At 59.6% G+C, this 56611-nt stretch carries 56 protein-coding genes (1 of these 56 cut by a window edge); 32 read left to right on the forward strand and 24 right to left on the reverse strand.

Translation table 11 applies throughout. The features are described from left to right. Window positions 1–105 precede the first annotated feature (105 nt). Window positions 106–876: a ferredoxin reductase gene (locus tag ABIA96_RS11335; RefSeq protein ID WP_354137141.1), complete on the reverse strand. Its 771-nt coding sequence runs from the start codon at window positions 874–876 to the stop codon at window positions 106–108. Beyond that, window positions 863–1480: a sulfite oxidase-like oxidoreductase gene (locus tag ABIA96_RS11340; protein WP_354137142.1), complete on the reverse strand. Its 618-nt coding sequence runs from the start codon at window positions 1478–1480 to the stop codon at window positions 863–865. Before ABIA96_RS11340 ends, ABIA96_RS11335 begins: the two co-directional genes overlap by 14 nt. Before the next feature lie 224 nt (window positions 1481–1704). Here ABIA96_RS11340 and ABIA96_RS11345 point away from each other — a divergent pair, with 224 nt between their 5' ends. From ABIA96_RS11345 to ABIA96_RS11405, 13 genes are all read left to right on the forward strand, one after another. After that, the gene (locus ABIA96_RS11345; RefSeq protein ID WP_354137143.1) at window positions 1705–3258 is read left to right on the forward strand and encodes an amidase; all 1554 of its coding nucleotides are present in this window, start codon (window positions 1705–1707) and stop codon (window positions 3256–3258) included. Between the two features lie 188 nt (window positions 3259–3446). Further along, on the forward strand, window positions 3447–4850 hold the full coding sequence (locus ABIA96_RS11350; RefSeq protein WP_354137144.1) for an amidase: 1404 nt from the start codon (window positions 3447–3449) through the stop codon (window positions 4848–4850). Between the two features lie 177 nt (window positions 4851–5027). Next, complete coding sequence (locus ABIA96_RS11355; RefSeq protein WP_301269936.1) at window positions 5028–5636, forward strand: cytochrome P460 family protein; 609 nt, start codon at window positions 5028–5030, stop codon at window positions 5634–5636. Next, a complete protein-coding gene (locus ABIA96_RS11360; protein WP_354137145.1) occupies window positions 5636–6223 on the forward strand; it encodes a cytochrome P460 family protein in 588 nt (195 codons plus the stop codon). The genes ABIA96_RS11355 and ABIA96_RS11360 overlap by 1 nt, the downstream gene beginning before the upstream one ends. Before the next feature lie 63 nt (window positions 6224–6286). Then, entirely contained in the window at window positions 6287–7558 is a 1272-nt protein-coding gene (locus tag ABIA96_RS11365) for a lactonase family protein (protein ID WP_354137146.1), read from the forward strand. 104 nt (window positions 7559–7662) lie between these two features. Further along, window positions 7663–8574: an urease accessory protein UreD gene (locus ABIA96_RS11370; protein WP_354137147.1), complete on the forward strand. Its 912-nt coding sequence runs from the start codon at window positions 7663–7665 to the stop codon at window positions 8572–8574. Window positions 8575–8599: 25 nt separating this feature from the next. Next, the gene (locus tag ABIA96_RS11375; protein WP_354137148.1) at window positions 8600–8902 is read left to right on the forward strand and encodes an urease subunit gamma; all 303 of its coding nucleotides are present in this window, start codon (window positions 8600–8602) and stop codon (window positions 8900–8902) included. Between the two features lie 16 nt (window positions 8903–8918). Next, window positions 8919–9257, forward strand: coding sequence for an urease subunit beta (locus tag ABIA96_RS11380; RefSeq protein WP_354137149.1), 339 nt, complete (start codon window positions 8919–8921; stop codon window positions 9255–9257). A 14-nt stretch (window positions 9258–9271) separates the two neighbouring features. After that, window positions 9272–10975: an urease subunit alpha gene (gene ureC, locus ABIA96_RS11385; protein ID WP_354137150.1), complete on the forward strand. Its 1704-nt coding sequence runs from the start codon at window positions 9272–9274 to the stop codon at window positions 10973–10975. 26 nt (window positions 10976–11001) lie between these two features. Then, complete coding sequence (locus ABIA96_RS11390; protein ID WP_354137151.1) at window positions 11002–11700, forward strand: urease accessory protein UreF; 699 nt, start codon at window positions 11002–11004, stop codon at window positions 11698–11700. Beyond that, entirely contained in the window at window positions 11697–12383 is a 687-nt protein-coding gene (gene ureG / locus ABIA96_RS11395; RefSeq protein ID WP_354137152.1) for an urease accessory protein UreG, read from the forward strand. Before ABIA96_RS11390 ends, ureG begins: the two co-directional genes overlap by 4 nt. A gap of 131 nt (window positions 12384–12514) precedes the next feature. Continuing rightward, on the forward strand, window positions 12515–12826 hold the full coding sequence (locus ABIA96_RS11400; protein ID WP_354137153.1) for a chorismate mutase: 312 nt from the start codon (window positions 12515–12517) through the stop codon (window positions 12824–12826). A gap of 68 nt (window positions 12827–12894) precedes the next feature. Then, a complete protein-coding gene (locus ABIA96_RS11405; RefSeq protein ID WP_354137154.1) occupies window positions 12895–13332 on the forward strand; it encodes a VirK family protein in 438 nt (145 codons plus the stop codon). Window positions 13333–13523: 191 nt separating this feature from the next. Here ABIA96_RS11405 and ABIA96_RS11410 read toward each other — a convergent pair whose 3' ends face one another. The 3 genes from ABIA96_RS11410 to ABIA96_RS11420 form a co-directional block, all read right to left on the reverse strand. Continuing rightward, a complete protein-coding gene (locus ABIA96_RS11410) occupies window positions 13524–13877 on the reverse strand; it encodes a hypothetical protein (protein WP_354137155.1) in 354 nt (117 codons plus the stop codon). A 1931-nt stretch (window positions 13878–15808) separates the two neighbouring features. Further along, window positions 15809–16006: a hypothetical protein gene (locus ABIA96_RS11415; RefSeq protein WP_354137156.1), complete on the reverse strand. Its 198-nt coding sequence runs from the start codon at window positions 16004–16006 to the stop codon at window positions 15809–15811. 390 nt (window positions 16007–16396) lie between these two features. After that, the gene (locus ABIA96_RS11420; RefSeq protein ID WP_354137157.1) at window positions 16397–16600 is read right to left on the reverse strand and encodes a transposase; all 204 of its coding nucleotides are present in this window, start codon (window positions 16598–16600) and stop codon (window positions 16397–16399) included. Between the two features lie 413 nt (window positions 16601–17013). On the opposite strand from ABIA96_RS11420, the gene ABIA96_RS11425 reads away from it, so the two are divergent. Further along, window positions 17014–17859, forward strand: a complete 846-nt coding sequence (locus ABIA96_RS11425; protein ID WP_354137158.1) for a LysR family transcriptional regulator — start codon at window positions 17014–17016, stop codon at window positions 17857–17859. 62 nt (window positions 17860–17921) lie between these two features. On the opposite strand, the gene ABIA96_RS11430 is transcribed toward ABIA96_RS11425, so the two are convergent. Continuing rightward, on the reverse strand, window positions 17922–18428 hold the full coding sequence (locus tag ABIA96_RS11430; protein ID WP_354137159.1) for a GreA/GreB family elongation factor: 507 nt from the start codon (window positions 18426–18428) through the stop codon (window positions 17922–17924). A gap of 1140 nt (window positions 18429–19568) precedes the next feature. Between ABIA96_RS11430 and ABIA96_RS11435 the strand changes: the two genes are divergently transcribed. From ABIA96_RS11435 to ABIA96_RS11450, 4 genes are all read left to right on the forward strand, one after another. Further along, on the forward strand, window positions 19569–19895 hold the full coding sequence (locus tag ABIA96_RS11435; RefSeq protein ID WP_354137160.1) for a hypothetical protein: 327 nt from the start codon (window positions 19569–19571) through the stop codon (window positions 19893–19895). A gap of 22 nt (window positions 19896–19917) precedes the next feature. Continuing rightward, window positions 19918–20418, forward strand: a complete 501-nt coding sequence (locus ABIA96_RS11440; RefSeq protein WP_354137161.1) for a GreA/GreB family elongation factor — start codon at window positions 19918–19920, stop codon at window positions 20416–20418. Window positions 20419–20497: 79 nt separating this feature from the next. Continuing rightward, the gene (rnk, locus tag ABIA96_RS11445) at window positions 20498–20881 is read left to right on the forward strand and encodes a nucleoside diphosphate kinase regulator (protein WP_354137162.1); all 384 of its coding nucleotides are present in this window, start codon (window positions 20498–20500) and stop codon (window positions 20879–20881) included. A 538-nt stretch (window positions 20882–21419) separates the two neighbouring features. Then, complete coding sequence (locus ABIA96_RS11450) at window positions 21420–21863, forward strand: universal stress protein (RefSeq protein WP_354137163.1); 444 nt, start codon at window positions 21420–21422, stop codon at window positions 21861–21863. A gap of 1183 nt (window positions 21864–23046) precedes the next feature. Here ABIA96_RS11450 and ABIA96_RS11455 read toward each other — a convergent pair. Beyond that, window positions 23047–23433: a DUF488 domain-containing protein gene (locus ABIA96_RS11455; protein WP_354137164.1), complete on the reverse strand. Its 387-nt coding sequence runs from the start codon at window positions 23431–23433 to the stop codon at window positions 23047–23049. A 103-nt stretch (window positions 23434–23536) separates the two neighbouring features. Here ABIA96_RS11455 and ABIA96_RS11460 point away from each other — a divergent pair, with 103 nt between their 5' ends. Next, window positions 23537–23806: a hypothetical protein gene (locus tag ABIA96_RS11460; RefSeq protein WP_354137165.1), complete on the forward strand. Its 270-nt coding sequence runs from the start codon at window positions 23537–23539 to the stop codon at window positions 23804–23806. A 526-nt stretch (window positions 23807–24332) separates the two neighbouring features. Here ABIA96_RS11460 and ABIA96_RS11465 read toward each other — a convergent pair. Further along, a complete protein-coding gene (locus ABIA96_RS11465; protein ID WP_354137166.1) occupies window positions 24333–24845 on the reverse strand; it encodes a hypothetical protein in 513 nt (170 codons plus the stop codon). Between the two features lie 247 nt (window positions 24846–25092). After that, window positions 25093–25473, reverse strand: coding sequence for a PAS domain-containing protein (locus ABIA96_RS11470; RefSeq protein ID WP_354137661.1), 381 nt, complete (start codon window positions 25471–25473; stop codon window positions 25093–25095). A gap of 278 nt (window positions 25474–25751) precedes the next feature. Between ABIA96_RS11470 and ABIA96_RS11475 the strand changes: the two genes are divergently transcribed. After that, entirely contained in the window at window positions 25752–26222 is a 471-nt protein-coding gene (locus tag ABIA96_RS11475; RefSeq protein ID WP_354137167.1) for a GreA/GreB family elongation factor, read from the forward strand. Window positions 26223–26425: 203 nt separating this feature from the next. Here the strand turns inward: ABIA96_RS11475 and ABIA96_RS11480 are convergent, their stop codons facing one another. Both ABIA96_RS11480 and ABIA96_RS11485 read right to left on the reverse strand, forming a co-directional pair. Beyond that, window positions 26426–26602 (reverse strand): hypothetical protein, encoded by a 177-nt coding sequence (locus tag ABIA96_RS11480; RefSeq protein ID WP_354137168.1) that lies wholly within the window; start codon window positions 26600–26602, stop codon window positions 26426–26428. Window positions 26603–26668: 66 nt separating this feature from the next. Continuing rightward, window positions 26669–27109, reverse strand: a complete 441-nt coding sequence (locus ABIA96_RS11485; RefSeq protein WP_354137169.1) for a hypothetical protein — start codon at window positions 27107–27109, stop codon at window positions 26669–26671. Window positions 27110–27401: 292 nt separating this feature from the next. Here ABIA96_RS11485 and ABIA96_RS11490 point away from each other — a divergent pair, with 292 nt between their 5' ends. From ABIA96_RS11490 to ABIA96_RS11530, 9 genes are all read left to right on the forward strand, one after another. Continuing rightward, window positions 27402–28184 (forward strand): universal stress protein, encoded by a 783-nt coding sequence (locus ABIA96_RS11490; protein WP_354137170.1) that lies wholly within the window; start codon window positions 27402–27404, stop codon window positions 28182–28184. A 59-nt stretch (window positions 28185–28243) separates the two neighbouring features. Continuing rightward, entirely contained in the window at window positions 28244–29398 is a 1155-nt protein-coding gene (locus tag ABIA96_RS11495) for an amino acid ABC transporter substrate-binding protein (RefSeq protein ID WP_502918815.1), read from the forward strand. Window positions 29399–29437: 39 nt separating this feature from the next. Continuing rightward, a complete protein-coding gene (locus ABIA96_RS11500; RefSeq protein WP_354137172.1) occupies window positions 29438–30301 on the forward strand; it encodes a branched-chain amino acid ABC transporter permease in 864 nt (287 codons plus the stop codon). 11 nt (window positions 30302–30312) lie between these two features. After that, a complete protein-coding gene (locus tag ABIA96_RS11505; protein ID WP_354137662.1) occupies window positions 30313–31245 on the forward strand; it encodes a branched-chain amino acid ABC transporter permease in 933 nt (310 codons plus the stop codon). Continuing rightward, window positions 31242–31976: an ABC transporter ATP-binding protein gene (locus tag ABIA96_RS11510; protein WP_354137173.1), complete on the forward strand. Its 735-nt coding sequence runs from the start codon at window positions 31242–31244 to the stop codon at window positions 31974–31976. The genes ABIA96_RS11505 and ABIA96_RS11510 overlap by 4 nt, the downstream gene beginning before the upstream one ends. After that, complete coding sequence (locus ABIA96_RS11515) at window positions 31973–32707, forward strand: ABC transporter ATP-binding protein (protein WP_354137174.1); 735 nt, start codon at window positions 31973–31975, stop codon at window positions 32705–32707. Before ABIA96_RS11510 ends, ABIA96_RS11515 begins: the two co-directional genes overlap by 4 nt. 105 nt (window positions 32708–32812) lie before the next feature. Beyond that, complete coding sequence (locus ABIA96_RS11520) at window positions 32813–33052, forward strand: hypothetical protein (protein WP_354137175.1); 240 nt, start codon at window positions 32813–32815, stop codon at window positions 33050–33052. Between the two features lie 272 nt (window positions 33053–33324). Further along, on the forward strand, window positions 33325–34944 hold the full coding sequence (gene ctaD / locus ABIA96_RS11525) for a cytochrome c oxidase subunit I (protein ID WP_354137176.1): 1620 nt from the start codon (window positions 33325–33327) through the stop codon (window positions 34942–34944). Between the two features lie 62 nt (window positions 34945–35006). Further along, the gene (locus tag ABIA96_RS11530; protein WP_354137177.1) at window positions 35007–35510 is read left to right on the forward strand and encodes a LabA-like NYN domain-containing protein; all 504 of its coding nucleotides are present in this window, start codon (window positions 35007–35009) and stop codon (window positions 35508–35510) included. 435 nt (window positions 35511–35945) lie between these two features. Here the strand turns inward: ABIA96_RS11530 and ABIA96_RS11535 are convergent, their stop codons facing one another. The 13 genes from ABIA96_RS11535 to ABIA96_RS11595 all read right to left on the reverse strand — a co-directional run bounded on the left by ABIA96_RS11535 (window position 35946) and on the right by ABIA96_RS11595 (window position 53507). Next, on the reverse strand, window positions 35946–37670 hold the full coding sequence (locus tag ABIA96_RS11535; RefSeq protein ID WP_354137178.1) for a site-specific integrase: 1725 nt from the start codon (window positions 37668–37670) through the stop codon (window positions 35946–35948). A gap of 318 nt (window positions 37671–37988) precedes the next feature. Next, window positions 37989–38189 (reverse strand): hypothetical protein, encoded by a 201-nt coding sequence (locus ABIA96_RS11540; RefSeq protein WP_354137179.1) that lies wholly within the window; start codon window positions 38187–38189, stop codon window positions 37989–37991. A gap of 210 nt (window positions 38190–38399) precedes the next feature. Continuing rightward, window positions 38400–39461 (reverse strand): hypothetical protein, encoded by a 1062-nt coding sequence (locus ABIA96_RS11545; RefSeq protein WP_354137180.1) that lies wholly within the window; start codon window positions 39459–39461, stop codon window positions 38400–38402. A 266-nt stretch (window positions 39462–39727) separates the two neighbouring features. Beyond that, entirely contained in the window at window positions 39728–40912 is a 1185-nt protein-coding gene (locus ABIA96_RS11550) for a hypothetical protein (protein ID WP_354137181.1), read from the reverse strand. Between the two features lie 508 nt (window positions 40913–41420). Further along, complete coding sequence (locus tag ABIA96_RS11555; RefSeq protein ID WP_354137663.1) at window positions 41421–43007, reverse strand: class I SAM-dependent methyltransferase; 1587 nt, start codon at window positions 43005–43007, stop codon at window positions 41421–41423. A 5-nt stretch (window positions 43008–43012) separates the two neighbouring features. Next, window positions 43013–45652 carry a type VI secretion system ATPase TssH gene (gene tssH / locus ABIA96_RS11560; protein ID WP_354137182.1) on the reverse strand — a complete coding sequence of 880 codons (2640 nt, stop codon included), beginning with the start codon at window positions 45650–45652 and terminating at the stop codon, window positions 43013–43015. 98 nt (window positions 45653–45750) lie between these two features. Further along, a complete protein-coding gene (gene tssG / locus ABIA96_RS11565) occupies window positions 45751–46815 on the reverse strand; it encodes a type VI secretion system baseplate subunit TssG (protein WP_354137183.1) in 1065 nt (354 codons plus the stop codon). Next, the gene (gene tssF, locus ABIA96_RS11570; protein ID WP_354137184.1) at window positions 46779–48746 is read right to left on the reverse strand and encodes a type VI secretion system baseplate subunit TssF; all 1968 of its coding nucleotides are present in this window, start codon (window positions 48744–48746) and stop codon (window positions 46779–46781) included. Before tssF ends, tssG begins: the two co-directional genes overlap by 37 nt. A gap of 1 nt (window position 48747) precedes the next feature. Continuing rightward, complete coding sequence (gene tssE, locus ABIA96_RS11575; protein ID WP_354137185.1) at window positions 48748–49296, reverse strand: type VI secretion system baseplate subunit TssE; 549 nt, start codon at window positions 49294–49296, stop codon at window positions 48748–48750. A 181-nt stretch (window positions 49297–49477) separates the two neighbouring features. Continuing rightward, on the reverse strand, window positions 49478–49963 hold the full coding sequence (locus ABIA96_RS11580) for an Hcp family type VI secretion system effector (RefSeq protein WP_148776571.1): 486 nt from the start codon (window positions 49961–49963) through the stop codon (window positions 49478–49480). Between the two features lie 49 nt (window positions 49964–50012). Then, complete coding sequence (gene tssC / locus ABIA96_RS11585; RefSeq protein ID WP_187437324.1) at window positions 50013–51515, reverse strand: type VI secretion system contractile sheath large subunit; 1503 nt, start codon at window positions 51513–51515, stop codon at window positions 50013–50015. Between the two features lie 24 nt (window positions 51516–51539). Then, a complete protein-coding gene (tssB, locus tag ABIA96_RS11590) occupies window positions 51540–52067 on the reverse strand; it encodes a type VI secretion system contractile sheath small subunit (protein WP_354137186.1) in 528 nt (175 codons plus the stop codon). A 123-nt stretch (window positions 52068–52190) separates the two neighbouring features. Further along, complete coding sequence (locus ABIA96_RS11595) at window positions 52191–53507, reverse strand: type VI secretion system protein TssA (RefSeq protein WP_354137187.1); 1317 nt, start codon at window positions 53505–53507, stop codon at window positions 52191–52193. A 332-nt stretch (window positions 53508–53839) separates the two neighbouring features. Between ABIA96_RS11595 and ABIA96_RS11600 the strand changes: the two genes are divergently transcribed. The 3 genes in view from ABIA96_RS11600 to tagH are tightly spaced (at most 56 nt apart) and all read left to right on the forward strand, a layout consistent with a single transcriptional unit that may run on beyond the window. Then, window positions 53840–55708, forward strand: a complete 1869-nt coding sequence (locus ABIA96_RS11600; RefSeq protein WP_354137664.1) for a type VI secretion system Vgr family protein — start codon at window positions 53840–53842, stop codon at window positions 55706–55708. Between the two features lie 56 nt (window positions 55709–55764). Next, window positions 55765–56277 (forward strand): DUF6931 family protein, encoded by a 513-nt coding sequence (locus tag ABIA96_RS11605; RefSeq protein ID WP_354137188.1) that lies wholly within the window; start codon window positions 55765–55767, stop codon window positions 56275–56277. A gap of 12 nt (window positions 56278–56289) precedes the next feature. Then, window positions 56290–56611 carry the 5' portion of a type VI secretion system-associated FHA domain protein TagH gene (gene tagH / locus ABIA96_RS11610; protein WP_354137189.1) on the forward strand. It continues 1043 nt past the right edge of the window, so only the first 322 of its 1365 coding nucleotides appear in the window; it begins with the start codon at window positions 56290–56292; the stop codon falls past the right edge of the window.

Consider the following 56611-nt stretch of genomic DNA (forward strand, 5'->3'; position numbering starts at 1 on the left):
AGCCTTGACGGCAGTACACCGGATCAAGCCTACTTCACCCCGCTGCCGCTCCGCACGGCAGCCTAACCCCGGCAGAGCCTCCACTTATCGATGCGGAGATGCTGTTCAGACAACCGGGACCAGCTCAGGTCCAAAACGTTCAGTTTTGATGGCGAGCGGATCGAAGCCGAGCTTCACAAGCTTGCTTGAGATGCTCTCAACAAACCCTGTGGGACCGCAGACAAAGAACAAGGGGTTTTCTTCGCGCGCAAAGCTGCTCTCCGCGAGCAGGAGTTGGTCAATCCGCCCTCTGTGGCCGCTCCAGTTGCGAGGACACGCGCGAGTAAGAGCATAAACCAGGCGCAGATCAGCATCGCCGTCGGTCATCGCATCGAGTTCATCTCGGTAAATGATGTCGTCCAGGCTGCGAACTGAATAGATCAACGATGCAGGTATGGGGTCGCGCAATGCTCTGCGGTGACGCAACATGGCCATAAGCGGCGTAACCCCACTGCCGCCCGCAACGAGACATAACGGGCGATTGGCCGCTTGATTCCAGATAAAGTGGCCGCCGATCGGTCCGCGAAACTCGAGAGCGTCACCAATCTGCAGTTCATCGAGCAGATAGGAGGAAACCTCGCCGTCCTCGATCCGCTCCACGGTGAGGGTAATGAGGTGCTCCGCCGGAGGCGACGCGATCGAGTAGCTTCGTTCCGCCCGATAGCCGCCGTCGGCCGTGAGGCGAATGTCGACGTGTTGTCCAGGCCGGTGCCCGGGCCAACGGGTGGGCTGCAGGACGATGCTCTTCACCCGACTCGTTTCGGCCACGATAGCCTGCACGCGTCCGATCTGCCATTCGATCCTGGACCGCAACTGAGGCGCGTCAATCGCCGTCATATCGCTGCTCCCTCCAGGGATCGCCGTAGTTGTGATAGCCGCGCGACTCCCAGAACCCCGGCTCGTCCTTGGGCATGAAGCGCAGTCTCCGGAGCCATTTCGCGCTCTTCCAAAAATAGAGATGAGGAACAAGAAGCCGTGCAGGGCCTCCATGAGCCGGAGCGAGCGGCAAACCCTCGTAGCGGGTCGCAATCATCGCTCTTCCGCCGATTAGGTCGACAAGGGGAAGGTTCGTCGTGTACCCGCCGTCACAATGCGCCATGACAAAGGCATTGGGTGGCGCGTCCAGCCCGACAACCTTCAGAAGGTCGTCGAAGGTGATGCCCTGCCAAACCGTTTTGAGCTTCGTCCATTTCGTGACGCAGTGAATGTCAGTTTTGATCGTGGTCTGCGGCAATGCTTCGAATTCGTCCCAGGTCCATCTGCCAAGCAACGTTCCGCCAAGTTGAAGCGAAATGTTCCAGTCGGCGACCCGGATGTCCGGCGTCGGTCCGGCGGAGAGCACGGGGAAGTCGGTCGTCAGATACTGCCCGGGCGGCAACTCGGCCGCCCCGGAAGTCCGGCGTTTTGATCTGAAGCCGCGGGAAACAACAGGCTGGTCCATTGATGCGTGCCCTTGTGTGTGCTGACGCGCAGGAGTCCGGACGTGATATCGGCGTGCCGTGGATCCCGCTCCAACGCAGATGCACCTCGCTCGATGGCTTGTCGATGGCCGCTGCGGAGAATGCATCAAGATCGAGAAAGACAGAGCAATCGCGGATGCGCAGCCACGGCGCATTTCAATATTTAGAGCCTTGCGATCTCGAGTGTTGCGAGCAGGAGGTGACGATGTCGGACGTGAGGCGGACGCTGCATTCGGACGGGCTTGCTTACCTTAGCGCTCAGGAACTGGCAGCTCGCATCCGTCGACGTGAGTTGTCGCCGGTTGAAGTGATCGACGACTTTATTCGGCGCATCGAAGTGCGCAATCCGAGCCTCAACGCGCTCGTCTATCTCGATTTCGACGGAGCCCGCGCAAGAGCGAAAGAGGCCGAACGCGCATTATGTGCCGGCGAGCCGATGGGGCCGCTGCATGGCATCCCGTCAGCGCTCAAGGATCTGTTCGACTTCAAGCCGGGCTGGCCAGCAAGCCTTGGCGGCATTCGTGCGCTGAAGCACCACGTCGTGAACGGCTACTGCGCATTTTGCGAGCGCATGGAGCAGCGCGGTGGAGTAGTATTCCTCGGCAAAACCAACAGTTCTCTCATGGGCTTCCGGGGCACATGCGACAATTACCTATTCGGTCCCACCCGCAACCCTTTCAATCTTTCCAAGAATGCCGGCGGCTCCTCCGGCGGCAGTGCCGCAGCGGTAGCCGATGGACTACTGCCCATTGCAGAAGGCACGGATGCCGGGGGATCGATACGCATTCCGTCCGCCTGGTGTGGCGTCTACGGTTACAAGGCATCCTTTGGCCGCGTGCCGTTCCTGGTGCGACCGAACGCTTTCGGCGCCGCTGATTCCCCCTTCCTCTTCGAAGGGCCGATCACCAGAACGGTCGAGGATGCGGCCGTCGCTTTGAACGTCCTTGCCGGCCATGATCGGCGGGATCCTTTCAGTCTGACAGGACCGGCGGTCGACTTCACAGCAGCGACCCGACGTTCCATTCGCGGTCTCAGGATTGCCTATAGTCCGAACCTGGATGTCTTTCCGGTCGACGGAAAGGTGGCCGAGACGGTTGGCCCCGCGTTGATGGCTTTCGAAGAAGCCGGAGCTCACGTTGAGGAGGTCAAGCTCGGTATCTCCCGTTCGCAGCGGGAATTGAGCGACGTCTGGTCTCGCCTCTACATGCTTCTGAACCTGCAGGCGATCGATAACATCAAGCGCGATGGCATCGATCTGTTCGGGCAGCATCGCGCCGACTTTCCGCCCGAATATCTGGATTGGGTCGACAAGACCAACCGGATGTCCGGTCTGGACTTCTTTCGAGACCAGGCCGTTCGGTCGGAGGTGTACGATGCTTTTCAGCGAGTTCTTCAGAAGTTCGATCTGCTCGTCACGCCAACTCTCGCGTGTCCGCCGGTCGATAATTCAAGCGACGGGAACACGATCGGCCCGACGTCCATCAACGGCGTGGACATCGATCCCCTCATCGGTTGGTGCCTGACCTATTTTGTCAACTTTACGGGACATCCGGCGGCGTCGATCCCGGCAGGTCTGTCCGGGGGACTTCCGGTCGGGATGCAAATCATAGGCCGGAGAAATGCCGACTCGGATGTGCTGGCGGCAAGCGCTGCGTTCGAGCGGCTTCGGCCATGGCAGGACAATTACCGAATTTGCCGTGAGCGCCCCCTTCATGACCGACAAGTTCTTGTGAGCGGCGGAGACTTCAGTGAGAGATGATCGAATCAACCCGGCAATCGTGAACGAACTGGCAGCGACCGTGAGCCTCTCCATCGATGAGCCGGACCGAGCCGGGATCGCTGCGTTGATGGCGTCGGTCAGAGCGGCAGTCATTCGGCGAGCGGACACGCTACCAATCGAGTCGCCCCCGGCACTCGTATTTGATCCGCGATAACGGAGCTTTAAGAATGGACATCGCCGGCCTGGACGTTACGGGGGCAGCTAAAGCGATATTGTCCCGGTCACTTTCGCCTATCGACCTCACCGAGCACATGCTGGGGCGGATCTCGAGGATTGATCCTCACCTGAAGGCATTTGTCGAAGTGCTGTCTGAGCAGGCGCGGGCTTCTGCGAAGCAGGCCGATGCCGAAATCCGCAAGGGCCATTATCGTGGTCCGCTGCATGGCATCCCGGTCGCGGTCAAGGAACTGTATGACATTGCAGGCGTCGAGACCCGTTCCGGCTCACGTGTACGGGAACATTATGCCGCTCGGGCCGATGGCGCCGTCATCCGCAAACTTAGGGACGCTGGTGCTGTCTTGCTCGGGACCACGACGACCTATGAATTTGCCTTCGGCTTTGACGCTCCGCCGACGCGCAACGCATGGAATCTGGACCACATTCCCTCGGGTTCGACTGGCGGTGCGGCGGCGGCCCTTGCGGCACGGCTGTGCCTGGCCGCCGTAGGCAGCGATAGCGGTGGTTCGATCCGCACGCCGGCCGCAGCGAATGGCGTCGCCGGCATCAAGCCGACCGTTGGTCGCGTGAGCAAGGCGGGCATTACCGTCGTCAGCTGGTCGCTTGATCATCCCGCCCCCATGGGAAAGACCGTGAGAGACCTCGCGGTTCTGCTTGGAGTCATGAGCGGGGTCGATCCGAATGATCCGAGCAGCAGGAACCTCCCGGTGCCGGACTACACGAAGGCTCTGGACGGCGACGTCAGGGGCATTCGCATCGGCGTGCCGAGCAATTACTTCTTCGATGACGTCCAGCCCGCGGTGGCGCATGCCGTCGGCGAAGCCGTGACTGTGCTCGAGAAGCTAGGAGCGGCGATCGTCCCGCTGACTGTCCCGAGCATGGAAGGGATCATCGACTCGTGGCTCGCCATCGCCCTGGCGGAAGCCGCAACTTATCATCAGCAGAGCCTCCGGTCGAAAGCCGACTTGTACGCGAGCGATGTGCGATTCTTGCTTGAGGCTGGCGAGCTGACGCTTGCCACAACCTATATCAATGCGCAGCGCGTCCGACATGCCTGGAGGTCGTCACTGCGCGCCGCCATGGAAGCCGTAGACATCATGATCACACCGACCTTGCCGAATACCGCAATGAAGGTCGGCCAGACTCTGAGCAAGATTGGCACGAAGGAGGAGACGGTCTTCGAGGTCTCTGCGAGATTTTGCGCTCCTTTCAATCTAGCGGGCTTTCCAGCAGCTTCTATTCCGTGCGGCTTCGCGCCCGATCGGCTTCCGATCGGTCTTCAAATTATCGGCAAGCCATTTGAGGAGGAAGCCGTTCTCCGGGTCGGGCAAGCATTTGAGAGCCGTACGGATCATCACTTGAGAGTACCCTCGATTTCGGGTCTGTCAGCCTGATTACCACGCGCGGTCCGGCGAACCTCATCGCGGCGACGCGCGAACAGATTACATCAAGATAGAAAAAGAGAAGGCAATCGCCGACGAGCAGATTTTGTTGCGATTGGCTATCCCGGATCCCGACAGATCATTCGTGCCGAGGCCATGTGCGCTCGGTCGCAATCGCGGGAGAAAGCTATGCGGGTTGGAGCTCAGGCAGCAGCGGTAGTCATCGCGGGCAGCGCGGTTGCGACGATGCTGTTCTTCGGATCGCTGAAGGACAGCAACGCTCAGAGCACTGCGCGTTACTTGCCGCAATACACTGCGGACGGACAACTGCTCCTGCCAAAGAATTTCCACGAGTGGGTCTACGTCGGTTCGCCCTTGACGCCAAATGCCCTCAACGGGGGACAGGCAAACTTTCCGGAGTTCCACAACGTCTACATCGAGCCGGGTTCGTACGCGATCTACAAGAAGACCGGCGAATTCCCCGAGGGGACGATCCTGTTCAAGGAATTGCAGCTCACGTTGCCGCAGGAGAACGCTGACGGTTCGCGGACGGAAGCGTCGGGGCGCGGTTACTTTCCAGGCAAGTGGAACGGAGCCGATGTGACCGTCAAGGACTCCAAGCGCTTTGCCGAGACAAATGGATGGGGGTACTTCAACTTCAATCATCATGAACCAAAGGCGTCGATGGCCAAGGTGAAGTCGAAGGACGAGTGCGCCTACTGCCACATCGCCAACGCCAAGAAGGATGAGGTCTGGACGCAATTCTACCCGCTGCTGGACAACAAGGACGCGCGATAATGCGCATTAAGCTCCCTAAAATCGCCTGTATCGCTCTGGCCGTGGCGATCGGGATCGGGTCGGCGCTCAGGCAATCGCTGTTTCGGGCGAGGGCTGCCGATGGCATCGCGACCGGCGCTGGAGCGGCCGACCGAGAGGGTCACCTGCATGTGCCCGATGACTATCGCACCACCGATCAGCTCCTCGGAAGCTGGGCGATTGCCGCGGACGAGGGCAAGGGCTCGAAGGAAGTTCACGTCGTCTATGCCTCGCCCGGGGTGATCGGTGCCTATCGAAAGACCAGGCGCTTCCCGGATGGCGCGGTGCTGATCAAGGAGGTCTTCAAGTCCGCCACCGCCGAGATGACGACCGGCACCGTCAGCCGTGCCGATGTCCTGAAGGGCTGGTTCGTGATGATGAAGGACACCGCGAACAGGCATCCGGTTAGCGCGCTGTGGGGCGATGGCTGGGGTTGGTCCTGGTTCGACGCGGGCGATCGGTCAAAGACAACCACCACGAACTACAGCGAGCAATGTCAGGGGTGCCACGTGCCGGCGCAGGCGTCCGACTGGGTTTACGTCGATGGATACCCGCCGCTGAGGCCATAGCGCCGGCCCGGGCCATCGAAAGTCATTCGATTCAACAAAAGCCAATCATCAGAGGAGCGAGAGATGGCTAAAGAGGCGATCAACGAGATGGGAATGTCCAAAGGACAGGCCGGTCATCTCTATACCCAGACCAACGAGATTGAAAATGCCGTAATCCACTACGCGCGACAGGTCGACGGCAAGCTGATCGAGGTTGCTCGCATCAAGACTGGCGGCGCCGGGTCCGGCGAATTCAAGCCGATCAGCGGCCAGGACAGCGCCCCCAACTCGTTCGAGGGCGCGGGGAGCGTCATCATCACATCCGACCGGCGCTTTCTGTTCGCGACCAACGGTGGAGACAATTCCGTATCGAGCTTTCGTCTGGAGAGCGACGGGCAGCTTACACTGCTCGATGTGAAGTCGACCGGCAATCCAGTCGATGGAAGGAGTGGCACGGCGAAATCACTCGCTTTTGCGCCTTCGACCCGGACGCTCTTCGTTCTGCACTCGTTCGGACCGGATCATCTGCGGTTGATGTCGGTGGATGCAGAAGGCATGCTCAAGCCGCGGCCCGAGCGCTACACGGTCAACACCTACAGCAAGCGGAATCGCGTCTCCACCATGGTCGCGGTCTCGCCCAACGAGGATATGGTGCTGGTGGGCACCACATTCGACGAGCCGATCGCGCACACCGGGTTGTATCCCGACGGCTCGCCCATTCTTTGGGTCCAGCGGGCGGGCGGCGCGTTGCATTCCATTGCCTCGAATGCGCCGGATCCGGACGGCCTTGCCGTTTTCGCGCTGCAGAAGGATGGCTCGCTTGGCACGGCCAGATTCTATGACGCAAAGGGCGGTTCTCCGTTCTTCATCGCCTTCCTGAACAAGCGGCCGGATACCTTCGTGATCGGCTATGCCGTCGGCGACGGATGTTCGATCTGTACCGTCGAAAAGAACGGCGCGATCAAGATTGGTCCGCTGGTCAAGATCGATACGAGTGCAGGCCTGCCGTCGGAGCTGTGCTGGCTTGCGATCGCTCCCGATGATCGCACGATCTACGCGACGAATTTCGGCTACAGCAACATCAGCAGCTATCGCATCAACGGCGGCGGTCTTGAGATTGCCAGCGATCCGGCCTGCCCCAAGGTGCCCGGCGACGGCACCGCAAGGGGATTGAACGGGACCGTGACGAGCGGACCCAGCGATAGCTGGCTCACGCCGGACGGCGCCTTCCTCTATCAAATCTACGGTAATGCCTCGAAGTTGGTCGGCTACAGCACTCAGTCGGACGGCTCGTTGAAGGAAATCGGCAGCGTCAAGATTCCGTACAACAGCCCACAGGGGCTCGCCGGCTTCTGATCCGGTTCGATGACACAAGGACCGGGCGTGGTTCGCATCGCTGGCCCATGCCCGGCATCTCCCTTGCTCAAAGCGGGAAGCGGACGACATGAGCTGTGAGACGGATGCTTGAAGCAGATCACGACCGCACTCGCGACAGATCAGTGGTTCACCGCAGGCATATTGGCGCGGAAGAGGGTCTCGGGCAGACATTCGAGTTGCAGCGCGCTGCAGGCGTGGCGCGGGTGGTATTTTCTGGTGCTCGAGATAGCACCGAGGTTCGCGACGTCTATCGCAAGTTTCCGATGGCCGTCTTGTTTCCGAGTGTCGACAATTGTCGACACAAGGAGACCGTTCTCATCAATACATCGGGCGGTGTTGCGGGCGGCGACGAGATCAACATCGAAATTGTTGCCCGGGACAAGGCCTCGGTCGCGATGACCACGCAGGCCGCGGAGAAGGTCTATCGCGCTCTCGACCGTCCTGCCCGGATCCTGACGCGGTTAAAAGCCGAGGGGGGTGCTCGACTTGCATGGCTTCCGCAAGAGACGATCGTCTTCAACAAGGCGCGCATCGTGCGGCAGACGGAAGTCGAAGTGCGATCGGGGGCTGAGCTGGTGGCCCTGGAGTGGCTGGTTCTCGGCCGCGCCGAGAGCGGTGAAGAAGTCATCGCCGGGTATATTCTGGATACCTGGCGGATCAGGGTCGACGGCCGCCTCGTTTGGGCGGACGGCTTCCTTTCGTGCGACCAGACATTCCCTCAATTGCGGAGAATGGCTTTGCTTTCAAACTGGAGAGCGATCGCGACAATGATTTATTTCGGGCCGGGCCTTGAGGAACGGCTCGCGAGATTTCGCGAGATCGGAGCCTCTCTGGGATGCGCGTGCGGAGTTACGCTCGTGGGCGCGATCATCGTAATCCGCGTCGCTGCAGCTGCCAGTGCGGATCTCAAGCGAGGTCTGCGCCGCTTCCTCGATCAGCTCAATCGTGAACTGGGAAAAGGGCCCTTCGGCGTGCCGAAGATGTGGTCCTGCTAACTGCGCGGCGAATGGGAAAGCCATCTTGAATCTGACGCCACGAGAACGAGACAAGCTGATGATCGCTCTTGCTGCGATCGTTGCGCGTGGCCGGCTCGGCAGGGGCGTCAAGCTGAATTATCCCGAAAGCATCGCATTGATTTCCGATGCCATCATGGAAGGCGCTCGCGACGGGAGATCGGTTGCGGACCTCATGGCGGAAGGCGGCAGGCTTCTGCGCCGCGATCAGGTCATGAAGGGGGTTCCGGAGATGATCCGCGAGATCCAGGTCGAAGCGACGTTTCCGGACGGTACCAAGCTTGTCCCCATTCACAATCCGATTCGATAGGAGCTGGAGGCGCGACATGATTCCCGGGGAAATCATTCCGGCTGATGGCGACATCGTCCTGAACCGCGACAGGACGGGACGATCGATTGACGTAGCCAACGCAGGCGACCGGCCGGTCCAGGTCGGTAGCCACTATCACTTCGCCGAAGTGAACGCTGCACTCGTGTTCGATCGGACCGTTGCCCGTGGCTGCCGCCTCGATATCCCGGCCGGGACTGCCGTGAGGGTCGAGCCGGGGCAGTCGCGCGAGGTCTCGCTGATTCCGTTTACCGGGGCGCGGCGCATCTACGGCTTCAGCGGCGGCGTGATGGGCCCTCTTGAATCGCGTGCCGGCGCCTCTGGCGTCAATGACTGAGAGAGAGAAAAGCGATGTCCGTCACGATGAGCCGCAGAGCCTATGCGCAGATGTTCGGTCCCACGGTCGGCGACAAGGTGCGTCTGGCGGACACCGACCTGTTCATTGAGCCCGAGAAGGACTTCACGATCTATGGCGAGGAGGTGAAGTTCGGAGGCGGCAAGGTCATTCGGGACGGGATGGGACAGTCGCAGGTCACGCGCGCACGGGGAGCAGTCGATACGGTCATTACCAATGCGCTGATCCTGGATCATTGGGGGATCGTCAAGGCCGACATTGCGATCAAGGACGGGCTAATCGCTGGCATCGGCAAGGCGGGTAACCCCGACACACAGCCGGGGGTGTCTATCGTTATAGGGCCGGGGACGGAAATCATCGCGGGCGAGGGCAAGATCATCACCGCCGGAGGGATGGATACTCACATTCATTTCATATGCCCCCAGCAGATAGAGGAAGCGCTTTTCTCGGGCATGACGACTATGATGGGCGGAGGCACCGGACCCGCCGCGGGAACAACGGCAACGACCTGTACCCCAGGGCCGTGGCACATCCATCGCATGCTTGAGGCGCTGGACGCCTTCCCCATGAATTTCGGCATTTTCGGCAAGGGCAATGCCAGCGCACCCGAGGCCCTGGTCGAGCAGGTCGAAGCCGGAGCTTGCGGCCTGAAGCTGCACGAGGACTGGGGTGCAACGCCGGCAGCCATCGATTGCTGTCTGTCCGTTGCGGACGACATGGATGTGCAGGTCATGATCCACACCGACTCCCTGAACGAGGGTGGGTTTGTCGAGAGCACGATCGCTGCGTTCAAGGGGAGGACGATCCACGCTGCTCACACCGAAGGGGCAGGCGGCGGCCACGCGCCTGATATCATCAAGGTCTGCGGCGAGAACAACATTATCCCTGCCTCGACCAACCCGACGCGCCCTTATACGGCAAACACGCTCGACGAAGCGCTGGACATGCTGATGGTGACTCATCATCTCGACCGCCGTATCCCGGAAGACGTTGCCTTTGCGGAAAGCCGTATAAGGAAGGAGACGATTGCCGCCGAGGACATCCTGCACGATCTCGGCGCCTTCTCGATCGTATCGTCCGATAGTCAGGCGATGGGACGCGTCGGCGAGGTGATCACGCGCACTTGGCAAACCGCCGACAAGATGAAGAAGCAGTTCGGCCGGATGTCGGAGGAGGCCGGACAGAACGACAATTTCCGGGCACGACGCTACGTCGCCAAATACACCATCAACCCGGCGATCGCGCAGGGAATGTCGCGCTACATAGGCTCGCTCGAGATCGGGAAGCTTGCAGATATCGTTGTCTGGGACCCGGCATTCTTCGGGGTCAAGCCTGATATGGTCTTGAAATCGGGCATGATCGTCGCCGCCATCATGGGTGACCCCAACGCGTCCATACCCACGCCTCAACCGGAGTATTACCGGCCCATGTTCGGCGCCTTCGGCCGTTCGCCCGCCAGGAATTCAGTCACGTTCGTGAGCAAGGCCTCGCTCGAGACGACGATCTCGGTGAACCTGCAAAAGCGTCTCCTGCCGGTCTCTGGGACGCGCACGATCGGCAAGCATTCCATGATTCTCAACGACGCGCTGCCTCGGATGGAAGTTGATCCCGAGACCTATGAGGTACGGGCAGACGGACGAATCCTCACGTGCCCGCCGGTGGATGTCGTTCCAATGGCGCAGCGCTACTTCATGTATTAACGAGTTGGTTGTTGCATGGTGGTGCTATGACAGACGACAATCGGGAACTTTCTGCGCCGGCATTGCTGCGACTGCTGGCCTGGCTTTCACCGTCATTCCCGAATGGAGCGTACAGCTATTCGCACGGCCTGGAGTGGGCCGTCGAGGCCGGTCACGTTACCAGCCGCCGCAGCCTCATTGACTGGCTCGAGGCCGACCTTTGCTATGGCTCCGGTCGGAACGAGGCCATCTTCTTCATTGAGGCGTATCGTCATGTGATCGGGGCAGCGGAAGACAGGCTGCCGCATCTGGCAGAACTCGCCGCAGCGTCGCGCGGGACCTCTGAATTTGCGCTCGAAGCTGCACAGCAATCGGCTGCATATCTTACAACCCTCCGTCGCGTGTGGCCGGATCGAATTCTGGATGTTTTCTCGGACCCGAAATGCCCACCTGTATCGTCGGTCATTCTCGGCGCCTGCTCGGCGCGCTTGGAGATACCCGCCGGCATTGCCCTTCCGGCATTCCTGCACAGCTACGTCGCCAATCTGATTAGTGCCGGCGTGCGATTGGTGCCGCTTGGTCAAACTGACGGTCAGCTTGCGATCGCGACGCTTGAGCAGACGATCTTGTCGCGGAGTGAAATCGCAACTCGCGAGACTGTCGACGACCTTGGCTCGGCGGGTGTGATGACTGAGCTGGCGTCCATCGCCCACGAGCTGCAATATACGAGGTTGTTTCGCTCATGAGCACGACTACAGGCGCGAGCCGCTCGTTCCGTACGTCTGGCGTTCCGTCAACGAATGGTCCGTTACGCGTCGGTATAGGCGGCCCGGTCGGTTCCGGAAAGACGGCGCTGATCGAGGCCTTATGCAAGCATCTGCGTGAATTTTACCAGATTTACGTGGTCACAAACGACATCTATACCAAGGAAGATCAGCTCATTCTGACACGCGCGCAGGCACTGCCCGCTGACCGCATCGTGGGGGTGGAAACGGGTGGCTGTCCGCATACGGCCATACGAGAGGATGCCTCGATGAACTTGGCGGCAATCCGCGACATGAATTTGAAATTCCCCGATGCTGAGCTTTGTTTCGTCGAGTCGGGCGGCGACAATCTCGCTGCCACATTCAGCCCGGAACTCGCTGACCTTACCGTCTACGTGATCGACGTGGCCGCGGGTGAGAAGATTCCCCGCAAGGGAGGGCCCGGGATCATGAGATCTGATTTGTTGGTCATCAACAAGGTCGATCTCGCTCCCATGGTTGGCGCCAATCTGACGACTATGGAAAACGACGCTCGGAGGATGCGAGGGGAGCGACCGTTCATCTTTTCCAACATGAAGGTCGGCCAGGCCGTCGATGAAATCGCAGACTTTATTCTGCAAAAAGGCGGGCTGTCTTCCGTGGCGTTACCTCGGAATTGTCGATGACAGATGCCTTTGCGCTGCCCGTAGGGGAACTTGGCATTCGTATTCCTGTCGCGATAAGCGAACGTTGACGGCCTGGATTGTTCCGTCCGAGCAGCCGCTGGAGCGGTGCGCGTGCATAGAGGAAAGTCGCGATGACGGATGATGATCAAGAGGGTTTTGGCGATCTGGCGAAGCTACGCCGGAGCATCGATAATCTGGACGCGGCGGTCGTTCACCTTCTCGCAGAGCGCTTCCGCTGTACCGATGCGATCGGAGATTTCAAGGCCAGACATGCATTGGCATCTCGAGACCCCCGGCGTGAATCAACGCAGTTGAAACGGTTGCGGGCCATCGCCGCACAAAGCGGGCTCGACCCGGAGTTCATTCAGAAGCTCCACGACCTGATCGTCCGCGAAGTTGTCGCCAATCATGAGGCGATCAAGTTCAGATCGGGAACCGACTAGGCCGTGAATGCAGTCCGTGCTCGGCAAAAGGCGGAATAAAGAGAAATATGTACTCTCGGGAGTCACGTTTGGCGAACATTTGCACGAGTCTGATCGTCGCCCTGATGATCGGATCCATCCCCTGGACGCGCGATGCAGTCGCGGCCGAACCCAAAAGTGCCGATTATGCGGCCTTGAGCGAGGCGATCCTCGAGGGCAAGGAGCCTCGGATGCCGATCGACCTCTCCGCTTGTCAAGTTCACGGCGTGGATATCGCGGGTCCGCCAATCAAGGCGAGCATCCGGTTTGATGGATATATGATCCAGGCAGACGGAACGATCGCGTTCTCGACGACCCATATGACCGTGAGGTCGGACAGGTCGGTCAGAGAGTTTCCGTCGTTCAGGGTGCATGCAAACGGGAAGATCGAAGTCCGTACGGTGACTCTTGGGGTTGTCAATTTCGCCGTGCTCAAGGACACTTCATTTGATTGCGAGATCGGGAGAGCGGCGACTTTCCGTTGGTAACTGCGAAACGACTTCTCCCTCTGGACAGAGAAGTGAATGGACCTCGCCGACGGCTTGCGGTGTGTTGGCCATCTCGGCGTGACGACCTTCAGGCGCAGTCGTCGAGCTCAAAAGCCATGCCTTTCGAACAAGATAGAGTTGAGTACGAGCGGATAGTCTCTGGCTTCCTGCGCTCATCACTTGCGCGCGCATTATGCCGAGAGGTCGACCAGGCTGCCGGTCTGCTGGCCCATCTTTTCAAGCTGCCTTTCAATCGCATCTCTAATCTTCTGCTCGACCGCCGTTCGCTGGTCCGGGCTCATTTTGGCGAGATCGGCATCGGTGAGATTCATGCTTTTCAAGATGCCGGCTCGCATACGGTCGAAGGGATTCATCTTCGCGTATTTTAGGAAATCCGCAACTGCGCTGCTGTCGCCCGATGCGCCATCTTCGTTTGCTTGCACGTTTCCGCCGGTGGACGTCTCCGGCGTCTTCGTGGCGCTGGTCGAAGAGGTTGCCATCGCGGCTTGGTAGGCGAAGAGTGATGATCCAGTCGTGACTTGCATGTTTGGCCCCTGCGACGAACTCAGGTGTGCAACGCGTGTGCCAAAGCGCTTTTGTCGGGATTTCGGTGTTTCCCGCTTTTAACTGGTTTGGGCTGCCTTGGCGGGAGAGAAAAAATTGCCGACTTCGCGGTGGCACCGGCAAAGTGTGCCGGGTCGTACTTGGCTCCGACGCGTGGGCGTCGATCGCATGCTGGGCACCGCCGCGTTGCGCAAGGTGTTGGCGGGAAGTGCGTAACCTGAACCTATCGCCGCGATCACGACCGCCATCGAAGTGCGTATCCGGCCGGGGTCATTGACGTTCCTCGTACCTGTTGCAGCGGTCATCGCCCAATTGGACCCGGTTGAACTCCTGAAATGGCGGATCACAACGCAGCAGCGTGTATGACTTGTACGAGGGAGGAGGTACGCGCCAGCAAAGAGTCTGGCCCGCGGGTATCTGGTACGTTTCGCCGCTTGTTAAAGTGTAACGACAGGCGGCATCCGTGCTCTTAATCTTCGCCTCTGCCTCGGCCTGGGTGACTGATATCACCGCGAGAAATATCGCCAAAGGTACACGCATTTGTTCGTTCTCCGCATCTGATCACAAAGTCAAACTGGGATGCGGCGATCGCTGCAGCAAGACAGCATAGAGTCACAAAGTTCTGAAAGAAATTGGAAGATTAATAGGGCGCGCCGTGTAACCTTTGGAGCGGTCGAGACTGCAAGTATCCAGTGCGAACGATTTGCAGACATCTTGATTGATCGACAAATTGCACGAACAGAAAACCATCGCGTGATGGCCCTTGGCGGCGGCGCCAATTTGGGCTGGCGGGCGTCAACGAGCAGTCGTCTCGTCGCAAGGAGCCGTGTCGGAAGGGAGCGACGATGATGGGCGCGCCAGGTAGCTCTCGGGGGTGAGAGGGTTGTCGTCCTAAGTCTCTGATTTTAGAAAATAATAATGCAATCTAAGCGAGAATCGCTCCCTTTCCGCCATAATAAACGGCTTCAAGAAAGCCCCGTAAAATCAGGTCTTACTGCACGGCAGAAGCCTCTGGTGTAGCCCAGGGTGTAGCCCCAAGGTTAATCTAGCTCGCCATGGCGGGCCCCAAGTTTCAATGCTCGAGGCTCTTCGGCGCTACCCCGGACGTGGCGTGATTGCTTGCCTCAAGAAGGAGGTATCGTGTTCTCGTCCGTCGCGCCGATTGCGCCAGTACCGCTTCAGCGAAGCGCTCGGTGAAGATGTGGCGTCCGCATAGGACGGCATCGCAGCGTAAGCGGCGGGCGATTACCGAAACTGGACGATCCGCCCCGACAGCGGCAGATCGGTTACGCGTCGCCGATACTGGCTAGGACATGTCGGGAAACCGTTCCGCACGATGGACACAGACCAACGCTTCCCGACGCCCGGACCGCAATAACCAATCAAAGCGACAGACATCCCCAAAACTGCATCAAAGGTGGATCAGAGCAATATTCCTTGGGTCAGAGGCCCGGCGGCTTCAGCGAGCTATCGGCCCACCCTCGGGCGACGGGGTTTTCGAGCGGATCGACGCCATCGCAATTTGTGCAAATGTAGCGATCGCGGCCGGACCCAGCGTCGACCGGCACGCGCTCCATCGGCTTGCCACACCCCGGACAAGGCTTTCGTATATCGAAAGACGTCGTCGACATCTGAAACATCCCTGCGGCTCCCTACATAGTATGGATTCCGTCGCCGTCTCAACCGATCAAGGGCGCCTTCGTCCAGCGCTTCGATCACGGTGCCGATATCGGCTTGGGCGAAGCAAGCGACACCAAGCGTTGTTATATTCATGTGTCGACGGGGAAACGACGGTGACCTCGATGTGATCCCAGATCCTTTGCGAACGTATCGAACCATTTTTCGTACTCCGGACAAGAGGGCTCCGCAGCACGATGAAGGGGGACTTGGTGTGGGGTAGAGTTCCTGACGGTCAAGTCCGGTCAGGAGAGCCGGGGACGACGCTGCCATTCTCGCCTGTCGGCGAAAGGCAGCAGCGAGCCTCACGCTTGAACGCGTCCATTTCCTTCGCGAGATCGTTCAATACCTGATGTTGTTCATCGTGACTGATCGCACTGCTTGCCAATTTGCGATAGCGGTCGCGGTTCGACCGGCGGAAGAATCTCGACATTCCTGCTGCCGGCTTCCGCGTCCTGATACTTCTGTGCGATCTGCTCATCGCAATCTTGCTCCATCGATCGAGGATCTCGCGCGAACACTGTCATCACGTCCCGTTCTGTATCCGCTCAAAGCTCAGAACCCACAAACGAATTGTGTTGACGCTTCAATGCAAGGCGATTGCACGGTTGTGCGGTGGATTCTCGCTATGTGGTAACGATGAGGAGGACGGTTCGAACCGATAATGACGTGCTGCGGCCCAAATGCTGATTGTTTCACGATGCGTCTCGTCCATCGAGCTTCCATTCGCTACCGGCCGTTGAGACGGCTGGAGTAGAATCGGGCCGTCCCCCCACCAACTGATCCGACCGTCTTTGACCGGTTTGCGCTAGACTTCAGGTCCTCACCTCCGTGGTTCTTGGCGACGGTCGTGGGTTGCCTTGTGCGCCGCGTCCCTCCTGCGACGGGCGGCTTTGGCCCGCAACCTGGCCAGTCTGAGCTTGGTCTTCTTCCGGTTCTTCGACCCCTTCTTGCGGCGATGGACGGTCCGGTGGACGTCCTCCAGCCGGCGCGGTTCGGTTGGCGTTGGCCGCGGGATACCGAACACCGTCCGTCGGAGAGAACGATCGGCTGGGCGCTTCCGATGTCGATTCCGACCGGGGGGCCGAATTGGTCGGAATGACCACCTCTAGCTCCGTTTGCGCCGACACGAACCATTCGCCGGCGATGGTCGACACAGCGACGTTCCTGATCTTACCGGAGACCGGCCCCAGCCGGTCTTCGGCAAGAAGATGCGGTCGGACTCGATCCTGATCTGCTTGGGATCGGGATAGCGGAAGCTTTCCTTGCCATTTCGTCGCCGCGTCAGCTCAGTCGTTGCCCCGTTGCATGGCCAATCCGCTGTCAGCCAAGAAAGCCATGACCATTGAGCCAGGCCGTCGTCAATTCCGTCCCATCGCACGAACAAGCAAATAAACGAATTCAATTGACATTTTGCTGCATCAATTATGCTATGAATCGATGGATATCGAGCTCGCCAGAACTTTCATCGAGATCGTATCAACCGGTAGTTTCATCAAAGCTGCCGATCGCTTGCATGTTGCGCAGACCACGGTCAGCGCACGTGTGCGCCTCCTCGAGCAGCAGCTGGGGCGGCCGCTGTTCGTTAGAAACAAGGGCGGTGCGAGCCTCACCCCGGCTGGCGAGCAGTTCCTTCGTTTCGCGCCGACCTTCGTGCAATTGTGGCAGCGCGCAAAACAGCAGGTGGCTGTGCCGGAAGGACACAGCGCTATCTTGACGATTGGAAGCGAAGTCAGCTTATGGCGACCGCTTTTGATTGAGTGGGTCAGGGCGATGAGGCAGTCACACCCGGACATTGCGCTTCGCGTTCACGTGGACGTTCCTCAAGATCTGGTTACGCACGTTGCTGCCGGGCTCGTGGATATCGCGATCATGTACGCCCCCCAACACCGACCGGGGTTGGAGGTCGATCTGGTCATGGAGGAAGAACTCGTACTCGTGACAACCGATCTCGCGAAGTATCACGAGAATGATCCTCGATACGTTCACGTCGAATGGGGTTCAGAGTTCGCTCTTCATCATGCAGTGAGCTTTCCGGAAACCGTGCCGAGCCTCGTGACGAATCTCGGTCCGCTGGCGCTTAGCTATATCCTCCTGGAGGGAGGTTCCGGATACTTCCGAATGCATGCGGTCCAATCCTACCTTGCCAGGGGCGCGCTCCATCTGGTTCCAGGCGCGCCTCGATTCTCATTCCCGGTCTACGCCACACACGCGACAAATGTTGATGCCGCAGCGTTGGAGGCAGCACTCGACGCCTTGCGTACGGCTGCAAGCGTCGAGAAGTAGCTCGACAGAATCGCGTTACGAACAGTTCAGCAAGAGCTTGCGCCAACAGCATTGGCGGAGCGTCAGTGGCGACGGTCACCAACGCCGTCAGCATCACCGCCACGCTGTGCCCGCGATTGGGGCAGCGTTGATGCTCCGCTCGATCGCACCTCAAGCACCGCGAGGCTTCGTTCCCTACCATGCTCGCTCCAACGAATTGACTGTCCAGGTCCAAGTCCAATGAGGGCAGTACCAATCGAACTTAAAACCGATATGCAGTGAGCGGTTTTGGCTTCGTCCGGAAGAACGAGACGGCCGCGACGAACATGTGGGATTGCATGCTCGACGAACTTCACCTCGCATCCGAGTCTGACGGCCGAATTCCATGCGGCGGCGTCTGAGATAATATCGGCGCGATCAATCTCTTCCCGAAGAAGGCAATCCGTATCCACGTTCGTTGCCTGCAGGTCTTGAAGCAGCCTGAGAAGCTTTTGTTGGTCCATTCTCGTCAGAACAATGGACGGTCGGTCAGAACGTCTCTGTCCAGAGCTGGTCATGGTCCTCTTCTCCCGAGAGCAGCAACTTCCCATCGGCCATCGTCGACGACAAACGAGTTTATTTGACCATTCGATGCAATGAAAACGCTGGTGAACGACTCAGATCCAATGCGGCAGCGTGGCGAAGGCCGCAGCGATGACGACTACAAGTGCGCTGAGCAAGACGCAGCAGGCGAACAACCCGATGAACCTCCAGCCGCTCATGGCCACTCCTCTCAATTCCTCGACTTCGGTCGGCCCCCTAAAGAACACTTGCAGCACTATCGCCTCCGCTCGACCGGGCTCTCAATCCTCACTGCGCGCCGCGGCCCTCAACCATTCTCTAACCACGTGAACTCTCTCCTATCGTCTGTCTCGCGACAACATGCCATCGGGATTGACAAGCCAGATGAACGCTATCCACAAAACCAGGACGATCAGTGTTCCGCCGATGATCATAGAAGTACTCCTGAGTTCCCCCATCGGCGACGCGCATCCTGCAAGCGCGTCACGCGCTCAACGCCACTCGGTACGGGTTTTGGAACGATGAAATGAAGCGCATCTCTGTGAGCACCTGTCCGGACTACTCACCAGCTTGCGGGAGACCCTGTGACGGCACGACTGTAGGGTCCTGCGCCTTCTCCGATGCATAGATGATGCGCTATCTAGGTCATGACGCATACTTAAGATTGAGGTCGACCAAAGCAAGTGAAACTGTTTGTCGCAACCTTTGTCTGAGATGTCGGACGAAAGCCACGTCGTTGGTCATTGATCTCGGTCCGGGTCTCACAATTCAAGCCGCATCTCATCGCGGTTCAATTCCGCGGAGATTGAATGGTGTCTAGGTACGACGATGCGAGGCAATTCGCGACAAAACGGCGCGGAGCAGCGGAGTGTCTTGATTTCGCGGACACGTCGCGACAACTATGGTGGCATGATTATCATTGCGCTCGATCAACAATATTGCGTCGAGGGCCACTTGCAAATTGGCAAGTGACCCGGGCGGCCTTGATGGCTGTCCGGGCATAACTGTTTTCACAAAAATCTGACCTGCTCGGTCCCGAGGTGCGCAGCACACGTTGCGCGCTCGTCTGACATGAGCCTGTGGGCGAAGGTGCGCCGCAATACGAAGCTTGGTCCGTGGGCGACTTGCACCTGGCCGCGCGATCGAGCTAACACCGAAGGAGTCAAGAGATGACAGAGGCGAGAGAGATCGGGCGATTGTACATGAACGCCGCGAGCGATGCAGTTGCAGCGATCGCAGACCATGGTCGCAAGACCGCGCAACTGGCCGGCAACAACACGCTGCAGTCATTTACCTATCTTGCCCGACTTGCGGGCGCCAAAACCGGAATGGAAACGATCGAGGTTTCAGATGCGTATTACCGAAATCAGCTCGGCGCGCTAGGGCAACACGCGAACAATCTGATCGATCTTACCCGCAGGATGCGAACCATATGTCTGGCCCCTTCTGAGCGCCAAGAGGCGGACGAAGGCGTCTTGCCCGCACATGAAGGCTGAGGAGTATTGCGCGATGTCAAACATGGGAGTCGATACCACCGAGCAATTGCCTTCGATCGGCATAGCGCGACGAGACCATGCGCGCCTTGAACGGTTGGCCGACGATGCCGTGAAGGAACGTCATCCGGTAGGCCGCTTCTTGATGTCGGAGGTTCGCCGGGCTGTCGTGTTCGATGCCAACCAGGTACCGGATGGTACCGTGTGTCTCAACGAGTGGGTGACCTACAGAGTCGATGGTGGTCGGCAGTCTGAAAGTCGGATCCTGGTGTGCCCGCACGACCTTAGAAACGGACTGATGGAACTATCGGTCCTCTCGCCGCTTGGTGCCGCCCTTCTCGGAATGAGCGTTGGGCAGCGTATGAAGTTCTTCAGTATCGAGGGGGGGCTTCATTCCGTCATTGTCGAGGGCGTCCTGGCACCGGCGGGAGCACCAGTGTTGTTTCCGCTACAAGCCCGCGGCATCGTCGATCGGGCTTCCGCGAGCTCCCGCGGGCCCGATGACGACGGCCCTGAGGCGGCTTAGGAGCGGATGTTTTGGAAGAGAGCTGGATCGCTCGATAAGTCTTAAGGAGTGGGAAATGCAGTGCGACAGAGTAGCTAAGATGAGACCGCCGATTGCCATTGATGCTGATCATTTCACCCGACTATCGGCGCTCTCGTCGATGGCAAGCGGGCCGATGGCCGATGTATGCGAATATCTTCGGGAGGAACTCGACCGAGCGCATGTCCTCCCGGCAGATGAATTGCGTCCCGACATTGTCAGTTTCGGCAGTAAGGTGCAATTTCGAGATGAGCAGACCGGAAAGATTCAAGAGATAGTTCTGGTTTATCCGCTTGATGCCGATATTGCGCGCCGACGTGTGTCCGTGCTGACGCCGATCGGCGCCGCACTTCTAGGACTTTCAGTCAATCAGACGATTTCGTTTCGTACTAGAACCGGCGAATGGCGCGAGCTCACCGTGCTCAAAGTCGGCCGCGAAGACTAGTTGGGCACCGAAGAAAGAACGCGGGCGCGATGGGCTGCCATCGCGCTCCCATCTCTCAACCACTAGGTTGCGAGTGGCTATAGCCTAATCCGACCGACGTCTATGGTGTCGCGGATTCGCGCCATGCTCGATCTCCCAAAGAATCCACACGAGGGCAATGCCCAGGCAGACAATAATTGCCAAAAGGAGCAATGTCAGCTGGGCGCTGTGAGCGTGGAAGCGCCCATCGAATGCTTGGCTAAATCATCGAGCGGCAGTGTTGCAAACGAAAGATGTTGTCAGTTCTCATCGGCAGGGATGCTAGTTGGAACCGCCGGCAGGTGTGCGCTCCTGGTCGCTCAGTCTGAAGAACGCTCGCGCAATTCTCCATTAGGGCAATCGCCATTGGCCGATGATGGTTCTCGCTGGTCAGAGTTTGATCGGGGAGCAGGTTGACCTCAGCATGGTCCGCGCGCCAAGAGCGGGAAAAGTGCGGATAGATCACGCACCAGAGGAACCATGACGGGGGACGTCGATGTTCCGAGGTTGAGCTTATGTGATGTACAGAACGATTCTCTTGGCTTTTGATGAATCGCACGATGGCCGCGACGCACTCGTTCAGGCCCAGGCTGTGGGAGCCGCGTGCGGTTCGACAGTTCATCTCGTTGCGATCGTTGACTCGCCCGAGCGAATTCTCACCGTCGAGGGAGGGGCATCATCCTTCGTGAATCAGGGAATTGAAGCGCAGGCAGTGCTCGACGAGGCTGTGAGGCAGCTCACGGGTTCCGGATGTGCGGCAATGAGCAAGCTGAACTATCGGAAGCCGGCGGAACAGATAATGCTGGCCGCCGCTGAGATCGGCGCGGATCTGATTATCGTCGGTCGCCGAGCTCAAGGAGCGCTCGCCCGATACTTCAATGGCTTGGCAGATAGATCGACCTTGCCTCAACTGCCATGCAGCGTGCTTGTAGTGGCGCAGTCTGAGCGCACGCAAGCAGCTTAACGCCCATGAGGCTCAGACGTGGCTACCGGGCGCGCAGTCTCAGCATTTCCGTTTGTCGGACCCCGGTGCACCACAAACCCCTCCCGGTCTGACGCCGACTGATGACGCTCGCCTGAATCGAGTTCGCAGCAGTGTGACCGTGCGGCAAAAGTCCGCAGCTGCCTTGGGATCGTGTCTTTAGAGCATACACGAGAGCAATCATGTTTAATCGAGTTTCCAGGCATTCTCCTCGCGGCTCGGGGTATCGACAAATCCGCTCGTGAACCGGACGTGCGCCGCATCGCGTGCTCGCGCCCGGATGTCCGTAGCCCCCAATCTGGTCCCGCAGTGAAGCAGGGGGCCTCGTCTTGCGGTCACAACCCCCCGCCGCAGGAATCCATTCGCCAAGCCACGTATTCAGCGCGGTCGCGGAGAACAGGTCAGCGGGCTTGGATGCCCGCCGAGATAGGAGAGATTATTCGTGACAAGAGAAATCGAGACCCGAGAACAGCGCGAGAGACGGGAACTGGATGAGGAATTGGACAGGCAGCTGGAACAAACATTTCCCGCGAGCGACCCGCCGAAAATCACGCGCGCTGCTCCAGCTAGGGGAAGCAGCGAGGGCTGAACGGTCCGGCCCACGTGGCTTCTGCGGCCGCGAACATTGACGCCCTGACGGTTCTTTCCCCATTCTCTCCGCGCAGACCGCTGGAGCTAACGAGGATGATCAATGTGATCGGCGTCGATTTGTAAAGCGCGTCCGGACGGATCGCGGCGCCGAATGCGAGCACGCGGTCGAGGTCTTAGCTTCCGACTGTGGTCGACAATCAGCACTCCGGCGAAATGCAAAATTCGCCGGCCGATGTGACAAGGTGTGACCTAGGCGGCAGCATTGGCGCGCGCGAATGTCGGCATCACCATAGGCGCCCCACTCGGAAGCGGCGCGCCTGGCGGGTCACTGTAGCGCTTCATTGAATTCCACTGCCGGCGGCGGCGCTGGGCCATGAGGACGGCGCAGTCATAACGTTTTTTGATTGTCGGAGACTACTGAACTCACCAATACAGGCGCGCGGGCGCTGCGATTAGGTGTTTTTAATATCCGCCGCGCGAACTTGGCCTTGATCCATCGAGAGCGCGAGAAAACCTTGCTAATCACGAGATAGTCGAGTCTCGCATCGCGTTCGGTTACAATTCAAATACGAGACTAAGACGCTCCGGAGGTGCTCCGGCCGAGCAAGATCTCCCTAAGCACGACGGCATCGTTGTGAGCAGCATCATGCGCTGCGAAAACGAGCGTAATGCGCCCCTGTTGGGCAAGGGCGCGTAGCTCGTCAAGCCGCTCGCGGTGCTGGCGCATCTCTTCCGAGTAACAGCGGCGGAACTCGGTCCAACGATCGGGATTGTGCCCGAACCACTTCCGCAGCCAGGTGCTAGGCGCGATGTCCTTGGCCCACAGATCGATCGCCGCGTCCACTTTCCTGATACCGCGGGGCCAAAGACGGTCTACCAGAATTCGCGTGCCGTCACTGGAGTGAACCTCATCGTATGCGCGCTTCAACTTGATGTTCTCCGCGACAAGCTTGCTTCCCATTGATGCTCTCCCTTCTCTCGACCGGCTCGTTCTATTCGGAGCGACGCTCTAATCCGTTCCGATTCTATTCGATGGTCGTGCGATCGTCTCCGCCTGCGCAGTCTTGCTGACGAGGTTGATCGGCTCGCCGGATTCCCTGGTCGAATTCCGCACGTTGTTTCTTGAAATGGCGATCGATATGAATAGCGCCCCGGCGACCACCCACACCGTCAAGCCACCGATCCCATCCCCTGCCCAGGGCGCGGCCGATGAGGGACGACCATGCGCCGGCAATAGATCGATCAAGCGAGCAGCCAGCACGATTGCCTCCGAGGGAGACCATTGCTCGCTCTTCGATTGTGAAATCGTTGCAGCGAAGCTCTGTATCGCCTGAGGCTTTGAAAGTTGGGTGAGGCGAGCCGCCTCCTGCCAGGGATCGACGTCCTGGCGTGCGAGTAGTGACAAGACGCTCAAGTTATTCTGGTCTGTCTCGCAGATCGGAGCAAACAGGAATGCGTCGTACCGAGATTCGAGACCGCATAGTCCGGTCATGATACACTCCCATTATCGAAGGAGATGCCTAATTGCACAGGAGACGTCATTGCATCATCGTGGCTGCAGTATCCTACGCGCCGCCAGCGGCATCCGATTGAAGATCACAAGGACGATAGATGTCTCCGCCGAACCTTTGGTGCACGGGAGCCCCGCCGTGTATCGCCCGGGGGGCCATGCGACTTCGCGGAAAAGCGGGTAATCTTGGGGGGATCGCTTGCCGGAAATGTGCCCTCCAGCTCCTCGTTCAGTTGACGGTCGATTTCTCTCTTTTCTCGCTGTGTAAAAGACTCTCTGGCGGACACGACAACCTCCGTTCGTTTTCGCGTGTGTCGCGCGGCACGAGAGACGTGCCGGCTCCTCGCGGGCTAGGCGGCGATAGCTTCAAGCTGTTCGACCTGCTTGCGGTGCAGCAGCAACAAGTAGATGAGCTTCGCATTCAGTTTGGAATCGAAGATGTCGACGACGGCATCCTCGATTATGTCGGCCAGCATGGCCTGATTGCGGCTTGCAAATCTGATCCGGCTTCGGAGGCTGCAATCGATATTAGGAATGGCGTCCGCCGCCTTTGCGCGAACCATGCCGGTCCCGCCTCTCGCAGCAATCTCCTTTCTGAGCAGGATGCAAATCGCTCCCTGGCCCATTTCGGCCTCTAAGGCCAGGTCTGCAAGATGAGTGTGGGCCGCTCGACCGATTGCCGCGTATGCGGTCAGGCCGATGTGCTCGCCGTCAAGCAGCTGCTTGAGAAAACGCAATATCTCCTCTTTGGACCAATAGCCAAAGTAGCCGGAGGCGAGCGCATTCGCTTTGAGAGGAGAGGGCGCCAACTGATGAATTGCGGCGTCTGTGTTCGCTTGTTGGGGTAGCCGAGCTTTCCGCATGATGTCGTTTCCCTGCGAGAACGAGAAGGATCTGCAGTCCTGGGCTCATTCGGCCATCGATGTCTTGGGCTGCCGCGCATCAGTACCTGCCAATCGGTCAAGTTCTACAAGCGAAAAGTATTGCAAATTTGCATCAAGAATGTTGTTGGTTGTGTGAGAGCAAAAGGGTGCTTGGGCCAAGCGCATGTCGTGCTTGCCCGACCTTACGGCCGTGCGGCGAGCATGCGATCGGGTATGACAGTCGTAGTCAGCTCGTGCGCGCTGCAGAACGCTCTCGCTCGACGCGCTCGGTGACGTCGCGTGCCATGGCGACCGAGCCAAGCACATCGTCGTCGTCGCCCTTCACGAGAGCAAAGGTCATCTCGACGTAGAGCTTGCGTCCGCTCTTGTGCAGGGCCCGCGTCAAAGTCGGACGACCTTGCAGCTTCATCGCGCCCGTTGACATCGCCGCGTCGAAACCCCGCCAGTGCGGGGCGCGCAGATGCTCTGGAATGATCAGATCGAGGCTTCGGCCGAGCGCCTCTTCCGAGGAGAATCCGAACATGGCAGCCGAAGCGCGATTCCATCGGGTAATCTCACCCGATCGGTTTGCGTAGATTACGGCATCGGCAAGTTGATCGAGAATCATCTCGGACAAGGGCTTGCATTCCATGGGTGGCCTTTCTGATCAACGCTGTCGCATCGACTGAGTATAGCTCTGACGGGAGGCCCGTCGCCAGCTCTCGCGGGCGCCGGCGTTCACGTCGACAACGCTCGGATCGTTAAAGGCATCGGAGTTGATGATCAAACGCCCTGCCCCAGGAAGGAAGCATCAGTTTTCTTGATTGTGAGGCGCAATGTTTTTCGCTTGTAGAGATCGAGTAGTGAGCGACAATAACCAGGTTCGATCCGCCAGGAGTCCGCAAAATGAATACACCCGACGACCATCCGGTTGCACTTCCTCCAGTCATGCTTTCAGAGGCGGACCGAGATAGACTGTACGCCATCGCCATCTCGGCGCTGACGAACAGCCGTATGGCGTCGGCCGCATCGAACGTACTACGGGAGATATCTCGAGCGAAAATTGTCCCTGATGACCAGCTTCCAGAGAATGTTGTGGCCGTCAACTCGCATGTCGACGTGCGCGATAATGTTACCGGCACGACAAGGCGGGTCGTCCTCGTCATGCCCGACGAAACGCCGCTACAACCGAACGCGGTTTCGGTATTGAGCCCCCTGGGAGCAGCCTTGATAGGATTGTCGGAAGGCCACTCGGTCGACTGGTGTTCAGCAAGCGGCGAGCCGAGCAGCGTGACTGTCCTTCAGTCGACAGCAAGTTCGGCAAGATTGCCAGCCCGTGCCGATCGGCATGTATCGCGCCGTCGGTCCCATTCATGAATGGGTCGGTTCCGTGCGACACAATCGCAGCGCCGCATGGCAGCGCATGTCGTCTGTGCTATCGAGGTCGCGCTTCACATGCGATCGAGCGCCATTTCGTCCCGGCCGAGTTCGCGGGCTCGGCCCGTCTCTATCGTGTCACCAAGAATGGATCGCGGCGATGAGCAATGCTTCTCCGACATGCTCGTTGTCCGCGTCGAAGGTCAGGAGAACTCCTCGGAAAACTGCTTTGCCAGAGCGTCGGCGGTGGCATCTGCGATTTGATACGCGTGATTCTTCATCTCTTCCCAGGTTTGAGCCTCGGCGTCGTACTGGTGATCGGCCAATTGCTGGATCTGCTGGATGTGATGACTGCCGTGGGCCTGGAGCAGGGCGTTCACTGCATCCTTCTGCACATAGGGGGTTCGCCTTGCTCAGGAAGCCTGCAATCTCCTCGGCGTTCGACGTCAGAGACTGAGTTGCCGCGCCTTGCCTGCTGGGGTGCCTGCGATCGTCGCCGTTAGATAGGCCTTTGCGGCACCATAGTGTCCCGCAAGGAGCTTAAAGAAGACGTCCTTGGCCGCTGCGCCGTAGAATGGCTCGATGGTCGCGGCGATTGATGGAGCGTTGGCCACGGCTTGTCGTTCTGCCGTTTTTGCGCTCGCCCCCTGCTTTTCGATCGTGGCGAGCGAGACGGCTCTTACCCAGAAAATGTGTCCGATCCAAAGATCGCGAAGAGCGGCGGCCGTCTCGGGAGTCTTGTCAGTTCTGGCCATTCGCTTGTTGGGACGGGAACGCCTGCCGGCCGCGAACGCGCTGTTGGAGAGAGGCAGTAGACCCGCGATCGCGACACCGACGGTGAGAAGCTCACGACGATTAGCCACTTGCCGTACTACGTCCCGCGACATCGAAACCTCCTCGGGCGGACCTGAGCCGCTTTGTCGTGTGCTTCGGAGAAATATATTCATCCGGGGTTGAACGATGCAAACGAAATTCGCTGACAGTTAAATGCACGTTCGGTGCAGTTGACCGTTCGGACGGCCAGCGTCGAATCCCTTGTCGCTTCGTGGCTTGTCGCGTGTTCGAGAATTCGCGAACTGTGCGTTGTTGCCATACGATACCTCGCAGCAACAAAACCGATATCAAGTGTTGATACTTTTCGTTTGTCAAACTTGATCCCGAATATACGTTGATGAAGGCTTGAAACGTGCAGATCGCCGCTCCGAAACGTATGCTGGAGTGGAAGGCCAGGATGACGAAGACATCAGTAACCGCTCTTTTCAGTATGCGTTGGTGGGTTCGACGGCCGTTCGCGCGACCTGTCCTGAACGCTCAATCGCGATCGGCCATCCTTGCTCCTGCAGCTTGAACGTGTCGATGAAAGCGACCGCCGGCGTCAAGCCCGGCGCCGGGCCGTCTGGGAGCCATGGTTGCCTGATGCGTCGGCGGTCGGTCGTGTCGATTCTGGCCGCGCACATTCGTACGGAAAGGAGACCCCACATGTATAAAAAAATTCTGTTGGCTTTCGACGGCTCGCCCGAGGGCCGCGAGGCACTGGCGCAGGCCGAGACGTTGGCATCGAGGTGCGGGGCGACGGTTCATCTTCTGGCGATTGTCGACGCGGCCGAAAGCATGTTCATCGGGGAAGCGATGACTTATATCCCCGGAAATCAGCAGATTGTGATGCAGTCGGTGCTCGACGAAGGCGTCAAGCGTTTTCAACACGCTGGATGCATCGCGACTAGCGAGATCCGGTATGGAAGGCCGGCCGATGAGATAGTGCAGTCTGCCCGGGAAGTAGGCGCCAAGTTGATTGTTGTGGGCCATCGAGATCAAGGGACCCTTGCGCGCTGGTTGAACGGTTCGGTCGGCGAGTCGATCCTGCATCAACCACCCTGCAGCGTTCTCATCGCCATAAAGCCCCAGCGGACGGCGAGCAGCGTCGCGTCGATACCGCAACCGAAGACGAGGAGGAAAGCATGAATTCCGTGTTCAAAATCTCCCGTCTGTCGGCTCTCCTGCTGGTCGCCGCAGCTGTTTCGATGCCATCCGACGCGGTCCTTGCAAAAGAGATCGTCTTGGGAGCGTCTGTACAGTTGACAGGCCCCGTCGCGAATACCGGTCGCTACTATCGCGACGCCTATCAGCTTGCGGTCGATCGCGTCAATGCCGCGGGCGGCGTCAAGGTCGACAATGAATCTTACAAGCTCGTGCTCAAGCTCTACGACAATCAGTCCGACGTGAATTTGAGCGTGCGTCAGTACACGCAATTGGTTTCGCAGGACAAGGTTGATTTCCTGTTGGGGCCGTTTGCGAGCAATTTCGCGCTGGCGGATTCGGCCGTGTCCGAAAAATACAAGATTCCAATGGTGCAGGGTGGCGGCGCGTCCGACCAGATCTTCTCGCGCGCCTTCAGGTACATCTTCGGAACGCTGGCGCCGGCCAGCAACTATTTTGGCTCGACGGTCGAGATGTTGAAGGGGCTTGATCCCGCGCCCAAATCGGTCGCGCTGCTGTACGCGGACGATGCCTTCGACGTTTCGGTGGCGGAGGGGACGCGGCCCAAACTGAAGAAGGCGGGTCTGACGTTGGTCATGGACGAGCGGTACAGCACGAACGCCACGGACTTCAATTCGCTTCTGTCGCGGATCAAGAGCAAGAATGTCGACGCGGTGCTGGTCGCCGGTCATGAAACCGAGATTCTGAATTTCGTGCGGCAGGCGAAGAGCCTAGCGGTCGCCCCGAAGATGTATTCCTTCACTGTAGGCGTTCCCAGCGAGGATTTCCGCAAGGCGCTAGGCAAGGATGCCGATTACGCCTTTGGCATGACGGCCTGGCTGCCTTCGGCAGACCTGAAGGACCGCTGGTTTGGCGATGCCGCGCAGTTCGCGGCCGTCTACAAGGCGAAGTTCGGCTACGACCCCGATTATCATGCCGCCTCCGGCGTCGCCGACGTGGAAGCCCTGGTGCAGGCCGTGGAAACGGCAGGCTCGACGGATCCCGCGAAGGTGCGCGACGCGCTCGCGAAAGTGAAGTTCGACAGCCTGTATGGTCCGGTTGCGTTCAATGAGAACGGCCAGATCGACCTGCCCCAGACGGTCATTCAGGTCCAGGTCGACCGCCTGGTCGCGATCTACGGCGGCAACGGCAAGATCGCTCCGCCGAAATATCCCATGCCGGCCTGGAACGCGCGCTAGTCAGATCGCGAACGAGCCTCCGGCTGAGAAGAGGAAGATGTGGACCTGCTCGCGCAAGTTCTGGTCAACGGAGTGCTCCTGGGCGGATTGTACGCCGTAATGGCGCTCGGTCTCGCCCTGGTCTGGGGCGTGCTCAATATCGTCAACCTTGCACATGGCGCGTTCATCATGCTCGGCGGCTATGTGTCTTGGTACCTGTACACATATGCCGGCATCGACCCGTTTCTGGGGCTGCCGCTGACTGCCGTCGTGATGTTCGCGGTGGGATACGGCGTGCAGCGCGGCCTTTTGAACTTGATCGTCAGGGCCCCGATGTTCAACACGCTGCTGGTGACCTTCGGCATCGAGGTCGTGCTCACCTACCTGGCCCAGTTGGCGTTTTCAGCCGACTTTCGCACCATCAACCCGTCCTATGCCGGCAACAGCATCGCCTTGGGGGCGGTGGTGCTGCCGGTGTCGCGTCTTCTGGCGTTCGGCATTGCGATCGTGTTGACGGTCGGCATGTGGCTTTTCTTGCTGCGCACGCGGCTCGGACGTGCGATCCGCGCCACCGCGCAAAATTTGGTCGCGGCCCGGCTCTACGGCGTCGAGCCCCGACACCTCTACGCCATGACGTTTGGAATCGGGATTGCGCTGGCTGGCGCCGCCGGCGGCCTCTACGGAACGGTATCGCAGATCAACCCCTATATCGGCGCGGCGCTGACGGCAAAGTCCTTTGCTATCTCAATCATCGGTGGACTGGACAATCCGCTCGGCGTGATCGTCGGCGGCTTGTTCCTGGGAATCCTGGAGTCCCTGACCGCGCTCTATATCGGATCGACCTTCTCCGACGTGGCGAGCTTCGGCGTGCTGGTGTTGGTGCTGATCGTGCGCCCCAACGGCCTGCTCGGGAGAGCGACATGAAGACGGCACGCATCGCGCTCCTTCTTGCGGCACTCGCCGTCCTGGCGGCGGTGCCGTGGTTCGGTTCGGACGTGCTCATTCAGTTCGGCATCAATGCCCTGCTTCTGGCCGTTCTGGCGCAGGGCTGGAACGTCATTGGGGGCTATGCGGGCTATGCCTCTTTCGGCAATTCGATGTTCTACGGACTCGGCAGCTACGGCGTGGCCATCGCGATGGCGCAGTGGCAATTGCCTTTCGGGGTCGGCCTCTTGTTCGGCGTGGTGCTTGCGGCCGTGTTTGCCGTGCTCATCGGCATGCCGGTGCTGCGGCTGAGGGGGCACTATTTCGCGATCGCGACGCTGGCGCTCGCCCAGGTCATGGCTGCGATCGTCTCTAACGTCAAACTGGCCGGGCGGAACGCCGGACTCGTCTTGCCGCCCCTCAACAACGACCCGCTGTTTTACGAGTTGTCGCTGCTGCTCCTGATACTCGCTACACTGACCGTATACTCGCTGACGCGCAGCCGTTTCGGCTTCGGGTTGATCGCCATCCGCGAAAACGAGGAAGGCGCGGCGGTGATGGGTGTCAATACGTCGCTCTACAAGACCGCAGCCTTCGCCATCTCGGGCGTATTCAGTGCGCTGGCGGGCGGCATTCACGCTTACTGGGTTACGTTCATCGACCCGGAGAGCGCATTCGATATCGGCCTGAACGTCAAGATGATCATCATGGCGGTATTTGGCGGACCTGGGACAGTTTTCGGCCCCGTCGTCGGCGCGCTTTCGCTTTCGGCGGTCTCCGAGCTTCTGTCGAGCGAGATCACCAGTCTCGCAGGCTTGTTCTTCGGCGTCGTCGTCGTCGCCGCGGTCGTCTTGATGCCGCGCGGCCTGGCCGACATGCTGCGGCGTTTTCGCAGCACGGGCTGGCGCTACTTCGCCGAAAACATTCGGAGCCACCAGCTATGACGGCGATGCTCGAAATCAACCACGTCACCCGGCGCTTCGAGGGACTGGTCGCCGTCGACGACGTCAGCTTCATGCTGCTGCGTGGCGAGATCCTCGGCCTGATCGGGCCGAACGGTGCGGGCAAATCCACGCTGGTCAGCCTGATCAGCGGAACGCTGGCTCCTAGCTCAGGCGACGTCTTCTTCGAAGGGCGGTCGATCGTCCGTTTGCCTGCATATCGCCGTGCGCGACTGGGCATTGGTCGCACCTTCCAGATCATGCGTCCCTTTCCCGGTTTGTCGGTTCTGGACAACGTCGCGGTGGGGGCGCTGTTCGGACGGGGAGGCGGACAGGCCCAATTGGCGAATGCCCGCGAGCAGGCCCGCGCCCAGCTGGATTTCGTCGGACTGGCAAAAAGCATCGATCAGCGCGCCGACGAATTAGGGGGGCCCGGCCGCAAGCGGCTCGAGCTGGCAAAGGCGTTGGCAATGAAGCCGAAGGTTCTCCTGTGCGACGAGGTCATGGCGGGTCTCAATCAGGTCGAGATCGAGGACGTGATCGAAGTGATCCGCAAGGTTCGCAATGAGGGGATCAGCGTCCTCGTCATCGAGCACGTCATCAAGGCCATCAGGAGTCTGTCGGATCGGCTGCTGGTGCTGAATCACGGCGTCAAGATCGCCGAGGGCGATCCGGGCCGCGTCCTGTCGAACCCAACGGTCATCGAGGCCTATCTCGGCAAGCGGCGGGCATGAAATTGGACCAGGCAGCCAAAGCGGTCCCGCTGCTCGACGTGCGCGGAGTAAGCGCGGGCTACGGCGGAATGCCGGTCTTGCAGGACGTAACCCTGAAGATCTACCCGGCCGAGGTCGTGGCACTGGTCGGCAGCAACGGAGCGGGCAAGACCACGCTGCTGCGCGCGCTGTCGCGCGTGCTGCCCTGCCAGGGCAGCATGACCTTGAATTCCCGGGATCTCCTGCCGATGACGTCTGACCGTGCCTTTGCCGCCGGCCTCGTGCAGGTTCCCGAAGGTCGTCAGCTCTTCGACCGCATGAGCGTACGGGACAATCTGTTGATGGGCGCGTTCATTCGCGAGGACAAAGCGGCAATAGGCCGGGACCTGGACAAAATGTACTCTCTGTTTCCCCGCCTGGCGGAGCGCCGGCGTCAGCTTGCCGGCAGCTTGTCGGGAGGCGAGCAGCAGATGTGCGCGATGGCCCGGGGATTGATGGCCGCCCCGATCCTGCTGATGGTCGACGAGATGAGCCTGGGACTGGCACCTGTGGTCGTGGAGCAGTTGATCGATGCGCTGGTGGCGATCCGCGGTGAGGGCGTCACGGTTCTGCTAGTAGAACAGGACGTCAATCTGGCGCTGTCGGTTGCCGACCGAGGTTACGTCATGGAAACCGGACATATCGCTCGCAGCGGGTCCGCCAAAGAGCTCGTAGACGATCCGGAAGTCCGGCGTGCTTATCTCGGGCTTTGAGGCACGGCCTGCCGATGGAACGACCGTCTCGAGGAAGGTCGATCCGACGTGAAGGCGCCGCGGAAAGACAGTTACGTGCCGTGCCGGAATGGGGAGTCAGATGAAATGCCAGTTCCGCCCAAACCTCATGTCGAGCATAGCGTCATCAAGCAGGACGCGATCAATAAACTGAAATCGCTGCAACGGAGCGACGACGGCTGCAACGTACACGGCAGCGCCCAAACGGTGATCTGCGACTTCCTCGACTCGGTTGGCTATGAAGACATCGCGCGCGAATTCCGGAAGGTCCACGAGATGTATCCGGTGGTGGTTCCGAGATACTCGAGGCCTTCCTGGCGATCGTAGGCGGATCAGACGAGCGGCAGATTGGTGCCGCTTCTTTTGATTCAAGTCTTCATTCGCCCCCGAGCCACATCCAGCATCGCGCCATCGCTGATTGTCGCAGCCAAATGACGCCGGCTTGGAAGAGTCCGTGAATATCAAGAATTATGCATTTAAGCTGCAATTAAAATCGGTTGTCGCTCGCGTGCTCTCTAATGGAAGATAGATGCAACCACTTGCTTTGAAGGTCGTGAAACGAGCAGGTCAAACCCTCCAATGCTTGATCGGAATTGGCGATGACAACCACGTCGACAGTCGGTGACGCGCACGAAGGGGAGCAGGCACATCCGGGCGGCTGGCGGCGCTATCTCTATTCGACGAATCACAAGGATATCGGCACGATGTACTTCGTGCTCGCCATATGTGCAGGTTTTATCGGAGGGACCTTTTCAGTTCTGATTCGGATGGAATTGCAGCATACCGGCCTGCAGATCTTCACGGACCCGCACGTCTACAACGTATTCGTAACGGGCCACGGTCTGATCATGATTTTCTTTACGCTGATGCCTGCAATGATGGGCGGATTCGGCAACTGGATGGTGCCGCTCATGATCGGCGCGCCAGACATGGCGTTTCCGCGCATGAACAACATTTCATTCTGGCTGCTGCCGGCGTCGTTTGCTCTGCTCATCATTTCGATGTTCGTCGAAGGCGCGCCTGGATCGGACGGCGCCGGCACCGGCTGGACGCTCTACGCCCCGTTGTCGACCGCGGGTCATCCGGGACCGGCAGTCGATTTCGTGATCCTGTCGATGCATCTTGCGGGTGCGTCGTCGATTCTCGGCTCGATCAACTTCATCACGACGATCTTCAATATGCGGGCGCCCGGCATGACGATGCATAAGATGCCGCTGTTCGTCTGGTCGGTCCTCGTCACGGCGTTCCTGCTGTTGCTGTCGCTGCCTGTACTGGCCGGCGCCATTACCATGCTTCTCACCGATCGCAATTTCGGGACGACGTTCTTCGCGCCTGAAGGCGGCGGAGACCCGATCCTGTACCAGCATCTGTTCTGGTTCTTCGGTCATCCCGAGGTCTACATCATGATTCTGCCTGGCTTCGGTATCGTGAGCCACGTCGTTTCCACGTTCAGCCGCAAGCCTATCTTCGGCTATCTGGGGATGGTCTATGCGCTGCTTGCGATTGGGGTCATCGGATTCCTCGTCTGGGCCCATCATATGTACACCGTCGGCATGTCCAGCAGCGCGCAGGCGTACTTCGCGTTGGCCAGCATGGTCATCGCGGTGCCCACAGGCATTAAGATCTTTTCCTGGATTGCGACGATGTGGGGCGGCTCCATAACCTTCAGGACGCCGATGATGTGGGCTATCGGATTCATCTTCGTATTCACGATCGGAGGGGTCACCGGCGTTGTGCTTGCCAATCCCGGCGTCGACCGAACGCTGCAGGACACCTACTACGTCGTTGCGCATTTCCATTACGTGCTGTCGCTTGGTGCCGTGTTCGCAATTTTCGCAGGCTGGTATTATTGGTTCCCGAAGATGACCGGATACATGTATTCGGAAGCCCTCGGCAAGCTGCATTTCTGGCTGACGTTTGTCGGCGTCAATATCGCGTTTTTCCCGATGCATTTCCTCGGATTGTCGGGAATGCCGCGACGAATTGCAGACTATCCGGACGCATTCGGCGGCCTGAATCAGATTGCCTCCCTCGGGTCCTATATCTCCGCCGCCGGTCTGATCACGTTCTTCGTGGCCATGGCATATGCCTTCGTCCGGAAGGAGACGGCAGCGGGCAACCCGTGGGGACCCGGCGCGACGACGCTGGAGTGGACGCTTTCGTCGCCGCCGCCGTTCCACCAATTCCAAATATTGCCTCGAATTTCGGGAGATCAATAGGAACCACTGCGCACGCTTGCGCGAAACAAGGAGGCGGCTCAGATGCCGCGGAAGCAAGAGGCATGACAGGACGAAGAGCGCTCTTCATCGATGGAGCCAATCTGGATCGGACAGCGAGAAACCTTGGCTTCGAGATCGATTACAAAAGATTGTTGCTGGAATTCGAGAAATCCGGGACCTTAGTCCGTTCTTACTTCTACTTGGCGATAAGAGAGAGCGCGGCCGGCGGCGTTCAGCGTCTCACTGACTGGCTCGAGGTCAATCGGTTCACCGTCCGAACGAGGTTGATCAAGAGCCATGAGGGCGAGGGTAGGAGGTCGAGACGCAGCATTGGTATAGACCTTGCCATTGACGCCCTCGAGATCGCTCCGCGAGTGGACGAAGTTTTCCTTTTCTCTGGAGACGGCGATTTTCGTGCCCTCGTCGAAGCGGTTCAGCGTTTGGGGGTCAGAGTCACGGTCGTGTCAAGTGTACAGATGGCACCCGCGATGGTATCCGAAGAGCTGAGACGGCAAGCAGACGAGTTCCTCGAATTGGCGACGTTAAGAAATTCAATCGAGAGATAGACGCGCTGGTCGAATTGAGAGAGTTTGCGGCGCAAAGTCGATACGTTGTTTGACGCAATACCGGACGGTCCATCGCTGCGAACCCAGTCGGCCTCGGCATCCTCCCGATCAAGTACGAATCGTCCTCGGTCTCGATGCCGGGCTACGAGTGCGGATGTCATTCGGAGTGCGATCAGACCCCCGATCGGCGCCCAAGGTTGACCCCGACCAACGTTGCGCAATGCCCTGAACTATCACCGAAATGTTTGTCACGCGTGGGGGCAATGTTGGAAGCCGATGGGGGTCAAAGTTCGGCGCTTGTTTACAGCAATCTCGACCGAGACGAGTCGCTCGGAGCAAAAAGCACTTCAACGCGCTGAATTTATAACGCAATTTCAATAATATAGGAGTTCGTAGTTTTATTCTGAATGGCGCGCCATTCAGGCCAGCGAAAACTCAATAAGTCTTCAGGATCGTGAGTTCACCGGCGTCGGCGCGATTCTTCGCCGTGAGCAGGATCTCTCTCATCTGCTTGATTACCGGCGGTTCGAGCGCCTCGATCTTGGCCGCGATTTGCGGATCGAGAATGCCTTTGCGGCCATAACGGCCGCGAACATCGCTGGCGTGCCCGAGGATGCGGTCACGCGTCCGCTGGGCGATGCCGCCGCTGTCGAGCCAATCAGCCATGAGGTGCCGCGTGCTATAAAGCGTCAAGTCGGCACGGCTCAACTTCAAAAGCTTCTTTGCGTATTGCCACGACTTGCTCAGCGGCTGAGACCAGCGCTGCGTGCCATCTTTCCTGATGTAGACGTCCCACTCGGGAAACAGCCGCTCCTCGCCCTTGTCCATCAACTCCTGCATCCGCTCGAGCAAGCCCAATTCGATCAGCAAAGGATGAACGGGAATGACCCGGCCGGCCGCGTTGGTTTTGAGGTTGCGCAGGTCCTGCAGTGCAACGCGTCCGCTCCGCGCATCGAATGGTCTCAGATCGAAATAGAAGAACTGATTGTCGGTCCTGATGTCGGCGCACTTGATTTGGCCAACCTCGCCGGGTCGCATGCCGGTCAAGATGCAGATCAGAAAACCCCAATAGATGTGGGATTGCACCAGGTATCCACCCGGCTGCCAGACGTGCATGCGATTTTTGCAGCCGGTGAACAGTGGTTGCGTCAACAGCTTGAGCAGTTCGTCATCATCGAACGCGTCGCGGGGCAGCGGTGCCAGGTTCTCCGGATCGATGCACTCGAACGTGTAGCGCGGTCCGCTGTAGTGCTTCTCCTGGATAGTCCAGTCGATGAACTTGTACAGGCCGCCCCAGTATCTGCTTTTGATCGTGGTTGTGGTGACGCGGGTGAGTTCGGACCAGCCGCGCGCTTCCGCGTACTTGAAGCGCTGGAAGAGTGTTTTTGCAGCCTCGCGCGGGATGTTGTCGCGGTTCGGAATGTCGGGCAGCGCCTCGTCGAGCAGCTTCCACTTGTCGTCGTCGAGCTCGTTCATCCGGGGATCGCCAAGGAAGTCGATCGCGAACTGAACGACGGCCTCTGCCTCGCCACGGCCCTTCATCGTGTGCTGGCGCTTCCGGCTGGCCGGCCGCAGAAATTCCTGCAGCAACGAGGACATGCGATTGGAATTGATCGCGGTCGGATCGTCGGACTTGGTCGGCTGAGCCGGGGCAGCAATCGCGAGTGGTGCGATAGACGGTGCCAACGGGGCGGCGTTGTTCGGTACCAGCTGAGCCACGCGCTGGGCCACCGCGTCCTGAACGAGCCGATCGATCATGGCGATCGGATCGAAGGCGTTGGGCGGGGCGGGCAAAGCCGCCTTTGGCTTCGGAGCCCACCCTTCGTTGGTTGCTTCGGTGGCCTCGCGGCGGCCGGCTTCGTAGGAACGGCGGACGTTGAGGCGGGCAACGCTGGTTTCCGCGGCTTTGTTCTGGTTGACGAAGTCGATCCAAAGGGTCGGCATCTGTGGAAAGCGCACCGGGTAGGCATAGCCGCGTTCCTGCGCCCGTGTGAGAAAGCGCCGGACCTCGTGCTCGAAGGCGCAGCGTTCGGCCAAAAGCCGATCGTCAGCCGGCGAGCCGCGGCCGACATAGGCCCGCAGGCGGACGTCGAGCACGGTTCCCATAGCTTCCAGGTCGGGAGCCTCGATCAGCTCCTGTACCCATCCGAGATTGTCCACCAGCCGGCGCCTCGCCTCAGTGAAATTGCCTGTCCTGAGGCTGACACGGAGAAGGGGAAGCCCAAAGAGCTGAGCGGCCTGTTTCCCCAACCGAATCTGCAGGAAATAGCGACCGTCGCCACGCCGGGCGAGGTAGGAGAGACGCGACACGTTGGCAGCCTTTCCGGAGGCGTCTGGCGCGAGACATCCGAGTGAGATGTAACACTGCCAAATCCACTACTCCAATCCGGCCAACGTGTTGGAAAATCTAAGGATTTTGCTTTGACTTGGACTTGGTAGCGTTTCCCTCTCCCGCTACCACAACTACGATTTTCTACGTCAAACGACGATTTCCCGCGATTTTGTGGCCTGCCGGTAGCGCAGGCGAGCGACCAGCACGACCATTGCGCTCTCGGCCGTGAAGCGACGCGCGAGGTCTCGCCGATGGCAGATGCCGCGCCTTGTGACGACGGCCTGCCGCGTCTCGCGCGCCCATTCCATGTCTGAAACAGGACGCAAATGGTTAGGAGCTGAATGCATAGGGCTCCTCCACTCATCAGGTAAGCTATTGAAATTATGTCAAATGCGTCAGCGCTCTGAGCATGATGGCGGCCTGTTGGTTGTTGGAATTCCGCGCCACGATCATGAATCGTGAGTTCGACTCCCACGGCCGAAACCGGCGCTGTTGACCCAAAGGCGACATTCAACGTCTGGAGTGATCATTTTCAGCTTCTGTCTGATCTTCGGATGCTAGCCGGGGAAGTCGCGGAACTCCTTGACGAGATTGAACGGAATTTTCCACCCGGCGCCTCCCCCGCGCATCAGCATCTTGATGTCTTCCGCCCTGTTTTCTTTTCCGGTTTTCGGATCGGTCTCCAGCGTGTGGCCTTGGCTGTCCCAAGGTTTGCTCGCGCTCTTCGAGTAGTAGCCGAGAAAATGGCCGGATTCATGGGCCGACGTGTTAGGTCCGCGTGACGAGCTGATGAAGGCAAGGTCCAGCCCTCGAGCAAACGAGCCGTTGGCAGGGCCGCCGTTGGACCAAAGCTTGTCGACGCAGAACATGGTTAGATGGGCACCCTGAACTTTGTGCTTGACGAAGAAGCCTTTCAGCTTTTCGACGTCGATCACATCGGGAAAGATCGCGAGGCTCGCATCCTTCATGTCAGTCGCATTGGCGAGGTCCTGTTTGACGGCAGCCTGCGAGTCGTCGATGACCAGCCAGTCGCTCGGCACCCGCTCGAAGCGGATGTTGGCCTGCGGCCTCCATATGTTGTTCATCGTCAGCAATTCATCTTGCTCGTTGCAGGGCTTCTTGGCGTGAAACACCGAAGCGCCGCCACTCCCCGCAACCATGACATTGCGGAACGCCACCTTGATCTTGATTTCTGGCAGCACGACGACATGGAGCTTGGCTTCGATCTTCCGGCCGGCCGACCGGGCCACCACCTCGAGGCCGGGAAAGCCAATTGGCTTAATCCGGCCATTGATTTCGAAGAACCGTGCATCGCCGTTGAAGGTGGCGGGAAGTGACGCCGCCCTGAGCTGCGGATCGATATCGGGTTTGGAGAAGGTCTCTCTGGCTTGCATTACGCGTCTAAGGGGATCGGCGCCATCGATCTCCTTTATCCCGAGGGCATGGGGGTTAGGGTCGACCCTGAGCTTTCTTCCGGGATCGATCAGCGCCACGATGTTGGAGCCGCCGAACGGCACCACCATGCCTGGCGGGCTGCGGCGCTCATCGATGCCGGAGCGGCGGAAAACCTCTTGAAATGCGGCCATGTCTGGTTCTCCTGTCCTGGTTCGGTCCGTCAACGCGAAATTTTGCGCGGGCGGTTTGAATCAAAGCGCTGGCTCAGTCGAACGTGTATGGTGTCGGGTCCCGTCTGGGGCGTCAGGCCCGATAGGACGAGCTACAAAACGAAGTGGTGCGAAAATCGGCGCGCCAGCTCGTTTTCACTTACTCTTGCATACCCTTGAGGCCCTGCGGGCAGATGCAAGGTCCATCAGACCCACCTGGTGGCTTCGAAACCGGCAAGAGGAATCCCGCCTTGCGAGGTCCCGTCGGTAACCGTTGAGTCCTATTGTGAAAATATCTTACTCACAGCACTTAGATCGCGCTTAACACCTTTCAGCATGCTTCGAATCTCGTTCGTATCGACTGTATTGGCCCAGATCCGAAGTTTGTCTGCCTGTGCGGTACAGGTCGCATATGTAACTGGCGGTCCCTTCAGCAAAATGTCCTGGACTGGAGCATTGAAGCGCTCGAACAGCCGAAGCGTGATTGGGCTGTCTTTGATCGTGGATGCGAAGCCCCCCGTTGTGCCCAACAAATCTCCCTGGGCTCCTTTCAGGTAGTACAGATCAGCCAAGGCTTGTCCGAATGGACCACCCTTCGGCATTGCTCGCGCTGGGCAAAAATTCTGCTGCGCAACCCAGATCGCCCATAGCATTTTCTCCAGCTGTGATTGCACGCGAACCCAATTCGTGTTGGGAGGAGGATTGTATCCGTAGAAGAAATATGAAGCAGCCCACTTCTTTCTTTGTTCTTCGAAAACTGAATTGATGAAAACCTGACCGGCGCCAATGATATTTGGATACGACATACGCTCAAGGTGAGGATGCAGAGCCTTCAGCTTCGTTGAAATGGAAGAGCTGAAGGTTGTAGATCCATTTATGTTCTCGATCGTCGAATCGATCACATCCTTCACCGCTTTCTTCTGCTTCCTTATTTCGACATTGAGGTTGTACCCGAAGCGTTTCATGTCAGGAGATTTCGCGACCGCCGTTCCGTCGATGGCGGCGACTTCCGCGGGTTGAGCGAGCTTTTCGTTCAATACACCGACCAGCGCATTGGTGATGTCTTTTCCCAGATTCCCGAAGAGGGCGCCATCGAACTCCTTGGGTATCTTGCGGAGCCAGTTGGTTGGCAGAGTGAGTGCAGTTTGCTCGTACTCAAAGAACAACCGCGGGCCCACGACCTTTTCCAGGGCGACACCAAGCCAGGCCGTCGCGCCGATCGCGAGGAAGTTCAGGACAAACAGGGCGCGCTGCATTGCTTTCTGCCGTTCGTCCTCCTGTTCCTTCAGCGTGGCGACTTGTTCATTCTGTGCTCCCTCGTAACATCCAACGAGGTGAGCGAGGTAACCTGTCACGGGGTCGCACCATTTGTCGAATTGACCATCGACGTCCTTTTCGAGATTTCCGAGCAGCGTGGTGACGTAACCTTTGAGTTCAACGCCAGCGGTCAGCAAGTCATTGCTCATGGAAGAACCTCATTCCAAAGTTCCGATCGTCGTCATAGATGCGCGCCTCGCCAGCCTCGCGGCTCGGCATGGATTGGTCGCATCCGAACTGGGACGGGTTCAAATGCCGGAATGTTCCATGAAGTTGCCGGCGGTCCAGTTCAATTCTGGTCAGAGTCACACGTTAACGGTGCTTGGCTGAGGCGGTTTGGACCCGCCGACCGGAAACGCCGATGTCGAGAGGATCGCCACGTCGGCATTTGTGAGCGATGCTATCCTCGAATATGACGACAAGCGCTAGCGAGAGGCTCTGGCGTTCTACCGGACGGCCCGGCAAATGTCGGGCGGCAACCAGCTTCGTGTTCATTCCGGTATTTATCTTTCCAGCTGGAAGCTCAATCGTCGGACCGATGCAACCGAGGCATTTGGCAGTCTCGTCAAGCATGGCCTGGTGGCCAATAAACTGTCCGTACGGCTTCTGCTCAAGCCGGGGACGACGCAGTTCCTCGACGAGTTGAGATCTATCGCGTCAGGCGACCAACAAGCCCAGCTTGCCGACCATCGCAAGCGAGCGTTCAACGCTCTCTCGGATTGAAAGCAACAGCGGCTCTGCCGGCTTTCCGTCCTTGTCCTTTTGTTCGATCCGGATGGTCGGGCCGAATGCTTCAGTCATGTCGGCCGTGATCTGATCGATCGTACGAAGGCCGTCGAGTAATTGCAGGAAATGCCGGGTCCGATCGTCCTCCAACTGCACTGTTTGGTGGAGCAGGTTGGTGACGTGCGGGCTTGTCTGCGACTGTTTGCGGGCGAGCAAGCTCGCTTGCGGGCGGTCGGTAATTTCGTTCAGCAGGAAGGGCGGCGATACCAGGAAGGAGACCTCGCCGCTGCAGGCCAGGATGTACATCGCATCCGTCAGGACACCTTCGTCATCGTCGGTGTGACGGCCATCCAGCAGCGCGCGCGCACCGTGCAGCAACTCGCCAAATGACAAGGCGCGCGGCCAGGCCCGGCCGAGGCATAGATGCGCTGCCTTCAGGAGCGGATGGGTCACCGTGATCCTGCTGCCGTCCTGGTTCTCGAATTCCATTGCAGAATCGTCTGTCACACAGGCTTCGGGATCGACGGGGCTGGTCGTGCTCAGGAGGTGGTATCGCCTGACGAAATCCGTATCGATCTGCCGATCGAGGGAAACACTGTCGTGGCAAAACAGGGTACGCCGGAAGCCGTTGCCGTCGATGAAGTCCTGATACTGGTCGCGCGCCATGAACTCGCTTTCCGGGAAGCGCTGCAGCGTGGCACGGACCTCCTCGGAATAGCCGGCGAGATAGCGGCGCGAGAAATCGGAATCGCCGACATACTGCAGGCCATGGCGAGCGGCATCCTCCGCGACTTCGTGCAACAGGAAGGCGGTCGCGCCATCGTCGAGATCGTCGTGAAACAACAATTCGTCCGGAGATTTGAGAACGCGGTTGTACTGATCCCGCATGATCGCGCCGTGAACCGTGTTGGCCTTCGAGCCCTCGCTCAGGAACTTCAGGATCGCGCGAGCCTGTCCGACCTTCTCCTTCATGCCGGTGAGGCGGCGGGTGTGATACCGCATCATGTCGCGCACCATGTCGCGGAGGTGCGAGAACGGGTGCGCATTGTAACTGACGTAGCAGATTCCGCGCGGCGCCAGGTTCTGTTTGAAGATCGCCATCATCTTCTCGCGCACGTGCGGTGGTACCCACGAGTACACGCCGTGCGCGATGATGTAATCGAACTGTCCGAAGCTTGGATCGACATTCATGATGTCGCAATGGAGGAGCTTAATGTTGCTCAGGCCCAGTGTCGTGATATTGTTCTGGCCGCGCTCGATCGTCACGCCGCTCAAGTCGATACCGACGAACTCGCTGTCCGGATATTGAAAGGCCATGGGCAAAAGATTACCGCCGACGCCGCAGCCGAGTTCAAGTACTCGGCAGCGCTCGACCGGAGCAGGTCGCATGCCGTAGACGGTGGCAATCGTTGCGAGATGGTTGGGGTGGGTGAGCCCGTAGACGTGGCCGGGGTAGTAGACCTCGTCGTACCGTGTGGGGCCGGTCGTTGAAGGGCGATGCTCAGTGTGAACATTCATCGTGTTCAGGTCCACGAATATGCGAACTTGTCGTTCGCGATTGAGACGTGTGTCTGCTTGATCTCTTCCTTGGCCAGCGATTTTCTGAGGAACTCGCGCGACAGCTCCGGCAGCAATGTGTTGGTGATGATATTGTCGATCATGCGCCCGCCGGAATCTGGATCGTTGCAGCTTGACACGATGTGCTCCACGACCGCGTCGTCATAGCTGAAGGCCGTGTTGTGATTATCGCGTAGCCGACGGCCGATGCGGTCGAGCTGCAGCCGGACGATGCCGCCGAGCATCTCGTCCGAGAGCGGGAAGTAGGGGATCGAAACGATGCGCCCGAGCAATGCGGCCGGAAATACTTTCAGCAATTCCGGCCTGAGCATCTTCGCGAGCTCTTCCGGTTCATTGCGATACTTTGGATCGCGGGACAGCCCCATGATCAGCTCGGTGCCGACATTGGTGGTCAGGATGATCAAGGTGTTCTTGAAGTCGATCCGTCGTCCGTTGCCGTCCTCCATGACTCCCTTGTCGAACACCTGGAAGAAGATCTCATGGACGTCGGGATGGGCCTTCTCCACCTCGTCGAGCAGGATGACGCTGTACGGCTTGCGCCGGACCGCCTCGGTGAGGCGGCCGCCTTCTCCGTAGCCGACGTAACCGGGAGGTGCCCCCTTCAAGGTCGAGACGGTGTGCGCCTCCTGGAACTCCGACATGTTGATCGTGATCATGTTCTGCTCGCCGCCGTAGAGCGTCTCGGCAAGCGCCAACGCGGTCTCGGTCTTTCCGACGCCGGATGGTCCGGCCAGCATGAAAACGCCGATCGGCTTCGACGGGTTGTCCAGCTTGGCACGGCTGGTCTCGATACGTTTGGCGATCATCGTCAGCCCGTGGGACTGGCCGACGACGCGGCGGTTGAGGATCTCCGGCAGCTTCAGCACGGTTTCGATCTCGTCCCGCATCATCCGACCAACCGGGATGCCGGTCCAGTCGGATACGACGGACGCTACCGACTGCTGGTCCACATGGGCATAGACCATCCGCCTCTCCGGATTGATCCCCTCGAGCGTCTCGAACTTGCCGCGCAGCTCCGCTCGTTTTGCGTCTGGATCTTGATCTTCCTTGGGCTCGATCAGGATGTCACGAATGCTGCGGATGTCCTTGACGAGCTCCTGCTCCCTGGCCCAGTCGGCCTCGAGCGCGGTTAGCTTTTCTTTCAACGCGGCGATATCGCTGTCGATCGCGGCGGCGCGCTCGCCGTCCTCGACGCCCAGATCGCGGTCGCTGACCAGCGCGGATTTCTCAGCTTCGCGAGCCGTGATCGCGACACGCGCGTCCTCGATCAGGGCCGGCGTTGCGCTCTGACTGATCGCCACGCGGGCCGAAGCGGTATCGAGCAGGCTGACGGCCTTGTCCGGCAGCTGTCGGGAGGGAATGTAGCGGTGCGAGAGGTTGACGGCTGCAATGATTGCGGCATCGGAAATGCGAACGCCGTGGTGCTTTTCCATTGGGCCAAGAAGGCCACGCAGCATCACGCAACAGGTCTCGACATCCGGTTCGTCGATCTGGATCGGCTGGAATCGTCGCGTGAGCGCCGGGTCCTTCTCGATGTACTGGCGATACTCCGCCCAGGTGGTAGCGGCGATGGTGCGCAGCGTGCCACGGGCGAGTGGGGGTTTCAGGAGGTTGGCCGCATCGCCGGTGCCGGCTGCGCCACCGGCGCCAATCAAGGTATGGGCTTCGTCGATGAACAGGATGATCGGGGTGGGCGAGCTCTGCACCTCGTCGATCACCGAGCGCAGGCGCTGCTCGAATTCGCCCTTCATCGAGGCGCCGGCCTGCATCAGGCCGATGTCGAGGGCGCAGAGCCGGACATTGCGCAACGGCGGCGGCACGTCGCCGGCGGCGATGCGTTGCGCGAATCCTTCCACCACGGCCGTCTTGCCGACGCCGGCTTCGCCGGTGAGAATCGGATTGTTTTGCCGCCGTCGCATCAGAACGTCGATCAACTGGCGGATCTCTTCGTCCCGACCCAGGATCGGGTCCATCTCGCCCAATTTGGCCTTGGCTGTGAGATCCTGCGAGAACCGGTCGAGCGGTGTCGTGCCTTTCGGACTCGCCTGATCCGCGCCATCCGTGCCAGCGCCCACAAGACCCGAGCCGTCCATGGGCCGCATGGTCTCCTCGTCGGAGCCGGCCCAGATGGCGCGACGCTCGGCGGCCAGTGCTTCGACGTTGACCTTCGCGAATTCCTGGGAGAGGTTGTTCAGCGCGCGACGGATGTCGTTCGACTTCAGCCCAGCCACCAGCAGGTGGCCGGTGCGGATCTGGGTTTCGCCAAAAAAGAGCGTGGCGTAGTGCCAGCCGCGATCGAGGAGATCGATGACCGGATTGGCGACACCCGGCATGTCTGTTTCGTTCTTGCGACAGCCGTTGATGGCGCCGGCAAGTTCCGACAGCAACCGCGCCCGGTCGAGCTTGTAATGGTCCACCGAGAGGCTGAGGTCCGTGCGCTCCTGCTGCAGGATATGAAACAGCCAGTGCGCAAGCTCGACGTTGCGGTTCCCGGCGCTCTTGGCATGGCGAAGAGCCTGTATGAAGGCGTCGTAGCCGGCGCGGTTCAGTTTGCCCGTTACGGCTTCAATGCTGATGTCGGTCACGGCGGCCCCTCCTGCTCAATTGCTCCGCCGATGTTGGACACCTAACGGAAATTGGCGCGAATCCCATGACATTGGGACGATCCGCGCGGTCGGTAGGTTCAAATCGCCGAGGCATCGGCCGCGGCGTTCCGGCGGGCTCGAAGGCGCTCCCCGAGTTGAAAACGGGCGTCGCGGCGATATTCTTCAGTGGAGGTCCAGTTCGGAGAGATCCAGGTGGTCCATCCAAGCCGTCCGCTCTGCCCTAGTCTGACGGGGACGACCTCTCCTGCTGGAATCGCGAGCTCGACCTCCCACTCCAGTTCGTCGCCGATGTAGAAGAAAACGGCGTCCGCCAGCGGCTCCGACAAGTTGCGCTCTTCGGTCGGCAGGAACTGTTCGTACTGGACAAAATTCTTGACGAAGACCCGAACCCTGATCTTGTCCTCGACGCTGAACACGCGTGAGCCGAGAAGCGCGTCGCGACCGAGGCTTGCATGTGCCTCACCGAGCCGGCTGCGGTGACTTGGGTCGAACGCAAGCCAGGTGCCGACAAATTCGTCGATCTCGACCTTGACGTCGAACAGTCCCTGCAAGAACCGCGTCAGCCGTGACGCACACTTCGCCCTTGGGGCGACCAGTCCGGCGAAGCTGAGCTTCGCCATGTCGGGTACGGTGTCCCGATTGGTGAAAACGTTGGAGCCGAGGCCGGCAAAGGAGCCGACATAGGCAATAAAGCGATCCTCCGGGGGGCGGTCGTGCTGCGCGATCGGCCGGGCGTCGGCCCAGGCGCGAAAGAAGAGCTGCAGGAACCGCCCGTTGAGCAGGTCAAGAAAGCGCGGGAAGGCGTCGTCCCGCATCAACCACCAGCTCAGACTCTCATCGGTCGTGGCAAGTGGCAACGCACCCTGCGGACCCAGGAGGCCGAGAAACTTGACGAGTATCCTGAGCCGGCCATTCTGGTCGTCGACCGCGGCAAGATTGGAGGCGGGGAACTCGAGGTAAGGCACTTGGCCGAGATCGACGTACTCCTCGCGGCGGGCGGCGCTGTCACCGATCCGAGGTCGATCCGGATTGGCTCGCTCGAGCTGACGCAGGGTATTGAAGAAATCGAACCGCCAGGGTTCGGCCTTCATCTGGTCGATCAGCGTCACAGCGGTCTCCGCGTGCCCATGCGCGGCGGCCACCGCATGATCTCGCCGCGCTCCGGCGTCGAGACGACTGTCTGGGTGAAGGTGTTGAAGCCTGAATAGTCGGCGAAGAAGCGCTCCAGCACAGCTCCGAGCAGGAACACGCCGCTCCCCTCGAACGCCTTCTCGTCGAGCGTGATGGTGATCTCCAGGCCGCGCGCGGCACCGCTGCCGCTGCGCTCCCGCACCCGTCGCACGACGGGCCGGCTTTCGATGCTGCGCACGCCCCGGATCTTGCGTTCGGTAGCGTCGTCGTACTGGTCGGCAAACAGGGAAAGCATCTCGCGCAGCGCTCCAGCGTTCTTGCCGCCATTGCGCTCGACGAGACCGAGATAGTTCAAGCTCAGCATGTTGATCAGCCGCCAGCTGACGATCCCGCTGTTGGCGATTTCGCTGCGACTGCGCAACTGGGCGACCACCGGCTCACGCGGCCGGGTTGGACCAGCAACGCACACCAGGTCGAGGGACGTATCGTCCAGCAGGCGGAAGTCGGCGCCGCTCGCACCGACCGGCAGGTGTTCAGTGAGATGCCGATTGGAACACAGCGCCCGGACGCTGAGCTCGGCGGCAGAGTCCTGTCCGTTCAATTCGCCGGGCTCGAGCAGCGACAGGAACATGTCCGTCCCGGTGTAATCGGAAGATGAGCCGTACGTCTTCTCTTCCACCGTGCGGCGCCGGGGCAGGCGGCGGACGGTGAAGTAAAGTCCCTGGACCGATGCGCTGGTCTGGTCGACGGCTGCCGAATACAGCGGGCGCACCAGCCGCTTGTCCTTCTCTGCCGGGAAATGCGCGTAGACTTCGAGGACCTGGTGCGGCTCGTATTCGAGATAGCGACTACGATCCGGCACCACGTGATATTCGTGGGTATTCGACTTGACGGGGATTCGATCACTCGTCTTCTCGAACAGGTTGATCGCCGGCGCGGTGTAAAGCCTGAAGGTGTCGGGACGTACCGCGGCGGCGAGCCGCGAATTGTGTTCATCGAAGGCGAAGACAATATCGATCGACTTGCTGCGCAGCCGCGGCATCACGCTGCGGAGTCCGGTCAGGTGGATGCCAAGGAACTTGCGCGGAAACATGAAATATTCCCGGAGCAATTCCGAGCCGCGAAAGACGCGGTTGTCGTTCGGAAACAGCGACTCGGTTTCGTCGAAGCCGATCTGCTGCACGCAGTCGTGTGGTGCGCGCGTCACCACCGGATCGCCGAAATCGTCGAGATGTCGGAAGTAGACGCCCTTGCAATTCGATATCAGTTGCTCGTAGAGCGCAATGCCGTCTGATTCCGCACCGACGAGGTAGATCGGGAGCTCGCCTACGCGGCAGCCCGCAAACCACGTTTCCGGCTTGGTCCGAGCCTCTGCATCCGGCAGTTCCTCGTCAAGACGAGCCGCGGTACGGTGGGTCAACGATAGCCTGAGTCCGGCGATGACGTCGCCGCCGACCGGAATTCCGAGTGCCTGCAGCGCGCCCGCGGTCGAGAAGTATTCGGCGCCGGTGACGTCGAACGGCCAGAGTGTGATATCACGGCAAAGTCGAAATCGGCAGGCGAGGCTTCGCTCTCTTTCGCGGTAGGTGGCGTCGAAGTAGGCGCCGCGCGCGAGCTTTTTGCCGTCGCGTAGCGCCGGGTCGGCATAGGGCGGTCGTGCTGCGACCAGCATGGCCGACGGGGTAGGGGCAAGATAGTTCGGAACCAGCTGTTCGAGCAGATTTGAGGTGAACTCCGGAAATTCATGCTTGAGCTTCAACTGCACACGGGCGGCGAGAAACGCGGCGCCTTCCAGTAGCCCGGTGATCATCGGATCCGAGCGGTCTCTGATCAGGCCGCCGAGGCGTTCCGCGATGCCGGGATATTCCTCGGCGAAATCTCCGGCCTGCTCGTACAGCAGGGACAATTCGCGATTGTAGAAGTCTAGGAATTCGCGATTCATGCTAAAGTCGGTTGATCTGGATATCGCCGCTGTCGAGCTCGACGTCGGCGACGAATTCCACGGGAACGTTGAGCGGTTCGGCTTTCAGATCGGCGTGAACGATGAAGCGCAGCTTGAGCTGCTCGGGTCCGATCGAGCCTTCGCGGCGGACGCGGATTGTCTTACGATCGAGCCTTGGTTCATAGGTGAGCAGTGTGGCGTGCAGCGCGTCACTGAGCTCGTCGTCCGTGACCTCGTCGATCGAGCGGTTCGCGATGTCGGGAAGGCCATAGTTCAGAATCGACGTTCGTACGCAATCCCGGCCGCTCATGTCCAGCGTCGATTCGAGCGCGATCGTATTGAGAAGCGTTTCAAGGTCATGGGAGACCTCGCGCCGGAGCAATGCCTCCGAGATCGGATGGCGTCCCGTGCTGCGCCGGCCTGCGATAATCCGTTCACCGGACTGATCGCGCAGATCGAGCTTCTTGCGCGCATCACGAGCTTCGTGCGCCGCGCGAAAGGCGAGCATCAGCGGCGGAGAGAGCCGATCCTTTTTTGGCGTAAACGTCATTCCGGTCCCCATGTCGGTCGGCGCGTATGCCGCTTCGAAGGGCGGCAATTGGCGTCCGACTTGACTTATCGTGGCCAGGCATCCGGCCCTAACCCGGGCCATTCAAAGATGTAATCCGGGATCGCGCCGCATGGCGCCGGTGTCCGCGATCGGCAACCGGCGCCAGGCGAGGGGCCGAAGATCAAGCCCATTCCTTGTTGGCAGGAACGTCCCAGCCGAAGGTCGGCGAGGCGCCGGCGGCACCCTTGTCCGTCTGGCTCTTGTAGGTCATCTTGACCTTGGCGAAGTTCAGACTCACGTTTTCGGTGAGGCGGTCTTCGCCGTGCGATCCGCCGGTCGACACGCTGGAGACCAGAACGTGCTTCATCTCGATCTTGAGATACTCCAGCGGGTTCTCGCCGGCCTTGCGGACGGTGAGGATCGCCGTATCGATGTGCTTTCCGTTCGCACAGACCTTGAACAAATCCGGGGTGGCCTTGTCCACGAAGTGCGTAAAGTGGAGATCCTGGACGCTGACTTTGCCGGCGCCGCCTCCAGATCCGCTGTGGAATGTGCCGGTCTGGCTTTCGCCGAACGACCAGCTCAACACATCAATCTCTTCCTTGTGCTTGTCGTCCAGCGACTCGCCCTTGATGGGATCGAGTTTCAAGAAAATATCGACAGCCATAACTTAGTCCTCTCAAAAATCTGCAATTGACAGTTGCGACGACGTGACGTCAGGAGCTCGGGCCTGGCAGGCGCGAGACGAGGCTGAGGCCGACGTCCATCGCTTCGAGTTGGAAGTGTGGACGGAGAAAGAAGCGTGCGTTGTAGTATCCCGGGTTCTCCTCGTTTGCTATGACCTCGACCTTCGCTGCGGCCAGCGGCTTGCGCGCTTTCTGAGCTTCTGACGACAGGGCCGGGTTGGCATCAACGTACTCGTTGATCCAGGTTTGCAGCCAGACCGTCAGCTCATCCTTCTCCTTCATGGATCCGATCTTGTCGCGAACCATGCACTTCAGATAATGCGCAAAGCGGGACACTGCGAACATGTAGGGCAGACGTGACGACAGGTTGTCAGACGCGGTTGCATCCACGCCTTTCTCGCCGAAATACTTCTTCGGCTTGTAGAGCGACTGCGCACCGATGAAAGCCGCCTTGTCGGTGTTCTTGCGATGGATCAGCGGGATCAGACCCGCCTTGGCGAGTTCATGCTCGCGACGATCGCTGATCGCGATCTCAGTCGGGCATTTCAGATCCACGCCGCCGTCGTCGGTCGGGAACGTGTGCGTCGGCAGATTGATGACCTCGCCGCCGGACTGAACACCGCGGATGCGGGTGCACCAGCCAAACTCCTTGAAGGCACGGTTGATGTTGACAGCCATCGCGTAGGAGGCGTTGATCCAACCGTACTTGTCGCCGGTATGCCCGTCGGTTTCTTCCTCGAAGGCGAATTCTTCCACCGGCTCCGACTTGGCGCCGTAGGGGAGGCGACCCAGCACTCGCGGCATGCAAAGGCCGACATAGCGCGAGTCATCCTGGTCGCGGAGACCTTTCCAGGCCGCGTATTCCGGCGTGTCGAACACCTTGCCGATGTCGCGGGGATTGGACAGTTCGGTCCATGAATCCATGCCCATCAGCGTGGGTTCGGCTCCGGCGAAGAAGGGGGCGTGCGCGGCGCCGGCGACTTTGCTGAGATCACGCATCAACTGCACGTCGGTCGGCAGATGGCTGAAATAGTAGTCGCCGATCAGGCAGCCGAACGGCTCGCCGCCTAACTGGCCGAATTCGTACTCGTAGACCTGTTTGAACAGCGGGCTCTGGTCCCAGCGGGCGTCCGGATAGAGCCGCAGGTTGCGATAGAGCTCGGTCTTGGAGACATTCATCACGCGAATCTTGAGACTGGCGTCCGTCTCGGAATTGAAGACGAGGTAATGTAGGCCGCGCCAAGCGCTTTCGATCGCCTGGAACTCCGGCGCATGAAGAATCTCGTTCATCTGCGCGGTGAGCTTCTGGTCGATCCGCGCGATCATCTCCTCGATGGTGTCGAGGACATCCGACTTGATGACGCTCGTGTCCTTCAACGCCTCCTGAACGAGCGTGGATACCGCATTCTCGACTTCGGTCGCCGCGCGTTCGGTGCGGGGCTTAAAGCTCTGCTTGAGCAGATTCGCAAACTCGTCGGCCTCGACGGTTCCGACTTGAGTGACGGTCGCCTTTTGACCAGCTTCTTTTGCCATGGTCCCCAGTCCTTCTCTTTAAATCTATCTCTCGGCGTCGGGTTCGGTCGGCTGGCTCGCTGCGCGTTCTTTCAGCGCGGCCATCAGCTGCGGATCGTTAAGGAGCTTCTTCAGCTGATCCTCGGCAGCCACCTTGCCGTCCATGTAGCGGAGCAGGTTGGCGAGCTGCTCGCGGGCCTCCAGCAGCTTGGCCGTGGCCGGAACCTGCCGGGCGACCGCCACAGGTGAGAAGTCGGCCATCTTGTTGAAGCGTAGGCTGATGGAGATCTTCTCGTCGGCCGCTTCGCTCAGGCGGTTGGTCACGCGGGCCGTCACCCCTGGCTGGATCGCGGCCATGCGGTTGTCGAAATTGTCCATGTCGAACTCGAGGAACTTGCGCTCCTCGACCTTGGCTTTCTCCACGCCGGCGTTGTTGCCGGAAAGGTCGGAAAGGACGCCCATCACGAACGGCAACTCGATCAGCCGTTCGGCGTCATAGGGATCCTCGTAGGTGATGTGAACGCGCGGTGCGCGGTTACGACGGATGAATTTCTGACCGCTGTCCGTAGCCATGGTTCCCCTCTCTGCGAAGTCATTGAGAAGCCGGTTTGCCGGACGCAGGTTGCAAGAGCAGCTCAACTTGCGGTCGGCAAAAACTCCCTATGTCCTGTTAGTGGCGTCGAGCGAAAAGCGGGTTCAATACGATTTGTCGATTGTCTTGAGCGCGCCCTCGGGCAGGACGTCATTCAAAAGGCTGAGGAAGTCTCGCTGTGCCAGATCGCGCGCGCGGTCGACCAAAAAGGGAATGGGGCTGGATGGTTCTGCGGTCCGGAAAAATGCGGCCACTTTGGCCAGCAGGCCCAAGGCCTGTGCTCTATTTTTTACAGAAAAAACAGTATCTTGAACTTCGCTCTCGATCCCGGACGCGGATGGGGTCGCAAGCTCCGCCATCCGTTCGATGGGCAGGTCGAAGAACTTGTCCCGCCCGATATTGATCGCGGCGCTCTCGACGTGGGCAGGCACCAGCATTCGCATCACTTCGATGAAAGATTTACCAACCATCTCCTGCGCCTGACGCACCAGCAACAGGGCGGGATTGGACGGTTCCATTCGGGCGAAATAGGCAGCAGCGGCGGCGAGCGCCGCAGTGGCCTGCGCCGACGACGTCAGCGCACCGGTTGCCTCAAGGGGAGTTTGCGTGTCGGATAGTTCAGCGTCGTCTGACGGCGCAGCCACAACGGCGGACGGGTCATGCTCCGCGACGAGACCCGCAAGCCAGGCGGCCATGCCATTAACGACGCCGGAGACCCCGTCGAGGCTGATGGGTTGCCCCGAGTTCAACTTTTCGTGCCAGATCGTCTTGATGCCTGCAATTTCGGCCGCGACTGCCGAACAACGTGCACTCACCGCCCTCAGGGTGTCGAGATCTGTGTCGTCGATAATGCGCTCGATGATTGCAAGATCGGGACCGTCAATGTCGGCGTCACCGGCGGGAATTTCTCCCTTGGCAACCTGATAGGCACGGTAGTTGAGGGTGCCTTGTCTGCGATTTTCGATCAGCGGAAAGAATTGGAGGGGATTGATCACGGTCGGAAACACGTCGATCGCTTCGATCGTTACGGCGCGAAGAGCGTAGTCGCCGTCTTCGGCCCTCGGATGTACAGCTTCCCACTGCTCCCTTAGCAACGTGGTCGTCGCCTTCAGGCAATTGAGAAAGCCGTCAAGGTCCCGGTTGAGGATGGAGAACTTGGCCAGCAGCATGTTCAAACGCAGATCGCGGGTGCGCGCCAGAAGAGGTCGTGCGGCGGCAAACTGGCCGGCGATGTCGATGGCCTTCGGATCGAAGCGCCCGCGCTCTCCATTGGCGTTGACGACCTCGAAATACGACATCGGCAGAAGCGATTCCGCACCTGCGAAGAAGTTGAGGTACTGAACGTCTCCACTTGCATCGAGATCCGGTCCGCAGGGATCGTCCGCGGCGACCGGCTGGGTCAAGGAGGCGACGTCGAGCATGATCGTCCATCTGCTGGGCCCCGCCGAACCCCGTGACGTTCAAGGGAGAGCGGAGAGGGGACTATAATCCGATTGTCTTATGGGTCAGATGCTTGGCGGTCCCGGTTCATTCCCGATGATCATGACAGTTTCGCGTGAACCAGCAAGCTCTTGGAGGCGACTACTTGAAGGCCGGGGTGCTTCTTTGGACGGCTGCTGTGGCGCGTCAGGAGGCCAACCCCGGGCGGACTTACCGGCCTCCCAGAGGGGCCAGGATGTCTGTGGTTCGTGCATGACGCCTGATCTGCTCTTCGGAGCCGATCATGCGGCCGACGAGGGAGTTTAACGCCCACATGGGCCAGCTTACCCAAGATACCCGCCTCTGCGAGCTCAAGACGCCACTCGGCAAGGACGTTCTGGTTTTCGTCGGATACGAAGCTTCGGAAGGTCTCAGCGAGCTCTTTGAGTACCGTATCGAATGTCTCAGTGAGGACGCCGATCTCGACTTCGACCGCGCAATCGGTCAGCAGTGCACGCTGAAGATAAAGCTTCATGAGAAGGAGCGCGAGTTCAGCGGCATTCTCACCGAAGCGCAATGGCTTGGGGTGAAGAACGACGATTTCAGCTACAGAATCGTGCTTCGGCCCTGGTTATGGCTGCTGTCGCGAACCACCGATTGCCGGATATTCCAGGACAAGAAGGCGCCCGACATCATCAAGGAGGTCTTCAACGATCGCGGCTTCACCGACTACGAGTCGAACCTGACCGAGGAAGGCTCCTGTCCGAAGCTCGAATATTGCGTTCAGTACCGCGAGACCGATCTGAATTTCGTTTGCCGACTAATGGAACAGCACGGCATCTACTACTTCTTCAAGCACGAGGGCGGCAAGCACACGCTGGTATTGGCGGACTCAAAATCATCGCACAGTCCGATCAACGGGCTCGCCACGATCCCCTACATCCCGCTGACGGGCGCCGATCGGCGAGGTGAGCAGCACATCTACGAATGGGTCTCGGAGCGCCGGTTTCGGACCGGCAAGGTCGAGCTCAACGACTACAACTACCAGAAGCCCAATGCGCAGATGATCAGCGACGCCAAGGGCAACGAGAGTTACACCCGCTCGGAGATGGAATTTTACGACTATCCGGGCAAGTTCAAGGAAAAGTCCGACGGCGAGCGCTACGCGAAGGTCCAGCTCCAGTCCGAGCAAGCCATGGACCGGCGGCGCCGCGGCAACGGTGATGCAGTCAGCCTGTTCCCCGGCGGACTGACCAAGCTCGAGAAGCATCACAAGGACTCGCAGAACGTCGAATATCTGGTGGTACGGGCCACCCATTCGTTCTCGATCGAAGCGTACCGCACCGGTGGTCCCAGCGACGCCGGTCAGCACGTCTATTTCGGCAGCTACGAATTCCTGCCAAGCGACCGCCCGTTCCGGGCGCCGATGCTGACGCCGAAGCCAAGGATCAACGGCGTCCAGACCGCCAAAGTCGTGACCAAGGAGGACAATTCGAGCGAGGAGATCGACGTCGAAAACCTCGGCGAAATCTATGTCCGGTTCTTCTGGGACCGTAAGAAGAAGCGGTCATGCCGGTTGCGCGTCGCCCAGGTCTGGTCCGGCAAGAAATGGGGCGGTCAGATCATTCCGCGCGTCGGACAGGAAGTGGTCGTCGAATTTCTGGAAGGGGATCCCGACCGGCCCCTGATCGTCGGCACCGTCTATAACGACGAGTACAAGCTGCCCTACGACCTGCCGTCCAAGAAGACGATCGCGGGATTGAAATCGGATTCCACCAAGGGAGGCGGCGGCTACAACGAGTGGAACTTCGAGGACAAGAAGGGCTCCGAAAAGATCACGGTGCATGCCGAGAAGGACCATGACGTGACGGTTCGCGACACCGAGACGCGGACCATCGGCGAAGCCGCGCTCGGCGGCGACACCCGCAAGACCACCCTCGTCAACGGTAACGACAAGCTCGATATCGAGTTGGGCGGTCAGCATATCACCATGACGATGGATCAGTCCGTCACCGCAGGCCTCACCATCACGCTCATGGCCAACGTCAACATCACGCTGCAGGTAGGCGCCAGCCAGATCATCCTGACGCCTGCGGGCATCGTCATCAACGCGCCGACTATCGCCATGACGGCGCAGGGCGCCATGGCGCTAGCAGCCGGGGGACCGCTGGGTGCCCACGGCCTGCCAACCCTTGTCGGCTGAGCGCTATGAGCCAGGTTCGGTTCGGTACGGTGCAGGATCTCCTTCAGGCGTATCCAATGGCGCGCCATGACGTCGGCAGGGCCGAGGCCGATAAGCCTTCACTCGATTTCCTCCAGGACGCCACTGATGCGCGCAATTGGCACGGGGCCGTCTCCTTCTGCGCCTATCTGCTGCCCCGGCGCGTCGCCGTTGCCTGGGGTTGTCGCTCGTTACGACGGATGTTCGACCATTTCGATGCCAACGACGGCAGGTCGCTGAACTACGTGGAAACCTGGGTCAGGCAACCCGACGAGCAGTCCCGGAACAAGGCGTTGGCCGTCGGCAACGCCAACGATCCTGAACAGCCGGCGACATGGCTGGCGCTGGCGGCCGGATGGTCTGGCGGAAGCGTGGTCCCGGCGGAGTTTGCGCCGGTCGAAGCCAAGCCCGATCAAGCCGCGCGCGCGGTGCGCGCGGCCCTGCTGATCGCCCTCTGCCGGCTCCCTCGCGAGTCCCGGGACCGGATAATGACGGCATGCCTGGAGGATGCTATTCAGTTGGCACGCGGCGAACCGCGCTCTCCGCGCTAACGAGACGAAGAGATGGTGCTTCGCTTCAATATCGAGAACGAACCGAACCTTCCGGACGGTGGCCCAGTGTCATTTACGGTCACCGGCAGGCGCTCGGTCGATATTGGCCGTGACCGTCACCTCGATTGGACGTTGCCGGATCCGGCGCGGATGATCTCCGGAAAGCATTGCGAGGTGCATTTTCGCGAGGGCGGCTATTGGCTGCATGACGTCTCAACCAACGGCACTTTTCTCAACGGCGCCGACCAGCGAATTCGGGGACCGCACCGGCTGCGTGACGGCGACCGGCTCACCATTGGCCAATACATCATCGGGGTCTCACTGGAGGATGAGG

Origin of the sequence: Bradyrhizobium sp. LB11.1 (assembly GCF_040549385.1) — a bacterium.
GTDB lineage: Bacteria > Pseudomonadota > Alphaproteobacteria > Rhizobiales > Xanthobacteraceae > Bradyrhizobium.

Bases quoted from the DNA above. Each gene is read 5' to 3' on its own strand.
- ABIA96_RS11540 (WP_354137179.1), bottom strand. From the start codon at position 38,189: ATGCATTCAGCTCCTAACCATTTGCGTCCTGTTTCAGACATGGAATGG.
- ABIA96_RS11515 (WP_354137174.1), top strand. From the start codon at position 31,973: ATGAAATTGGACCAGGCAGCCAAAGCGGTCCCGCTGCTCGACGTGCGC.
- ABIA96_RS11425 (WP_354137158.1), top strand. From the start codon at position 17,014: ATGGATATCGAGCTCGCCAGAACTTTCATCGAGATCGTATCAACCGGT.
- ureC (WP_354137150.1), top strand. From the start codon at position 9,272: ATGTCCGTCACGATGAGCCGCAGAGCCTATGCGCAGATGTTCGGTCCC.
- ABIA96_RS11350 (WP_354137144.1), top strand. From the start codon at position 3,447: ATGGACATCGCCGGCCTGGACGTTACGGGGGCAGCTAAAGCGATATTG.
- ABIA96_RS11365 (WP_354137146.1), top strand. From the start codon at position 6,287: ATGGCTAAAGAGGCGATCAACGAGATGGGAATGTCCAAAGGACAGGCC.
- tssE (WP_354137185.1), bottom strand. From the start codon at position 49,296: ATGACGTTTACGCCAAAAAAGGATCGGCTCTCTCCGCCGCTGATGCTC.
- ureG (WP_354137152.1), top strand. From the start codon at position 11,697: ATGAGCACGACTACAGGCGCGAGCCGCTCGTTCCGTACGTCTGGCGTT.
- ABIA96_RS11400 (WP_354137153.1), top strand. From the start codon at position 12,515: ATGACGGATGATGATCAAGAGGGTTTTGGCGATCTGGCGAAGCTACGC.
- ABIA96_RS11495 (WP_502918815.1), top strand. From the start codon at position 28,244: ATGCCATCCGACGCGGTCCTTGCAAAAGAGATCGTCTTGGGAGCGTCT.
- tssC (WP_187437324.1), bottom strand. From the start codon at position 51,515: ATGGCAAAAGAAGCTGGTCAAAAGGCGACCGTCACTCAAGTCGGAACC.
- ABIA96_RS11450 (WP_354137163.1), top strand. From the start codon at position 21,420: ATGTACAGAACGATTCTCTTGGCTTTTGATGAATCGCACGATGGCCGC.
- ABIA96_RS11595 (WP_354137187.1), bottom strand. From the start codon at position 53,507: ATGCTCGACGTCGCCTCCTTGACCCAGCCGGTCGCCGCGGACGATCCC.
- ABIA96_RS11455 (WP_354137164.1), bottom strand. From the start codon at position 23,433: ATGGGAAGCAAGCTTGTCGCGGAGAACATCAAGTTGAAGCGCGCATAC.
- ABIA96_RS11440 (WP_354137161.1), top strand. From the start codon at position 19,918: ATGGGAGTCGATACCACCGAGCAATTGCCTTCGATCGGCATAGCGCGA.
- ABIA96_RS11390 (WP_354137151.1), top strand. From the start codon at position 11,002: ATGACAGACGACAATCGGGAACTTTCTGCGCCGGCATTGCTGCGACTG.
- rnk (WP_354137162.1), top strand. From the start codon at position 20,498: ATGAGACCGCCGATTGCCATTGATGCTGATCATTTCACCCGACTATCG.
- ABIA96_RS11345 (WP_354137143.1), top strand. From the start codon at position 1,705: ATGTCGGACGTGAGGCGGACGCTGCATTCGGACGGGCTTGCTTACCTT.
- ABIA96_RS11430 (WP_354137159.1), bottom strand. From the start codon at position 18,428: ATGGGAAGTTGCTGCTCTCGGGAGAAGAGGACCATGACCAGCTCTGGA.
- ABIA96_RS11555 (WP_354137663.1), bottom strand. From the start codon at position 43,007: ATGAATGTTCACACTGAGCATCGCCCTTCAACGACCGGCCCCACACGG.
- ABIA96_RS11520 (WP_354137175.1), top strand. From the start codon at position 32,813: ATGCCAGTTCCGCCCAAACCTCATGTCGAGCATAGCGTCATCAAGCAG.
- ABIA96_RS11360 (WP_354137145.1), top strand. From the start codon at position 5,636: ATGCGCATTAAGCTCCCTAAAATCGCCTGTATCGCTCTGGCCGTGGCG.
- ctaD (WP_354137176.1), top strand. From the start codon at position 33,325: ATGACAACCACGTCGACAGTCGGTGACGCGCACGAAGGGGAGCAGGCA.
- tssB (WP_354137186.1), bottom strand. From the start codon at position 52,067: ATGGCTACGGACAGCGGTCAGAAATTCATCCGTCGTAACCGCGCACCG.
- ABIA96_RS11355 (WP_301269936.1), top strand. From the start codon at position 5,028: ATGCGGGTTGGAGCTCAGGCAGCAGCGGTAGTCATCGCGGGCAGCGCG.
- ABIA96_RS11470 (WP_354137661.1), bottom strand. From the start codon at position 25,473: ATGATTCTCGATCAACTTGCCGATGCCGTAATCTACGCAAACCGATCG.
- ABIA96_RS11580 (WP_148776571.1), bottom strand. From the start codon at position 49,963: ATGGCTGTCGATATTTTCTTGAAACTCGATCCCATCAAGGGCGAGTCG.
- ABIA96_RS11510 (WP_354137173.1), top strand. From the start codon at position 31,242: ATGACGGCGATGCTCGAAATCAACCACGTCACCCGGCGCTTCGAGGGA.
- tssF (WP_354137184.1), bottom strand. From the start codon at position 48,746: ATGAATCGCGAATTCCTAGACTTCTACAATCGCGAATTGTCCCTGCTG.
- ABIA96_RS11370 (WP_354137147.1), top strand. From the start codon at position 7,663: ATGCTTGAAGCAGATCACGACCGCACTCGCGACAGATCAGTGGTTCAC.
- ABIA96_RS11415 (WP_354137156.1), bottom strand. From the start codon at position 16,006: ATGTCGAGATTCTTCCGCCGGTCGAACCGCGACCGCTATCGCAAATTG.
- ABIA96_RS11435 (WP_354137160.1), top strand. From the start codon at position 19,569: ATGACAGAGGCGAGAGAGATCGGGCGATTGTACATGAACGCCGCGAGC.
- ABIA96_RS11475 (WP_354137167.1), top strand. From the start codon at position 25,752: ATGAATACACCCGACGACCATCCGGTTGCACTTCCTCCAGTCATGCTT.
- ABIA96_RS11605 (WP_354137188.1), top strand. From the start codon at position 55,765: ATGGCGCGCCATGACGTCGGCAGGGCCGAGGCCGATAAGCCTTCACTC.
- ABIA96_RS11335 (WP_354137141.1), bottom strand. From the start codon at position 876: ATGACGGCGATTGACGCGCCTCAGTTGCGGTCCAGGATCGAATGGCAG.
- ABIA96_RS11410 (WP_354137155.1), bottom strand. From the start codon at position 13,877: ATGCAAGTCACGACTGGATCATCACTCTTCGCCTACCAAGCCGCGATG.
- ABIA96_RS11530 (WP_354137177.1), top strand. From the start codon at position 35,007: ATGACAGGACGAAGAGCGCTCTTCATCGATGGAGCCAATCTGGATCGG.
- ABIA96_RS11600 (WP_354137664.1), top strand. From the start codon at position 53,840: ATGGGCCAGCTTACCCAAGATACCCGCCTCTGCGAGCTCAAGACGCCA.
- ABIA96_RS11340 (WP_354137142.1), bottom strand. From the start codon at position 1,480: ATGGACCAGCCTGTTGTTTCCCGCGGCTTCAGATCAAAACGCCGGACT.
- ABIA96_RS11485 (WP_354137169.1), bottom strand. From the start codon at position 27,109: ATGTCGCGGGACGTAGTACGGCAAGTGGCTAATCGTCGTGAGCTTCTC.
- ABIA96_RS11380 (WP_354137149.1), top strand. From the start codon at position 8,919: ATGATTCCCGGGGAAATCATTCCGGCTGATGGCGACATCGTCCTGAAC.
- ABIA96_RS11465 (WP_354137166.1), bottom strand. From the start codon at position 24,845: ATGCGGAAAGCTCGGCTACCCCAACAAGCGAACACAGACGCCGCAATT.
- ABIA96_RS11550 (WP_354137181.1), bottom strand. From the start codon at position 40,912: ATGAGCAATGACTTGCTGACCGCTGGCGTTGAACTCAAAGGTTACGTC.